This window comes from Helicobacter pylori, from assembly GCA_008032935.1.
In the GTDB taxonomy this organism is placed as follows: Bacteria; Campylobacterota; Campylobacteria; order Campylobacterales; family Helicobacteraceae; genus Helicobacter; species Helicobacter pylori_CX.
In genome coordinates this window covers 461,372-519,042 of record CP032039.1, presented here as the reverse complement: position 1 = coordinate 519,042, position 57,671 = coordinate 461,372, and the positions used below count along the sequence as shown (strand labels likewise).

At 39.0% G+C, this 57,671-nt stretch carries 45 protein-coding genes and 10 pseudogenes (2 of these 55 running past the window's edge); 18 read left to right on the top strand and 37 right to left on the bottom strand.

The window, feature by feature from the left end; genetic code table 11:
* Both D2C78_02580 and D2C78_02575 read left to right on the top strand, forming a co-directional pair.
* Positions 1 to 16, top strand: partial view of an efflux RND transporter periplasmic adaptor subunit gene (locus D2C78_02580; GenBank protein ID QEF34926.1) — the end only. It extends 1,004 nt beyond the left edge of the window; only the last 16 of its 1,020 coding nucleotides appear in the window; the start codon falls outside the window, past its left edge; the stop codon is at positions 14 to 16.
* Positions 17 to 3,138: pseudogene (locus D2C78_02575) on the top strand (efflux RND transporter permease subunit).
* On the opposite strand, the gene D2C78_02570 reads toward D2C78_02575, so the two are convergent.
* From D2C78_02570 to dnaJ, 3 genes are read right to left on the bottom strand one after another with little or no spacing between them, the layout of a single operon-like run.
* Complete coding sequence (locus D2C78_02570; protein QEF34925.1) at positions 3,119 to 3,475, bottom strand: hypothetical protein; 357 nt, start codon at positions 3,473 to 3,475, stop codon at positions 3,119 to 3,121. The pseudogene D2C78_02575 and the gene D2C78_02570 overlap by 20 nt on opposite strands.
* Positions 3,469 to 4,155, bottom strand: coding sequence for an azaleucine resistance protein AzlC (gene azlC, locus D2C78_02565; protein QEF34924.1), 687 nt, complete (start codon positions 4,153 to 4,155; stop codon positions 3,469 to 3,471). Before azlC ends, D2C78_02570 begins: the two co-directional genes overlap by 7 nt.
* Before the next feature lie 10 nt (positions 4,156 to 4,165).
* Positions 4,166 to 5,275 carry a molecular chaperone DnaJ gene (gene dnaJ / locus D2C78_02560; protein QEF34923.1) on the bottom strand — a complete coding sequence of 370 codons (1,110 nt, stop codon included), beginning with the start codon at positions 5,273 to 5,275 and terminating at the stop codon, positions 4,166 to 4,168.
* Positions 5,276 to 5,399: 124 nt separating this feature from the next.
* Here dnaJ and D2C78_02555 point away from each other — a divergent pair, with 124 nt between their 5' ends.
* Positions 5,400 to 6,536, top strand: a complete 1,137-nt coding sequence (locus D2C78_02555; GenBank protein QEF34922.1) for a hypothetical protein — start codon at positions 5,400 to 5,402, stop codon at positions 6,534 to 6,536.
* A gap of 43 nt (positions 6,537 to 6,579) precedes the next feature.
* On the opposite strand, the gene mnmA is transcribed toward D2C78_02555, so the two are convergent.
* Positions 6,580 to 7,608, bottom strand: coding sequence for a tRNA 2-thiouridine(34) synthase MnmA (gene mnmA / locus D2C78_02550; protein QEF34921.1), 1,029 nt, complete (start codon positions 7,606 to 7,608; stop codon positions 6,580 to 6,582).
* Between the two features lie 140 nt (positions 7,609 to 7,748).
* On the opposite strand from mnmA, the gene D2C78_02545 reads away from it, so the two are divergent.
* Entirely contained in the window at positions 7,749 to 8,510 is a 762-nt protein-coding gene (locus tag D2C78_02545) for a J domain-containing protein (GenBank protein QEF34920.1), read from the top strand.
* On the opposite strand, the gene nadD is transcribed toward D2C78_02545, so the two are convergent.
* Entirely contained in the window at positions 8,507 to 9,031 is a 525-nt protein-coding gene (gene nadD / locus D2C78_02540; protein ID QEF34919.1) for a nicotinate (nicotinamide) nucleotide adenylyltransferase, read from the bottom strand. The two genes, D2C78_02545 and nadD, sit on opposite strands and share 4 nt — an antisense overlap.
* Positions 9,015 to 9,461 carry a nickel-responsive transcriptional regulator NikR gene (nikR, locus tag D2C78_02535; GenBank protein ID QEF34918.1) on the bottom strand — a complete coding sequence of 149 codons (447 nt, stop codon included), beginning with the start codon at positions 9,459 to 9,461 and terminating at the stop codon, positions 9,015 to 9,017. The genes nadD and nikR overlap by 17 nt, the downstream gene beginning before the upstream one ends.
* A gap of 121 nt (positions 9,462 to 9,582) precedes the next feature.
* Here nikR and D2C78_02530 point away from each other — a divergent pair, with 121 nt between their 5' ends.
* The 5 genes from D2C78_02530 (at position 9,583) to D2C78_02510 (ending at position 13,690) form a co-directional block, all read left to right on the top strand.
* Positions 9,583 to 9,774 (top strand): hypothetical protein, encoded by a 192-nt coding sequence (locus D2C78_02530; protein QEF34917.1) that lies wholly within the window; start codon positions 9,583 to 9,585, stop codon positions 9,772 to 9,774.
* Entirely contained in the window at positions 9,725 to 10,225 is a 501-nt protein-coding gene (gene exbB, locus D2C78_02525; GenBank protein QEF34916.1) for a TonB-system energizer ExbB, read from the top strand. The genes D2C78_02530 and exbB overlap by 50 nt, the downstream gene beginning before the upstream one ends.
* A complete protein-coding gene (exbD, locus tag D2C78_02520) occupies positions 10,222 to 10,611 on the top strand; it encodes a TonB system transport protein ExbD (protein QEF34915.1) in 390 nt (129 codons plus the stop codon). The genes exbB and exbD overlap by 4 nt, the downstream gene beginning before the upstream one ends.
* Positions 10,577 to 11,413: a TonB family protein gene (locus tag D2C78_02515; GenBank protein ID QEF34914.1), complete on the top strand. Its 837-nt coding sequence runs from the start codon at positions 10,577 to 10,579 to the stop codon at positions 11,411 to 11,413. Before exbD ends, D2C78_02515 begins: the two co-directional genes overlap by 35 nt.
* 195 nt (positions 11,414 to 11,608) lie before the next feature.
* A complete protein-coding gene (locus D2C78_02510) occupies positions 11,609 to 13,690 on the top strand; it encodes an outer membrane protein (protein ID QEF35804.1) in 2,082 nt (693 codons plus the stop codon).
* A 147-nt stretch (positions 13,691 to 13,837) separates the two neighbouring features.
* On the opposite strand, the pseudogene D2C78_02505 reads toward D2C78_02510, so the two are convergent.
* From D2C78_02505 to D2C78_02465, 9 genes and pseudogenes are all read right to left on the bottom strand, one after another.
* A pseudogene (locus D2C78_02505) lies at positions 13,838 to 14,565 on the bottom strand (TerC family protein).
* Between the two features lie 6 nt (positions 14,566 to 14,571).
* Positions 14,572 to 15,527 (bottom strand): annotated as a pseudogene (corA, locus tag D2C78_02500) (magnesium and cobalt transport protein CorA).
* A 15-nt stretch (positions 15,528 to 15,542) separates the two neighbouring features.
* Positions 15,543 to 16,750 (bottom strand): annotated as a pseudogene (locus D2C78_02495) (phosphoglycerate kinase).
* Between the two features lie 15 nt (positions 16,751 to 16,765).
* On the bottom strand, positions 16,766 to 17,758 hold the full coding sequence (gene gap / locus D2C78_02490; protein ID QEF34913.1) for a type I glyceraldehyde-3-phosphate dehydrogenase: 993 nt from the start codon (positions 17,756 to 17,758) through the stop codon (positions 16,766 to 16,768).
* Positions 17,759 to 17,846: 88 nt separating this feature from the next.
* A complete protein-coding gene (locus tag D2C78_02485) occupies positions 17,847 to 18,548 on the bottom strand; it encodes a uracil-DNA glycosylase (GenBank protein ID QEF34912.1) in 702 nt (233 codons plus the stop codon).
* Positions 18,545 to 19,258 carry a 1-acyl-sn-glycerol-3-phosphate acyltransferase gene (locus D2C78_02480; GenBank protein ID QEF34911.1) on the bottom strand — a complete coding sequence of 238 codons (714 nt, stop codon included), beginning with the start codon at positions 19,256 to 19,258 and terminating at the stop codon, positions 18,545 to 18,547. Before D2C78_02480 ends, D2C78_02485 begins: the two co-directional genes overlap by 4 nt.
* The gene (locus tag D2C78_02475; protein QEF34910.1) at positions 19,245 to 20,408 is read right to left on the bottom strand and encodes an SH3 domain-containing protein; all 1,164 of its coding nucleotides are present in this window, start codon (positions 20,406 to 20,408) and stop codon (positions 19,245 to 19,247) included. The genes D2C78_02480 and D2C78_02475 overlap by 14 nt, the downstream gene beginning before the upstream one ends.
* Positions 20,409 to 20,414: 6 nt before the next feature.
* Positions 20,415 to 21,794: a PDZ domain-containing protein gene (locus D2C78_02470; protein ID QEF34909.1), complete on the bottom strand. Its 1,380-nt coding sequence runs from the start codon at positions 21,792 to 21,794 to the stop codon at positions 20,415 to 20,417.
* A gap of 230 nt (positions 21,795 to 22,024) precedes the next feature.
* Positions 22,025 to 22,183 (bottom strand): annotated as a pseudogene (locus D2C78_02465) (DNA methyltransferase).
* On the opposite strand from D2C78_02465, the gene D2C78_02460 reads away from it, so the two are divergent.
* The gene (locus D2C78_02460; GenBank protein ID QEF34908.1) at positions 22,177 to 22,344 is read left to right on the top strand and encodes a DNA methyltransferase; all 168 of its coding nucleotides are present in this window, start codon (positions 22,177 to 22,179) and stop codon (positions 22,342 to 22,344) included. The pseudogene D2C78_02465 and the gene D2C78_02460 overlap by 7 nt on opposite strands.
* A 94-nt stretch (positions 22,345 to 22,438) precedes the next feature.
* Positions 22,439 to 22,738, top strand: a pseudogene (locus tag D2C78_02455) (restriction endonuclease).
* A gap of 248 nt (positions 22,739 to 22,986) precedes the next feature.
* Here the strand turns inward: D2C78_02455 and D2C78_02450 are convergent.
* A complete protein-coding gene (locus D2C78_02450) occupies positions 22,987 to 24,471 on the bottom strand; it encodes a lipopolysaccharide heptosyltransferase family protein (GenBank protein ID QEF34907.1) in 1,485 nt (494 codons plus the stop codon).
* On the opposite strand from D2C78_02450, the gene D2C78_02445 reads away from it, so the two are divergent.
* Together D2C78_02445 and D2C78_02440 are read left to right on the top strand one after the other, a co-directional pair.
* Entirely contained in the window at positions 24,462 to 24,659 is a 198-nt protein-coding gene (locus tag D2C78_02445) for a hypothetical protein (GenBank protein QEF34906.1), read from the top strand. The genes D2C78_02450 and D2C78_02445 overlap by 10 nt on opposite strands.
* A 96-nt stretch (positions 24,660 to 24,755) precedes the next feature.
* Positions 24,756 to 26,213 (top strand): lipopolysaccharide heptosyltransferase family protein, encoded by a 1,458-nt coding sequence (locus D2C78_02440; GenBank protein QEF34905.1) that lies wholly within the window; start codon positions 24,756 to 24,758, stop codon positions 26,211 to 26,213.
* A gap of 572 nt (positions 26,214 to 26,785) precedes the next feature.
* Here D2C78_02440 and D2C78_02435 read toward each other — a convergent pair.
* From D2C78_02435 to D2C78_02365, 15 genes and pseudogenes are all read right to left on the bottom strand, one after another.
* Positions 26,786 to 30,142, bottom strand: a complete 3,357-nt coding sequence (locus D2C78_02435) for a DNA methyltransferase (protein ID QEF34904.1) — start codon at positions 30,140 to 30,142, stop codon at positions 26,786 to 26,788.
* 24 nt (positions 30,143 to 30,166) lie between these two features.
* On the bottom strand, positions 30,167 to 30,988 hold the full coding sequence (locus D2C78_02430; protein ID QEF34903.1) for a carboxylating nicotinate-nucleotide diphosphorylase: 822 nt from the start codon (positions 30,986 to 30,988) through the stop codon (positions 30,167 to 30,169).
* Entirely contained in the window at positions 30,988 to 31,998 is a 1,011-nt protein-coding gene (gene nadA / locus D2C78_02425) for a quinolinate synthase NadA (protein ID QEF34902.1), read from the bottom strand. Before nadA ends, D2C78_02430 begins: the two co-directional genes overlap by 1 nt.
* Positions 31,988 to 32,791 carry a phosphatidylserine decarboxylase gene (locus D2C78_02420; GenBank protein ID QEF34901.1) on the bottom strand — a complete coding sequence of 268 codons (804 nt, stop codon included), beginning with the start codon at positions 32,789 to 32,791 and terminating at the stop codon, positions 31,988 to 31,990. Before D2C78_02420 ends, nadA begins: the two co-directional genes overlap by 11 nt.
* Entirely contained in the window at positions 32,785 to 33,291 is a 507-nt protein-coding gene (locus tag D2C78_02415) for a helix-turn-helix domain-containing protein (GenBank protein ID QEF34900.1), read from the bottom strand. Before D2C78_02415 ends, D2C78_02420 begins: the two co-directional genes overlap by 7 nt.
* A 12-nt stretch (positions 33,292 to 33,303) precedes the next feature.
* Positions 33,304 to 33,855, bottom strand: coding sequence for a hypothetical protein (locus tag D2C78_02410; protein QEF34899.1), 552 nt, complete (start codon positions 33,853 to 33,855; stop codon positions 33,304 to 33,306).
* A pseudogene (locus D2C78_02405) lies at positions 33,791 to 34,674 on the bottom strand (4-hydroxybenzoate polyprenyltransferase). The gene D2C78_02410 and the pseudogene D2C78_02405 overlap by 65 nt, the downstream one beginning before the upstream one ends.
* A 28-nt stretch (positions 34,675 to 34,702) precedes the next feature.
* Positions 34,703 to 35,955 (bottom strand): annotated as a pseudogene (locus D2C78_02400) (ComEC family DNA internalization-related competence protein).
* 56 nt (positions 35,956 to 36,011) lie between these two features.
* Positions 36,012 to 37,472 carry a replicative DNA helicase gene (locus D2C78_02395; GenBank protein QEF34898.1) on the bottom strand — a complete coding sequence of 487 codons (1,461 nt, stop codon included), beginning with the start codon at positions 37,470 to 37,472 and terminating at the stop codon, positions 36,012 to 36,014.
* Positions 37,473 to 37,482: 10 nt separating this feature from the next.
* Positions 37,483 to 38,883 carry an NAD(P)H-hydrate dehydratase gene (locus tag D2C78_02390; protein ID QEF34897.1) on the bottom strand — a complete coding sequence of 467 codons (1,401 nt, stop codon included), beginning with the start codon at positions 38,881 to 38,883 and terminating at the stop codon, positions 37,483 to 37,485.
* Between the two features lie 2 nt (positions 38,884 to 38,885).
* Positions 38,886 to 40,088, bottom strand: coding sequence for a sensor histidine kinase (locus tag D2C78_02385; protein QEF34896.1), 1,203 nt, complete (start codon positions 40,086 to 40,088; stop codon positions 38,886 to 38,888).
* The gene (locus D2C78_02380; GenBank protein QEF34895.1) at positions 40,054 to 40,695 is read right to left on the bottom strand and encodes a DNA-binding response regulator; all 642 of its coding nucleotides are present in this window, start codon (positions 40,693 to 40,695) and stop codon (positions 40,054 to 40,056) included. The genes D2C78_02385 and D2C78_02380 overlap by 35 nt, the downstream gene beginning before the upstream one ends.
* Before the next feature lie 82 nt (positions 40,696 to 40,777).
* Complete coding sequence (locus D2C78_02375) at positions 40,778 to 42,049, bottom strand: restriction endonuclease subunit R (GenBank protein ID QEF34894.1); 1,272 nt, start codon at positions 42,047 to 42,049, stop codon at positions 40,778 to 40,780.
* A gap of 15 nt (positions 42,050 to 42,064) precedes the next feature.
* Positions 42,065 to 42,846 (bottom strand): annotated as a pseudogene (locus tag D2C78_02370) (site-specific DNA-methyltransferase).
* Positions 42,833 to 43,696 carry a site-specific DNA-methyltransferase gene (locus D2C78_02365; GenBank protein QEF34893.1) on the bottom strand — a complete coding sequence of 288 codons (864 nt, stop codon included), beginning with the start codon at positions 43,694 to 43,696 and terminating at the stop codon, positions 42,833 to 42,835. The pseudogene D2C78_02370 and the gene D2C78_02365 overlap by 14 nt, the downstream one beginning before the upstream one ends.
* Positions 43,697 to 43,944: 248 nt before the next feature.
* On the opposite strand from D2C78_02365, the gene D2C78_02360 reads away from it, so the two are divergent.
* Both D2C78_02360 and D2C78_02355 read left to right on the top strand, forming a co-directional pair.
* Positions 43,945 to 46,197, top strand: coding sequence for a site-specific DNA-methyltransferase (locus D2C78_02360; GenBank protein ID QEF34892.1), 2,253 nt, complete (start codon positions 43,945 to 43,947; stop codon positions 46,195 to 46,197).
* A 9-nt stretch (positions 46,198 to 46,206) separates the two neighbouring features.
* Positions 46,207 to 49,104, top strand: a pseudogene (locus tag D2C78_02355) (restriction endonuclease subunit R).
* 54 nt (positions 49,105 to 49,158) lie between these two features.
* Here D2C78_02355 and mreC read toward each other — a convergent pair.
* From mreC to D2C78_02330, 5 genes are read right to left on the bottom strand one after another with little or no spacing between them, the layout of a single operon-like run.
* Positions 49,159 to 49,905 carry a rod shape-determining protein MreC gene (gene mreC, locus D2C78_02350; GenBank protein QEF34891.1) on the bottom strand — a complete coding sequence of 249 codons (747 nt, stop codon included), beginning with the start codon at positions 49,903 to 49,905 and terminating at the stop codon, positions 49,159 to 49,161.
* Between the two features lie 3 nt (positions 49,906 to 49,908).
* On the bottom strand, positions 49,909 to 50,952 hold the full coding sequence (locus tag D2C78_02345) for a rod shape-determining protein (GenBank protein ID QEF34890.1): 1,044 nt from the start codon (positions 50,950 to 50,952) through the stop codon (positions 49,909 to 49,911).
* Positions 50,953 to 50,995: 43 nt separating this feature from the next.
* On the bottom strand, positions 50,996 to 52,354 hold the full coding sequence (gene clpX, locus D2C78_02340) for an ATP-dependent protease ATP-binding subunit ClpX (protein ID QEF34889.1): 1,359 nt from the start codon (positions 52,352 to 52,354) through the stop codon (positions 50,996 to 50,998).
* 1 nt (position 52,355) lies between these two features.
* Positions 52,356 to 53,168 carry an acyl-[acyl-carrier-protein]--UDP-N-acetylglucosamine O-acyltransferase gene (gene lpxA, locus D2C78_02335; protein QEF34888.1) on the bottom strand — a complete coding sequence of 271 codons (813 nt, stop codon included), beginning with the start codon at positions 53,166 to 53,168 and terminating at the stop codon, positions 52,356 to 52,358.
* Between the two features lie 2 nt (positions 53,169 to 53,170).
* On the bottom strand, positions 53,171 to 53,650 hold the full coding sequence (locus D2C78_02330; protein ID QEF34887.1) for a beta-hydroxyacyl-ACP dehydratase: 480 nt from the start codon (positions 53,648 to 53,650) through the stop codon (positions 53,171 to 53,173).
* A gap of 17 nt (positions 53,651 to 53,667) precedes the next feature.
* On the opposite strand from D2C78_02330, the gene D2C78_02325 reads away from it, so the two are divergent.
* On the top strand, positions 53,668 to 53,874 hold the full coding sequence (locus tag D2C78_02325) for a flavoprotein oxidoreductase (protein QEF34886.1): 207 nt from the start codon (positions 53,668 to 53,670) through the stop codon (positions 53,872 to 53,874).
* Here the strand turns inward: D2C78_02325 and D2C78_02320 are convergent.
* Entirely contained in the window at positions 53,832 to 54,221 is a 390-nt protein-coding gene (locus D2C78_02320) for a flagellar assembly factor FliW 2 (protein ID QEF35803.1), read from the bottom strand. The two genes, D2C78_02325 and D2C78_02320, sit on opposite strands and share 43 nt — an antisense overlap.
* 421 nt (positions 54,222 to 54,642) lie before the next feature.
* Between D2C78_02320 and bamD the strand changes: the two genes are divergently transcribed.
* Together bamD and lon are read left to right on the top strand one after the other, a co-directional pair.
* Entirely contained in the window at positions 54,643 to 55,305 is a 663-nt protein-coding gene (gene bamD, locus D2C78_02315) for an outer membrane protein assembly factor BamD (GenBank protein QEF34885.1), read from the top strand.
* A 42-nt stretch (positions 55,306 to 55,347) separates the two neighbouring features.
* On the top strand, positions 55,348 to 57,671 hold the 5' portion of the coding sequence (gene lon / locus D2C78_02310) for an endopeptidase La (protein ID QEF34884.1). The gene runs 169 nt beyond the window's last position; the window shows 2,324 of its 2,493 coding nt (coding positions 1-2,324); it begins with the start codon at positions 55,348 to 55,350; its stop codon lies beyond the right edge, outside the window.

Here is a 57,671-nt window from a genome sequence, read left to right as displayed (position 1 = left end):
CAATGGGGATTATTGAATGATAGAAAAGATCATTGATTTAAGCGTTAAAAACAAACTCCTTACCACTCTAGTCACTCTACTCATTTTCTTAGCCTCTTTGTGGGCGATAAAAAGCGTTCGTTTAGACGCTTTGCCGGATTTAAGCCCCGCTCAAGTGGTCGTGCAGATCACTTACCCCAATCAAAGCCCTAAAATCGTGCAAGAGCAGGTTACTTACCCACTAGTTTCTACTTTCATGAGTATCGCTAACATTGACACGGTTAGGGGGATTTCTAGCTATGAAAGCGGCTTGATTTACATCATTTTTAAAGACGGCGTCAATTTGTATTGGGCCAGAGATAGGGTTTTAGAGCAGCTAAACCGAGTGAATAACCTCCCTAAGGACGCTAAAGTGGAAATAGGGAGCGATTCCACTTCTATTGGTTGGGCGTATCAATACGCCTTATCTAGCGATAGCAAGAATTTGAGCGATTTGAAAGTCTTGCAAGATTTTTATTACCGCTATGCGCTTTTGGGGGTTGATGGGGTGAGTGAGGTCGCAAGCGTGGGGGGCTTTGTGAAGGATTATGAAGTAACGCTTCAAAACGATTCTTTGATCCGTTATAACTTGAGTTTGGAGCAAGTCGCTAATGCGATTAAAAATTCCAATAACGATACCGGTGGGGGGTTATTTTAGAAAACGGGTTTGAAAAAATCATAAGATCGCATGGCTATATCCAATCTTTGAACGATTTAGAAGAAATTGTCCTTAAAAAAGAAGGGGCTATCCCTTTAAAGATTAAAGATATAGCCAGCGTTAGGCTAGTGCCAAAACCGCGCAGAGGGGCAGCCAATCTCAATGGTAATAAGGAAGTGGTGGGGGGGATTGTGATGGTGCGCTATCACGCTGACACTTATAAGGTGCTTAAAGCCATTAAAGAAAAAATCGCCACCCTACAAGCGAGTAACCCTGATGTGAAAATCACCAGCGTGTATGACAGGAGCGAATTGATTGAAAAAGGCATTGACAATTTGATCCACACGCTCATAGAAGAAAGCGTCATTGTGCTAGTCATTATTGCGATTTTCTTACTGCATTTCAGGAGCGCTTTAGTGGTGATTATCACTCTGCCTTTAAGCGTGTGTATTAGTTTCTTACTCATGCGTTATTTCAATATTGAAGCGAGTATCATGAGTTTGGGGGGCATTGCGATCGCTATAGGGGCGATGGTGGATGCGGCGATTGTGATGGTGGAGAACGCTCACAAGCATCTGCAACGCATTGATACGAAAGATGAGATTCAAAGGGTTAATGCCATCATGCAAGGGGTTAAGCATGTGGGGGGCGCGATATTTTTTGCTTTGATGATCATTGTGGTTTCTTTCTTGCCAATTTTTGCACTCACCGGTCAAGAAGAAAAGCTTTTTGCCCCTTTAGCTTACACCAAAACCTTTGCCATGCTAGTGGGAGCGCTGCTTTCTATTACGATAGTCCCTATTTTAATGGTATGGCTCATTAAAGGGCGGATTTTAGAAGAGTCCAAAAACCCCATTAACGCTTTTTTCATGAAAATTTATGGCGTGAGTTTGAAGGTTGTGCTTAAGTTCAGATACGCTTTTTTAATAGCGAGCGTTGTGGGTTTAGGGGGATTAGTTGTAGCGTATAAAAAACTCAACTGGGAATTTATCCCCCAAATCAATGAAGGGGTAATCATGTATATGCCTGTAACCATTAATGGCGTGGGCATTGACACCGCTTTAGAATACTTAAAAAAAAGTAATGCCGCTATCAAGCAACTGGATTTTGTCAAACAGGTTTTTGGTAAAGTGGGGCGCGCTAACACCAGCACCGATGCTGCCGGTTTAGGAATGATAGAAACCTACATTGAATTAAAGCCACAAAACGAATGGAAAGAAAAGCTCAGTTATAAAGAAGTTAGGGACAAATTAGAAAAAACCCTGCAATTAAAAGGCTTGACTAATTCATGGACTTACCCCATTCGTGGGAGGACGGACATGCTCTTAACCGGCATTAGAACGCCCCTAGGCATCAAGCTCTATGGTAACGATACGGACAAATTACAAGAATTAGCGATCCTTATGGAGCAACAGCTCAAAACCCTAAAAGAGAGTTTGTCCGTCTTTGCCGAGCGATCGAATAACGGCTACTACATCACGCTGGATTTGAACGATGAAAATCTGGCTCGTTACGGCATCAATAAAAGCGCCGTGTTAGATGCGATTAAATTCGCTCTGGGCGGAGCCACGCTCACCACCATGATTAAGGGCGTAGAAAGCTACCCCATCTCTTTACGCTTAGAAGACACCGAAAGAAACACCATTGAAAAATTAAAAAACCTCTACATCAAAACCGCTTACAATTACATGCCCTTAAGGGAATTAGCCCATGTGTATTACGACAATTCGCCGGCGGTGCTAAAGAGCGAAAAGGGCTTGAACGTGAATTTTATTTATATTGTGCCGCAAAATGGTATCAGCTCTGATACTTACAGGCAACTGGCTCAAAAAACGCTAGAAAAAATCCAATTGCCTAGCGGGTATTATTATGAATTTAGCGGCGAAAGCCAGTATTTAGAAGAAGCGTTTAAAACCTTACAATACATCGTGCCGGTGAGCGTGTTTATCATTTTTATTTTAATTGTCTTTGCTTTAAAGAATCTCACTAATTCCTTATTATGCTTTTTCACTCTGCCTTTTGCGTTTTTGGGGGGGTTGATTTTTATGAATCTCATGGGATTTAACATGAGCGTGGCGGCGTTAGTGGGCTTTTTGGCCCTTTTAGGGGTAGCGAGCGAAACGGCTATTGTGATGATTATTTATTTAGAAGACGCGTTTCAAAAATTCATCAAAACCCCCTTAAAAGAGCAGACGACTACCGCCTTAAAAGAAGCTATCATGCATGGGGCGGTGCTTAGGGTAAGGCCCAAGCTGATGACCTTTTTTAGCATTTTAGCTTCACTCATTCCTATCATGTATAGCCATGGCACCGGTAGTGAAATCATGAAATCCATTGCCGCGCCCATGCTAGGGGGCATGATAAGCAGCGTTGTTTTAACGCTTTTTATTATCCCTACGGCGTATTTTGTGATTAAAAACGCTAGGGTTAAAAACGCTAGGGTTAGGAAACATGAATATTAAAAAAAGCCTTTTCTAACGCATGGCTTTGGACTAAAACCATATAAAGAATGGTAGGGAGCGTGATGCTTAAAACAAACACCTTAAAAATGCGGTGTAAAAGGATAACGGACAAAAAAGCGGTGATTTCATTGATCCCATAAGGGGGTTTTAAAATGTGAATGTCTTTAAAACAATAAACCACGAGCATGCCTATCACTGAGCATGATAAAGCCCTACCCAAATAACGCACAAAGTCGTTGGGCGGATTTTTAGCGTTAAATACCATAAAAGGCCAGATGCGCGTGAAATAAGTCGTTATTATGATGACTAAAATAATGAGTATAGAATGCATTAACATTCTAACTGCTTTCTAAACAACATAAGAGCAAGCACCATTAAAACTAAAGCGATGAGCAAAAAGTATTCAGTCCCAAAGAACGCTAAACAAACGACCGCAATAATAATCCCAAGCCATGCGTTTTTATGATTCGTGGTGCGTTTGTATTGCTCCATGAACAGCACGATAAAAATCGCTGTCATCACAAATTCCATGCCTTGAGTGTCAAAAGAAAAATGCGAACCCACTAACGAACCCACTAACGAGCCAAAAATCCAATAAGAGTGGTTGAGTAAGGAAATGCTAAAAATAAAGTCTTTTTCACTCACCCCCTCTTTAGGAGCGTATAAATTCAATAACGCAAAGGTTTCATCCGTGAGCGCGTGCGCTAAATAGGGCAAACGCCATTGGGTGTTTTTAAATCGATCTAGCATAGAAAGCGCATAACAAGTCTGTCTCGCATTCACTAACAAGCTCACAATAACGACATTCATCAAGCCCGCTTGCGCGCTTAAAAGCGTGATCGCTACAAATTGCACCGCCCCAGCGTAGATGAATAACGACATGAACAAAGCGACTTTATAATCATAGCCATGCTGGACTAAAAGCATTCCAAAAGTCATTCCCATAAGCAAATACCCTAAAAAGATAGAAATGGTATGAGGGAAAGCGTCTTTAAAAGCTTTTAGAAACTCGCGCACCAATAACCTTTTATTTAAACCAGTCTTTAATTTTAGAAACGCAAGTTTCTAAAACGCCTTTATGCGGTTCGCCCTCATAGCCAAAACTCGCATGCAATTTTTCCAATAACCCTTGCTGCTCTTTATTCAAGCTTTTAGGATAAATCACTTGCAACACCACGATCAAACTCCCCCTATAAGAGCTTTCGGGGTGCTTCACGCCCTCGTTTCTAAACGCAAAAGTTTGCCTGTCTTTGGCGTTTCTAGGGATTTTTAATTCCAATTCGCCTCCTCTTAAAGACGGCACTTTAATCGTATGCCCTAAAGCGATAGTGGTGAAAAATACCGGCGCTTCAATGAACAAATCACAGCCTTCGCGCTTGAAATGCTCATCTTCTTTGACTCGCGCTTCTAAATACAAATCCCCTCTTTTTCCCTTCTCGTATTCGTTGCCTTTATTTTTAAGCACCATGCGGTTTTGATCATCAATGCCCTCAGGGATCATTGCATCAATTTCTTCATCTTTAAGAATGTAGGTTTTACCCTTACACGCTTGGCATGGGGTTTTAATGGTTTTGCCCTTGCCTTTACACGCCCCACAAGTTTGTGCAAAACTCATAAAACCTTGGCGTATAAACACCTGCCCCTGCCCGTTGCATTGCTTGCAATTCTCTAGGGCTTTGTCTTTAGCACCTGTGCCATCGCAACTTTCACAAACGCTCTGGTATTGGACCTTAATGGTTTTTTTACAGCCAAAAACCGCTTCTTTAAAACTCAATTCAATCATTTGCAAATAATCCGGCGCGATAGAGCTTTTTTGCCTTTTACTCTCTCTAGCGCCAAAGCCAAAAGCGTCTTCAAAAAACGATCCTAAATCTTCAAAAAAATCAGAAAAATCGCTCTGGCTTGCACCGGCTTGGTTTAAGCCTTTTTTACCATATCTATCGTATAAGGCCCGTTTCTTTTCATCGCTTAACACCCCATAGGCTTCATTGATGAGCTTGAACTTTTCTTCGGCTTCTTTATCGCCGGCGTTTCTGTCTGGGTGGTATTTTAAAGCCAGCTTTCTGTAAGACTTTTTAATGGTCTCTTGGTTGCTGTGTTTTTCCACTTCTAAAATTTCATAATAACTCAATTCCACGATCGCTCCAAAAATGGCATCAAAACGCTTATTTTATCTTAAAAGCGATAATTTTGCGTGTTTTAGCGCATGCCAAAACTTAGATAAAATAACACGATGAAACTATAGTAATAAAGATAACCCCATGAGATTTTTTTGCTTCTTTTTATTTTTTCTAACCTTTTCAAACGCGCAGATAATGATGACCTTTGATTCCCAAACTAATGCCAAACTTTCGCGCTCCAACGAACAGCTTTCTGACATGCTCTATAAACTCAATGAAAGTTTAAGAATCTATCAAAACGTGCTTTCCAACAATCAGGATCAACTTAAAGAAATCAAAAAGGCTAACAGCACCCTAAATAGCCAGAGGCGTTTTTTTAACGCTAGTCAGATCCGCCTTATGGACACTGATGCGTTATTGAAACAAAGCGCTTTGGAATTAGAAAAATTACAAGCTTTAGAAAAACGCTTAAAAGAGAGCATGGAGCAAGAACGCTTAATCAAAGAATCCCAAACGCTTTTCTTGCAAGAGCATTGCCCTTATTTGAGCGGCGTTAAGAATTTAGAAGAGGCGTCAAACGCTTTAGAAGTCCAAGAAAAAAACAACGCCCTTTTCTTACTCAAAGAGCCTAAACTCGCCCAATTGCTCTCACGATTGGATTTGATGAGCGCTTTAAACGCCTTATGCGATCAGGTTTTAGAAAATGAAATACAGGATCAACAATCCCATAACAAAACCCTAGAATACAACGCCCTTATGAACCATGATTTTCAAGCCTATAAAGCCATGCGTTTGAAAAAAATTAAAAACAAGCTTCAAAGCCAAATCCAAGCTAAAGAAGACGCCCTAAAAACCTTTTTACCCCTAGAAAAACGCCTAGAAACTTTAAAATCGCGCTTTTTATGCGATAAAGAAAATCTAAAATCATGCGCTAACCAATTGCGCCAACGCTACCAAAACGCCCTTATAGAGCGAGATAAGGAATTAAAAAACGCTAAAAACAACAAAGAAAAGCATGCTCTAATCCTAGCCAATTACGAACACACTTTAAAAACCTTGAATATAGAATTTTTAAGCGAATTGAGTGAGCAAATGGCGTTTTTGAATGAGACCATGGCGTTAAACGCCCGAGTTTTAGCCCTTTTAGCCAAACAGCATGCCAAAACGCCAAAGCCTTCCAATTTGAGCGGTGATTTGAGCGATAAAAAGGCTTCCATTAAAAATATTCGCCTAGATCCGCATGGATTCCCTAGCTTTGAAAATTTTAAGTGGGAGTGAGTGTTTAAAAAAGCGATCAACTAGGCTATGAGCGCAAAAAACCCTAAACGATCACGCCCCCGCCAAGCAAGATGTCATTTTGATAAACGACTAAGGCTTGCCCTTTAGCCACGCCATAAAAAGGCTCTTTAAACTCCACTTCAATCACCTCATCTTTCAAGCTCACAAACGCTTTAGCAGGCACGCTCCTGTAACGAGCCTTGATAGAATATTCGCCCTTTTTAAAATCTTTCATCAAAGATTTGTTTTTAGCTTTGAGGAAACGCGTGGCGAGATCTTCTTTTTTGCCCACGACTAGCTCGTTCTTTTTAGCGTCAATCCCCACCACAAAATGCGGTTCTAACGCCCCCTTAATGCTGAAGCCTTTGCGTTTGCCAATCGTGTATTGCATATAGCCCTTATGCGTGCCAATGATTTCGCCTTGTAAATTCTTCACCACGCCCTCTTTTTCCACTTCAACATGCTTTTTTAAAGTGTCAATGTAGCTTTTTTCCACAAAGCAAATTTCTTGAGATTCCTTATAAGTCTCTAAAGTGCCTAAAAAAGGCATCGCACTCAAGGCTAAAGGCTTAATATCCTTTTTTAACAAATCCCCTAAAGGGAACACCAATTTAGCGATCACTTCATGCTCTAAAGCGTATAAAAAATAGCTCTGATCTTTAGTTTTATCCAAAGCCTCTTGAATATAACTCACCTTGTCAATTTCTTTGACTCTCGCATAATGCCCGGTAGCGATCTTTTCACACCCTAATTTTAAAGCGTGATCTAAAGCTAACCCAAACTTCATTAAAGGGTTGCACAACGCGCATGGGTTAGGGGTTTGCCCCTCTTCATAAGCACTGATAAATTCATCATAAACCGCGCTTTTAAAATCCTTTTGAAAATCCAACACCTCTAAAGGAATGCCTAAAAACTCGCACGCTTTTTGAGCGTTTTTGATGTATAAATCATGCTTTTTTTCACTCGCATGGAGTTTTAAATAAATCCCCACTAATTCATGCCCTTGCTCTTTTAAGCTATAAGCGCTATAAGAGCTATCCACCCCCCCACTGAGTAATACCGCTATTTTCATTTTTGTATCTTTCATCATTAGTATGTGGCTTGTAGTCTAGCGCAAAAACCATTCATAACTACCTTTTTTAACCATTGGCATGCTAAAATACGCCTAATATTTTTTAAAACCACCTAAAACGCATGGAGAAAATAAGGGCAATGGCCAAAATTGAATTGTTAGCCAGATTCACGCAAATCGCGCTCCCTAACAGCCACCCTTTGTTGAAAAAAGTTTTAAACTACGCCAAAAAGCATTTCAGCCAGTGCCACATGCTCTCTTCATCGCTGCTCATTTTAAACGACACGGAATGTTTTAAAAAAAACTACTTGCTCAATTGGGTTTATCATGCCCTTGAATGCGCACATGAGAAAGACATTAGCATGCATTCTTTAGAAGAGATTTTACAAAAAAGCCGCTTGCCCATACGCATCAAAATCATCAATCAAAACACGCTTTTAGAAAAGATAGAGGTGAAAGTTTTAACCTTTGGGGCAGAATACGTGCTCTTTATCACCAAGCACCCTATCGCTAAGCGCTTTTTACGCCAAAAATTTAGCGGCTATGTGTTTTTAGAAACCCAAGATGAATTGCATATAAGAGGCGATTCAGAGCGTTTTTGGGAACTCATTGTAACGCTCAATGAAAATAGAATCGTCCATAACGCATGCTTAGATTTCATCTATCCTAATGGCTTTGGCAAGGACAGCTACACCACTATGGCTGAACGCAAATTAAAAGAATGCTATAAAACGCTAGGGTTTATCAAACATGAAAATTTTAGCGAAGTGAAAAAGCGCTATTTGGAGTTGGCTAAAACCTACCACCCTGATTTGTGCGATCTGAAAGAAAAAAAGGCTCTTTATGCCAAACGCTTCGCTATCATTCAAGAAGCCTATAGCCACATTAAAAAACACGCTTAAACCCCCAAACCAGCCCTAATCGCGCTAGAAGAAATCGGCGCGTCAATGCCCTTTAAAGGGTGGTAGTGTCCCTTAAACTGGATCTCTTCATAGCCAATCCTTTCAAAAACCACTAATTCCACCCTTTTTAAAAGCTCTGTAGCATTAGTCCAAGAAGAAAGATGCCTCAAGCAATCCGCTCCTATGACTAAATAAAGCGTTTTAGGGCGGTAGAGTTTTTGGAAATGAAGAACGCTTTCTATCGTAGGCACAGCCCTTTCTTGCTTGATTTCAAAATCGCTCAACAGCACCCTAGGCATTCCCTTTAAAGCTCTTTCTAATTCCTTAAAACGGGTTTGTGCGTCCAAAAAACATGGCTTTTTAAAAGGGTTTTGATAAGCGGGCAAGACAATGAGCTGAGCGAAGGGCAGTAATTCTAAAGTTTGCTCAATAATGGCTAAATGAGCCTTGTGCAAGGGATCAAAACTCCCTCCATAGAGCGCTAATTCTTTGTATTTTAAGACATTATTCATTGTATTCAAAGCTAGACGCCTTAGTCAATTTAGCGAATTTAACCCCCCTAAGCCCCCCAATTTCTAATTGCAAGCGTTGGATTTCAAGCGAATTGCCTTGTAAAATAATCGTCTCCAAACAATTATGCTCATCCATATGAATGTGCGTGGTGCATAAAACATGCGTCCCGCTGGCATGCTGGATGTCTATCATGCGCTGGTTCAATTCCCTTTGATGGTGATCATAAATCACCACAAGCACGGCGATCTTACTCTCATCATTAGGGTTATCTTCTGCCCAATTGTCTTCTACTAATTTTTCCCTGATCATGTCGCGCACTAATTCTGAGCGAGAAGAATAGCCGTTTTTAATGATGCGGTTGTCTAATTCGTCTAATAAATTTTGTTGTAAAGAAACCGAAAAGCGGATGATTGAATCGTCTTTATTGGGTGTATCCATTTGAGAAAAATCCTTTTTTGGCATGAGTTCGTTAAAAGCCGCTCATGCTAGTATGATTGAATTAATTTAAAATGAACAATTATAATACAGATTGGATTTAAATGGTTGGCCATAAGAGCGTTTGAATTTGATTGTAATTATTAGCTTAATCATCATTGACTTGTTATTATTAAAACAATATAATCAACAAACTAACATTCTTTTATCATTTTGGAGCATTTATGCGAACGAATGCTTCTTAAAGAGCGCATGCTCTTTAGAGTGTGGCTGTGTTGCATGTTGCTTTAATCTTAAGGGAATTGTTTTATCATAGACAAGGAGTTTTTATGGGCGGTTTTTCAGTGGGAATGTTGAAAGATTATGTGGACATATTTGTTTTTGCGGTGCTTGGCGTGGCCAGTTTTTTAGCTTTGTGGTTTGTGATTGAAAGGGTTATTTTTTATTCCAAAGTCGATTTGAAAGCTTATGATGATATAGATGCCCTGAATTTGGATTTAACCAAGAATCTAACCATTCTCTATGTGATTTTTTCTAACGCGCCTTATGTGGGCTTGTTAGGGACGGTTTTAGGGATCATGGTGATTTTCTATGACATGGGCGTGAGCGGCGGGATGGACGCTAAAACGATCATGGTAGGTTTGTCTTTGGCTTTAAAAGCGACCGCTCTAGGGCTTGCTGTGGCGATTCCCACTTTGATCGCTTATAATAGCTTATTGAGAAAGTCCGATGTTTTGAGTGAAAAATTCAGGATCATGAAAAAATGAAAAGCATCAGAAGAGGCGATGGGCTGAATATTGTCCCTTTTATTGATATTATGCTCGTTTTGCTAGCGATTGTGTTAAGCATTTCTACTTTTATCGCGCAAGGTAAGATTAAAGTCAATCTCCCTAACGCTAAAAATGCGGAAAAATCCCAGCCAAACGATCAAAAAGTGGTGGTCATCTCTGTAGATGAGCATGACAATATTTTCGTAGATGACAAACCGACGAATTTAGAAGCTTTGAGCGCTGTAGTCAAGCAAACAGACCCTAAAACCCTTATAGACTTAAAAAGCGACAAAAGCTCTCGTTTTGAAACTTTTATCAGCATTATGGATATTTTAAAAGAGCATAATCATGAAAATTTCTCCATCTCCACGCAAGCTCAGTAAAGTTTCAACGAGTGTTAGCTTTTTAATCTCTTTTGCCCTATACGCTATAGGGTTTGGCTATTTTTTACTGCGCGAAGACGCCCCAGAGCCTTTAGCGCAAGCGGGGACCACTAAGGTTACCATGAGTTTAGCCAGCATTAACACTAATTCCAATACAAAGACTAATGCTGAGTCGGCTAAACCCAAAGAAGAGCCTAAAGAAAAACCCAAAAAAGAAGAACCCAAAAAAGAGGTTCCAAAGCCTAAACCCAAACCCAAGCCAAAGCCAAAACCTAAGCCTGAGCCAAAGCCAAAACCCAAACCTGAACCAAAACCCGAGCCTAAGCCTGAACCAAAACCCGAGCCTAAACCTGAACCTAAAGAAGAACCCAAAAAAGAAGAAGCTAAAGAGGAAGCTAAAGAAAAGAGCACTCCCAAACAAGTAACGACTAAAGATATAGTCAAAGAAAAAGACAAGCAAGAAGAGTCTAACAAAACCTCTGAGGGTGCAACTTCTGAAGCTCAAGCTTATAACCCAGGGGTGAGTAACGAATTTTTAATGAAGATCCAAACCGCTATTTCTTCTAAAAACCGCTACCCTAAAATGGCGCAGATTAGGGGCATTGAGGGCGAAGTGTTAGTGAGCTTTACGATCAATGCTGATGGGAGTGTTACAGACATTAAAGTCGTCAAAAGCAACACGACAGATATTTTAAACCATGCGGCTTTAGAGGCCATTAAAAGCGCGGCGCATCTATTCCCTAAACCAGAAGAAACCGTGCATCTAAAAATCCCTATCGCTTATAGCTTGAAAGAAGACTAACTAGTCTTTCTTTTAAGGGCGGTTTTTAAGCCTTAAAAGTTAGGCCAAAACCCCTATTTTTCGCAATTTACAAAAAAAAAAAAACAAAATCTCTAAAATTTAGAGCTAAAATTAGCCATAAAATTCCATTTATTGCTTATAATATGAAGTTTCTTTGTATCAAAGAAAAATCTAATAAAAGGAGAAAACATGAAAATCAAAAAATCTCTCTTACTCTCTCTTTCTCTCATGCTCTCATTATCAAGGGCTGAAGATGACGGATTTTACATGAGTGTGGGCTATCAAATCGGTGAAGCGGTTCAAAAAGTGAAAAACACGGGAGCATTGCAAAATCTTGCGGACAGATACGATAATTTAAGCAACCTTTTAAACCAATACAATTACTTAAATTCCTTAGTCAATCTGGCCAGCACACCGAGCGCGATCACGGGTGCGATTGATAATCTAAGCTCAAGCGCGATCAATCTCACTAGCGCTACCACCACTTCTCCGGCCTATCAAGCTGTGGCTTTAGCGCTCAATGCCGCTGTGGGCATGTGGCAAGTCATAGCCTTTGGGATCAGTTGCGGTCCTGGCCCCAATCTTGGCCCAGAACATTTAGAAAATGGGGGCGTTCGATCGTTTGACAACACGCCAAACTACAGCTACAACACCGGTAGCGGAACGACCACCACCACTTGCAATGGAGCCAGCAATGTAGGACCCAATGGTATCCTATCTAGTAGTGAATACCAAGTTCTCAATACCGCTTATCAAACCATCCAAACCGCTTTAAACCAAAATCAAGGAGGCGGGATGCCTGCCTTGAATAGCTCTAAAAATATGGTAGTCAATATCAATCAAACTTTCACAAAAAACCCTACCACAGAATACACTTACCCTAATGGGAATGGCAATTATTATTCAGGCGGTTCATCAATCCCAATCCAGCTAAAGATTAGTAGCGTCAATGACGCTGAAAACCTTTTGCAACAAGCCGCTACTATCATCAATGTCCTTACCACCCAAAACCCGCATGTGAATGGTGGCGGTGGGGCATGGGGGTTTAGCGGCAAGACTGGGACTGTGATGGATATTTTTGGCGATAGCTTTAACGCTATTAACGAGATGATTAAAAACGCTCAAACAGCCCTAGCAAAAACCCAACAGCTTAACGCTAATGAAAACGCCCAAATCACGCAACCCAACAATTTCAACCCCTACACTTCTGAAGACAAAGGGTTCGCTCAAGAAATGCTCAACAGAGCTAACGCTCAAGCAGAGATTTTAAATTTAGCCCAACAAGTAGCGAACAATTTCCACAGCATTCAAGGGCCTATCCAACAAGATCTAGAAGAATGCACCGCAGGATCGGCTGGTGTGATTAACGACAACACTTATGGTTCAGGTTGCGCGTTTGTGAAGGAAACTTTAAACTCTTTGGTGCAACACACCGCTTATTATGGCAACCAGGTCAATCAAGAAAAAGCTTTGGCTCAAACCATTTTGAATTTTAAAGAAGCCCTTAACACTTTAGGGAACGACTCAAAAGCGATTAATAATGGTATCTCTCACTTGCCTAACGCTAAGCCACTTCAAAACATGACGCATGCCACTCAAAACCCTAATTCCCCAGAAGGTTTGCTCACTTATTCTTTGGATACCAACAAATACAACCAGCTCCAAACCACCGCGCAAGAATTAGGCAAAAACCCTTTTAGGCGCATCGGCGTGATTGACTATCAAAACAATAACGGCGCGATGAACGGCATCGGCGTGCAAGTGGGCTATAAGCAATTCTTTGGTAAAAAAAGGAATTGGGGGTTAAGGTATTATGGTTTCTTTGATTATAACCATGCTTATATCAAATCTAATTTTTTTAACTCCGCTTCTGATGTGTGGACTTATGGGGTGGGAATGGATGCACTTTATAACTTCATCAACGATAAAAACACCAACTTTTTAGGCAAAAACAACAAGCTTTCTGTGGGGCTTTTTGGTGGCTTTGCGTTAGCCGGGACTTCGTGGCTTAATTCTGAATTCGTGAATTTGAACATGGTGGGCAATATCTATAGCGCTAAGATGAATGTGGCTAATTTCCAATTTTTATTCAATTTAGGCTTGAGGATGAATCTCGCTAGGCCTAAGAAAAAAGACAGCGATCATGCCGCTCAGCATGGCATGGAATTGGGCGTGAAAATCCCCACCATTAACACGGATTATTACTCTTTCATGGGGGCTGAACTCAAATACAGAAGGCTCTATAGCGTGTATCTCAATTATGTGTTTGCTTATTAGGTGCGTGCACAAACCCTCTTTTTAAGGGGGTTTCATTGCGAAATGCTCCCTATGCACTTATGAGTTTTGATTAAAATTTGGTTATTCACAAAAGTATGAAAGCCTTTTGCAAACAACTTCTTTAATTTTGTTTTTAAAAAACGCTTTTTAACTTTTTTTCACTTTCTTTTCTATGAAGATATTCAAGCATTCTATGAGTAAGGCAAAACCAATGCCCGCATACAAGTAATTTTTATTGATGTGCAAATGCAAGCCTTCTAAAAACAAAAACACGCCCACAACGAGCAAAAAAACAAAGGCTAAAGTTTTGATGCGGTAGTGTTTTTCAATGAAATCGCCAACGATTTTGGAAAAAAACATCATCACGATTACAGATAAAATAATAGCAAGCGCCATGACTTCTAAGTGTTTAGCGATCCCAATAGCCGTGATCACAGAGTCTAAAGAAAAGACAATGTCTAAAAACATGATTTCTATTAAGGTGATGAAAAAGCCAAACGCTTTTTCTTGGTGTTTTTCTTTAGGATAGATCTGATCTTTTAGTTCCACTAACGCTTTAAAAGCCAAAAACACCCCCCTACAAACAGCACCACATCACGCCATGAAAAGCTCATGCCCGCTATAGTGAATAAAGGCTTTTGCAAATGGCTGATGAAAAACAAGCTCCCTAAAAGCCCTATACGAGCGATCATAGCCAGACCCAAGCCTAAAATCATGGCCTTATTTTGCTGGTGTTTGGGGAGTTTATAAACCATCACCGTGATAAAAATGATGTTATCAATCCCTAGAACGATCTCTAAAAGCGTGAGCGTAGCCAAGGAGACTATGCCATGCGGTGTAGAAAGAGCGTCTAAGAGTGAGGATAAAAATTCCATAAAAGGCTACAACCAGCCTTTCTTTTTAAAATAGAGCACAGGCAAAATCGTAGAAATCGCCATGACAATCAGCGCGAAAAGATACCCGTATTGCCATTCTAGCTCCGGCATGAATTTAAAATTCATGCCATAAATCGTGCCAATCAATGTGGGGGCATCATCGCCATGGTCGCCACCGTGAAGAGCTTGATGATTTTATTTTGCTCCACATTGACTTGAGAAGCGAACAGGTTTTGAATGTTATCAAGCGAGTTGAGATTGACCGTTGTAGACTCCACCAAAGAGCTAAAATCGGTTAAAATGATATTTAAATTATTTTTAGTATCGCTATCCACTTTATTACTCCTTAGTAATGCGGTGATAATGCGCCGTTTGTCAAAAAAAGAATCCCTTAAAGCCACATTAAATTCTTGCAAATTGGACAAGCACACTAAAATATCATCATGCGTAGAAGTTTCTTTGAAAATGATGTTTTTGCGCAACAGGCTCGTTTGTTTGTTGATCCACTCCAAACATTCCACGCCTTTTTCAAAATACACTTCAAAGATTTTGGTTAGAATGTCAAACCCGTCTTCAAATTTTTTAGGGCTAGCCAAAACCTTTTTTTGGATAGAATCAAAGATTTCTAAAGTCCCGTAATAAATCGTGAAAAGAATGTTATTGGACAAAATAAAGGTCGCCATTTCCGTATGAAAAGTCTCATTTTCATCCTGATTAGTGAAAAAGGCGTTGATCGTAACGCTGGAGCTGTCTTCCCAATATTTGGTAACTGATGAGACTCGTTGGGAATGGTCTGTGTTGTAGTGGATAGCGTATTCTTGGCTTAGAGTGGCCAATTCATTGGGCGTGGGGTTGATTAATTCAAACCATAAAACTTCATTTTCTTCTATATCAAAACCATTAAAATCATTAAAGCGTTTTTTAATGACAAATTTTTGCTGTTTGAAAAACACGTTCACCATAAGCGATCCTTAGAGTTAATGGCGTTTGTCCAAAACCTCAAAACAAGGTAAAATTTTGCCCTCTAACAATTCCAAACTCGCTCCCCCACCGGTGGAAATAAAACTCATGTTATCCTTTTCGCCCGCGCGATTGATCGCATCAATGGTATCGCCCCCACCAACGAGCGAGAAAGCGTAAGTGTCAGCGATCTTATGGGCTAAAAAGGTTGTGCCTCTAGCGAATTCTTGTTTTTCATGCACGCCTAAGGGACCATTCCATAAAATGGTGGGCGCGCTCTCTATGACTTCAGAAAATAATTTCAGGCTCGCAGGCCCTATATCAGCGATCTTGTGCTTAGGCTCAATGTCTTGGACGGGTGAAATTTTGATGTGTTTGGGGTTGAGAATGTCATCAGTGGTTACGGCGTCTATGGGTAAATAGACTTTGACTTTTTTTTCTTTCGCGCTTTTTAATAATTCTAGGGCGTCATTGATTAGAGCGTCTTCTACAGAAGAATCTTGCACATCATAGCCTAAGGCTTTTAAAAAGGTGTTGCTCATCGCTCCAGCAATGATGAGCTTGTCAATGAGATCTAAAATATTTTTTAACAAGGTGAGTTTGGAGCTGACCTTAGCCCCCCCACAATCAACAATAAAGGGCGTAAAGGGTGGTTAAACGCTTGATAAAACGAATCAATTTCTTTTTTGAGTAAAAACCCGCTCACTTTAACAGGGGCGAATTGCGCCGTGCCATAAGTGCTGGCATGCTTTCTGTGGCTCGTGCCAAAAGCGTCATTCACAAACACATCGCACAAGCCCGCTAAATCTTTAGCCAGATTTTCATCATTTTCTTCTTCGCCTTTTAAAAAGCGGATGTTTTCTAAAAGAAAAATCCTTGTGGGCGCGTTTTCGTTTAGGGCTTGCTTGAGTTGCGCGATATTTTGAGAAAAAACCACTTCATGATTTAAGAGTCTTTCAAGGCGTTTTAAAAAAGGTTTCAAGCTCAATTTTTCTTCAACCCCTTTAGGGCGGCCCAAGTGGCTCACTAAAATAATATCTTTAGCCTTATTGTCAATACAATATTGGATGGTAGGCAAGCTCTCTCTAATGCGCGTGTCATCGGTAATATTCAAATTTTCATCTAAAGGCACATTAAAATCCACTCTAATAAGCACCCTTTTATGGCTCACTTCCACTTCTTGAATGTTTTTAACGTTTTGCATAAACGACATTTTAGCTAACATGAAAAATCCTTTCTTTTAATTTTGCACTATATATTGCGCCATGTCTATCAAGCGCTCGCTATAACCCATTTCATTATCATACCATGCCAATACTTTAGCATTTTTTTCGCCTATTGTCATGATTTGATCATCAATCACGATCGCGCTAAAAGGCGAAGAAATAAAATCACTTGAAACAAGCCTTTCTTCATCAATGCTCACAACCCCTTTAAAGGCATGCTTGCAAGCGTCTTTAAGCGCATGCTGAACGCTCGCTTTACTCACGGATTTTTTAAAATTTAAAGATAGATCCACCAAGCTCACATTAGGGGTAGGCACTCTAATCGCAAGGCCTGTAATTTTAGGGCCTAAATGCGGTAAGACTAGCGAAATGGCTTTGCTCACGCCGGTGCTTGTGGGGATGAGATTTAAACCAGCCGCTCTAGCGCGGCGGATGTCTTTGTGCTTGGTGTCTAAAAGGTTTTGATCGTTAGTGTAGCTGTGGATGGTGGTTAAAAGCGCATTTTCTACTTTAAAGGCTTCATCTAAGATTTTTAATAAAGGAGCGCTAGCGTTAGTCGTGCAAGAAGCGTTAGAAATCACGCTTTCGTTATGGTAATTCTTATGATTCACCCCATAGACAAAGGTGGGCGTATTTTGCGCGGGAGCGGAGATGATGACTTTTTTCACGCTGTTTTTAAGATGAGCGCTTGAAGCTTCTAAGGAATTGAATTTACCGGTGCATTCTATGATGATTTCTGCGTTAGCGACAGAAAAATCAAGCTTGTTAATATCTCGCTCGCTCAACACTAAAATATTTTTACTATGCCCGATATTTAAGGTTCTATTGGCGTTTAATTGGGCTTCAAAATGCCCATGCACGCTGTCATGGCGGATCAAATGCAAAAGAGTTTCTAATTCAGCGGTAGAATTGATGGCGACAATTTCTATATCCTTTCTTTGGCTAGCGACTCTTATAGCGCACAAACCGATGCGCCCGGTCCCATTGATAGCGATTCTAATTGGCATGTTTTCCCTTTATTTAAAAATTAACATTCTATCACAAATGCTCTTAAATAAAGGTATTCTTAAGGGGTTCTATCTCATTAAACATTAATCACAAACTGAAATCAAAATCCTTGCGATAAACCTCTCTATAAGCTTTTTGAACGCTTGTAAAAACCCCACTCCCTAAAAACCCCCTAGATAATGGGCTAGGGTGAGGGGCTGTGATGATGATGTGCTTATTAGGGGGAATTAGCGCGATCTTTTTTTGGGCGACTTTCCCTAATAACACCACGATTAAAGGAGCGGTCGTTTTAAAAAGGCGCATCAATATTTGATCGCTAAAAGCTTCCCAGCCAATATATTGGTGCGAAGCGGCTTGGTTTTTTTCCACGCTTAAAATGGCGTTCAATAACAGCATGCCCCTTTTAGCCCATGCGCTCAAATCCCCATAACAAGGCACAGGCACGCCTAAATTCGCATGCAATTCTTTAAAAATATTTTTTAAGCTTGGGGGGATGGGGGCGTTTTTTTCCACGCTAAAGCTTAAGCCCATCGCCACCGGCAATTCTCGCTCATTTTCTAGGTAGGTGGAATGGTAGGGGTCTTGCCCTAAAAGGATGATTTTAACCGCACTAGGGGGCGTTAGATTGAGCGCACAAAACAGATTAGAGCTTCTAGGGAAAATGGTTTTAGGGCTTTTTAGGGCTTCTAAGTAGCGTTTTTCTATTTCTAAAAAATAAGGCTTTTTAAATTCGCTTTGCAAAAACTCCCGCCAAGCCAAACTCAAAGGAGCGTAGTCAAAAAGCCTCATGCGTTTAGTTCGTGGTAGTGTTTTAAATACTCTTTTTGCATGCGTTCTTGTAATTCTTCATACCAGGTGGGCGAGTTAAAATCAGGCGTATAACTTTCTAGCATGACTAAACGGGTGCGGGCTTTATAGGCTTCTAGGGGTTTGGAATTAAAGATTTTAATGGAATTGATTAACACCATGGGCTGGATTTTGAGCTGGAATTTTTCAGCGATAATCTTAGCCCCTTGCTTGAAAGGGAGGAATTTTTCTCCCCCTTTGCCTCTAGTGCCTTCAGGGAAAATCACTAAGGGGCGGTTTTGGTCTAGTTTTTCCTTACATGCTTTTAAAAGGCTCACGATCCCCTTTTTATCCTCTCTGTCAATCAAAATCATTCCGGTATCCGTTAAGGCATGCCCATAAAAAGGGATTTCGCCCAGCTCTTTTTTAGCGATCCAGCAAATATTACTAGGGTGGTAGGCTTCTAAATAAATAATGTCTAGTAAGCTTTGGTGGTTTAAGACAATGAGTTTAGCGTCCGTATCAAAAGCGCCTATTTTTTCTAAATTAACCCCAGTAAGGGAAAAAAAGCACGAACAAGCCCTACGGCTGGAGCGGGCGTTATTGTTTTTGCGGTTAAAATAATTGAAAACAATGATAACGGCTAAGCCTATAGCGATCACTAAAGCCCTATAAATCGCTCTTAAATGATTGGACTTTTTATTTGACTTCATCTTTTTTGACCCATCCTATTTGTTCATGCGGGGTTAGGATTTTATAATAATCATCATGCGAGCCTAAGATTTTAATGGGCATTTCATCTTTAGAAAGCCCTAAAATGGTGGAATTTTGCGTGGGCAGAATGCGGATTTTTTTATGAGCGAGCAATAGGGCTGACTTTTGCGTGAATAAAAGGTGATACAAAACAAACCCTAAGCACAAAATCCCAAGCCCTAAAAAAATGAGTTTGCGCCCAAAAATGAAAAACAACACCAAGAAAAACACGCACAAAGCGAGCAACGCCACATTAGAAAAGACTAAAAAATTGTTTTTAGGGATGAGATCGCTTTGAATACCGGTAGTGTCTTGAGTGGGAATGGCTGAAAAAGACAGCGTTTTAAACTGCCTATTAGAAAGCGAAAAATAATCAAAAGAAAGGCTTTGAATGGTTTTAGGCAACACGCAATAATAAAAAACGCTCCCTTCTTTAGCCTTGATTTGGCTTAAAGAGGCGTTATCAAACCCCTGTTTTAGCGCTTCTTTGATGTGAAAATTTTCCCAATTAGCCTCTTTGAACGCTAATTCCATCACCAAAATATTGTTTTTATCGTCATAGTCTTTGGTTTTGTATTGCACAACTTGTAAATCTTTGGCCATGACATTCGCGTAACGAGGGTTTTTTGACAAATCCGTTACCTGCAAAGCAACTTTTGGGGCTATGGAATGATCGATGTATTTGTCTTTATTGGAAAACGCGCTCACTTCTAAGGACGGAATAATCGCTTTTACGCCCTTAATCTTGTAATAATAAGTCGCTCTGAAAAGCTCTTTTTCCACCTTTTTCCATTTAGGCATTTTGCTTAAAAGCTCAATCTGGGTTTTATCCCACCCGTCTTTGATTTTGGCTTCCAAAAACTCAGCGTCAAACAGCAATAAATCATAAGTTACGCCTATGATTTGACCGATATAAACCGGGTTGTTTTCCAAATCTTCTAATTGGGGGATTTTCACATAAGCCACTTTAGCCTTGATCTCTTCTGGCTCGTGAGTGTTTTCAGCAACCAAAAAAGCCACCAAAAAGCTTAAAATCAAACTGATGATTTTAAGGATTTTGATTGAGTGGGCGCAAAAACCCATTAACGATTTTTCAAATAAAAACCCCATGAGTTTTTATTTCTTCTTAGGCGCTTTTTCATCCATTTTCTCATCCACGATAGACCAGGTTTTCAAGCTGTCAATAGCGGTTTTTAGCTGAATATCATCATTGATCATTTTAGGAGTAACCTCTTTTTCCTCTTCGCTTTTCTTGTCTTTATCCGCCTCTTTGGAATTAGGGTTTTTATCGTCAAGTTTTTTAAGCTCTTGCTCTAAATGGTGTTTTAAATCCGCTTCTTTCAAACTGAATTTATTTTCATTTTCTGGCACTTTACCCGGATAAATCACAATATCAGGCGTGATCCCCTTAGCTTGAATGGTGCGCCCGCTCGGTAAATAATAGCGCGCGGTTGTGATTTTAATCGCTTCGTCTTTATTGACAGGGAGCAACACTTGCACGCTTCCCTTACCAAAGGTTTTTTCACCGATAATGATGGCTCGTTTGTGATCCTGCAGTGCCCCTGCGACGATCTCGCTCGCGCTCGCTGAACCGCCATTGACTAACACCACAACAGGTAAATTGGTATAAGGGGCTCTGCCATTAGCCTTGTATTCTAAGTTTTCCTCCTTATTTTTACCTCTTTGAGAGACTAAAACCCCCTCTTTAATGAAAAGGTTAGACAAGCCTACCGCCTGGTTTAATAGCCCTCCAGGATTCCCCCTCAAATCCAACACGATCCCCTTAGTCTTAGGGTTAGCTTTTAAGCCGTCTAAAACCGATTTGGTAACATTTTTATCAAAAGAATTGACTCTCACATACAAATAAGGCGTGTCTTTAATCTTTTTCACAGAGACAGAGGGGATTTTGATGATGTCTCTAACAATGTTAAACACCAAGGGTTTTGGCTCGTTTTTTCTCACAACAGTGATCTGGATAGAGGTCTTTGGCTTGCCACGCATGAGGTTGATCGCATCATCAATGCTCATGCTCAGCGTGCTTTCATTATTGATTTTTAGAATGTTATCGCCTGACTTAACCCCAGCCTTGTAAGCGGGAGTGCCTTCTAAGGGAGCAATAACGGTCAAAACGCCATCGCGCATGCCCACCGTGATCCCAAGCCCCCCAAATTCGCCCTCGGTTTGGGCTTGAAATTCCTTAAACTTCTTTTCGTTCAAATACGCTGAATGCGCGTCCAAATTAGAGAGCAAGCCCTCAATCGCTTTAGTCATGATCTCAGAAATACTGATTTTATCCACATACTTTTTTTCAATTTCTGAAACCACATTAGAGAAACGACTGAACGCCTCCACCCTTTTAGCCGCTAATTCTTGCGGATCTTCTTTAACCGGCTTGACCGGCTTTTTTTCCTTAACTTCACCACCATGCAAACTCACAGCAAGAGAAATCGCTAACAACCCTTTAAAAAGTCGTTTTGTCATTGTTAATAGCACCACCCATTTTTGAGATTAGAAAGAATCACCTTTAAGGTTTTATTCAATTTTTGCGTTTATTCTATCTAAAATTTAGATAACATGCCCATTCATTCACTCATTTTGAGCCTAAACGATACAACAAAAACGCGTAACTCCCCGATCCGTTCACATGCAAATCGCAAAGCATGTTCGTTACAAAAAGATTAGAAATGGGGCTTACTTTAGAGCCTCTATCGCAAACTAAAGCGAGATTAGACAAGGCAGAATGAAGGGAAGGCTGAACCTCCGCCTCTGCGGTAGATATTGTTGTCGCTCGCTTCTTTGCTGATGAATGCGGCATCAAAGCCAAAATCTCCGATGGCTTTGGCTTGGTGCGATAAGATAAGGGCGATATTGGTATTAAATGGGGGAGCATTCTGAGAGCGTGATTTTGTCTCGTCTTAAAAAGGTTATTGGCGGTTTTAAAAGCGGTGCGGCTAAAGAATTTAATGGAGGTGGGGTAATCAAAGTTTATGCATTAGAAAGCTGTGAAGAGATTTTAAAAGCCTTAAAAGAAGCGCTCATTTGGTAAGGGAAAGCAAATTTTTACAACACTAAAAGCGATAATTTTCGTGTTATAATCAGTTAGATATATTTGGTGGCAATTGAGTGTTTGGAAGGTAGTTATGGAATCAGTCAAACAAAGTTTTATTGAAAAACTTAAGGTTTTTGCAACAGAATTGACTGGCCATGTTACAACTCAGTTGGGAGATTGGAAAATTAAAGGATTTATTAATATAGATAAAAATATTTATACAATTTCACCAGATACTAAAATTATTTCAAAAATTCTTGAAATCCAACTTTTCCCTAAGTTTAAAACATTTGCTAAGAAAAATGGTTATGAAATCATTATTGCTGAAAAACAAAATTGGTATCCTGATCTATCTTTTGTGTGCGAGAAAAATCCAAACATCAAGTTTGCTTGATGCACAGATTAGAGATTAGCGCTCTATAACATGCATGCTAAACTTCTAATAAGGTAATCATCGTTATAATCTTTCTCATGTTTTTTAAGGGGCGTTATAATGAAAACGAACGGAGTGCAATTTTATTTGTAACAGACCTAATTGCATAATTACAACCTCTATTTACGCCCCTTATCCAGTCAGACACCCTAAAAGCAAGGATGGAAAACGGCGTTATAATAATAGATGGCGTTGTTTGGACTGCTTCACACTTCTTCTATGAAGTAATCTTTATCAATATCATCAGGAGTGTTCTCTTTTAATAAATGTGGGGCGTGTTCTTTGATGCTTGCTATCACGGCACTAGGTTTTATCGTATTCACATCTCGTTGTTCCCAAATTTTCTTTGATTCTCTAAGATTTGCAAATTCGGTGGGATAAATCACATGATGGGTAGCGCAAAGCGTTCTAGGATAAGGGTGAAAGGTTGCATAAGAACTGCCATTGCTTAAAATAAAGATGTAAGGCACTTTAAGAGCCGCTGCAAAATGAGCGATACTGGATTCATTTCCTAATGCAAATTCAGCGCCCTTAATGATATAGGCGTATTCCAATAAGCTAGTTTTCCCTACTAACGATATGGCATTTTTATGAGCTTTTACCAATTTAGCAGCTTCTTTTGCTTCTGTGGGCGTTGTCCCGCAAATCACTAGCTGAATGTCTTCATTCAAATAACGCACAATCCTATTAAAATACCTATAACACCTAAAAAAATCGCTTGATCCCAAATTCAACACGCCATAGCGAGAACTCAAACCATTGAGTAAATTTTGCGAACTTTCTTTAAGAACTGAAGATGGTGGCAATTCCATGCCAAAAGATACAGGAGCTAAATCCACTCCTTTAAAAGTTTTGAAAAAAGCAGAAAATAAGTCTTGATGGAATTCAAATAAGAATTTGCTCACCTTAGGGATATTGAAAAGATGGGTGTAAAAATGACTGATTTTCCCGTCGCTAACATAGACACTATGATGACCCCTATCCACAAAAGGTTCATGCCTTACGCTAACCTTAAAAGAAGCGTCTAAGTGTTTCATCACTATATCATCTCTTAAAATGTCACCCCAAGGCAAAATGGGGTTAATGGCAATCTCGTAATGCGTTTTTTTAAGCATCAACAATTCATTGTAGCGCTTGATGAAAAATTTGAGCAAATAACGCAGAAATCTAAAGGCATGTTGCCTGCTGTGAATGTATCCATTATATTGATTCCAAATGGAATGATCTAAGAAATAAAATTCATCAACATAAGGGCTATCGGCAACCACACTCAAATCTTTGATGATTGAATTGCCAATAAAAACAATCTTATAATCTTCGTAATGCTCTTTGAAGGGGGCAAAAAAATTGCGCGTTAAAATATAATCCCCCACCACATCCAGTCTCACAATACACAAGGCTTTTTCTGTGGCGTTTTGGCGTTTAATGGGAGCGATAGAAAGCAGCTTGTCAATCAGGCGTTGCGTCATTTCAAAGAGCCTAAGAGACCAATCAGAAGTCTTTCGGTTAAAATAAGCGTAAACAAGCACAATAGGTAATAGTAGGATTGCAATAGGTAATAGTAGTTTCAAAATATTAATCCCAAACAAAAATTTTATCTTGTAGTATAACACAAATTTAAAACTTTGATACACCAGCACCACAGATTTAGGCACAGAGCTAAGGCTAAAAACAATGATTAATGGCTTCATTAAGTGAGTCAAAACCCCTCTATTGGGTTTATCCTAACGAACTCAGCGCCTCCATTGCCAGATGGCGGCCTTTCAATGAGCGTTTTTTAGACATCACCCCGCCTAATGGCTCAAACGATATGGGTTTGATTGACATTGAAAAAGAGGGTGAAAAGATTGTGGGTTTTATCAATTACCGCAAGATGTAGCTTTGATAAGAGACTTTTTGCTATAATCACATCTTTATTTATTCTTAATCTTTGCGTGGATTTTACTGATTGAACGCTAAAAAATAGGAGCTATTTTTGAAATCTTTACTCTCTTTGTTTTTAAAGTCAAAATTATCCTATCTTTATTATTGCCCTTATGTAGCTTTCGTTTTAATGGTTGTAACCATTGCAAAAATTCCTCTTATTCAAAAGATTCCTGTTATTAGAAGGTTCTTTAAAAATCGTTATACCTTTCAAAAAGATAACCTTGTTCACATCCAAAACCAACTAGACAGATTGCTCACCCTCACAAAGCCTACTCCTCCACCCATTCGTAAAAAAACCTTATGTTTTATCCGCTTGGACATTATTGGAGATTATATACTCTATCGCAATTTTTTACCTCTTTTTAAAAAATATTTTGAAGATTATGAAACCACCTTTATTGGAAACGCTACTATCAAGGATATGGCAATCCATTGCGATTCCCAATATATAGATAAGTTTATCTTTTTAGATAACATTTACTGGGAAAAATACTTGCGGATTGGCGCTAATGGCTCACGCCTTTCAAAATTAAAAGAATTGTTATTTTTTCTCCCAAAGTTCATGAGAAAACGCTACGAAGATGTTTCTAATTTAAGAAAAGAAAGCTATGAGATATGCATTAATAGTTCTATGTTTTATTTTTCAACTAAAGAAGACGCTATTATAAAGCACTTGATTGCCGAAAATAAAGTGGGGGTTTTTTGCACCCACCCAATAGAATCTTCCTTTAGGACTGATTATAGAAAGAGAGGGGAAATTAGAAAAAGCTTTTACACGCATTTATTCTACCCTAAAGAAGTGCCGCAATTTCTCTATGATTCAAATCAAGATTTTTTTCAGTCTTTTTTTAAGCATTTTAAAGGCGTGGATATAGGGTTTGTTGAACTTGAATTAAAACTCCCCATCGCTTTTGAATATGAAAAGTTTAAGAATATTCTAAAACCACCTTATGGCGTGTTGAATCTCGGAGCTAGCGATGATTTTAGAGTGTATAAACGCTTTGATGAGATGATCTATTTTTTAAATCCTGACTACCAACTCATTCTTTGCGGGAACTCTAAAGAAGATGAAAAGCTTGCCAATTCCATTCTAAAACGCCACAAAAATGCCATTTCTTTAGTCAATCAAACCGATTTGATAGAATACCTTTATCTTTTAAAGAACGCTAGTTTTGCGATGGGCAATGAGTCTTCCATCACGCATTTGAGCGCTTGTTTGAAAATCCCTCATGCGTTCATAGTCTCTTCAGGTCTCTCAAGCCCAAGATTCCACCCCTACCCAAAGGAAATTGGCCCTAATATCCATATGATCTATCCAAGAGATTTTCAAAAAATAATTTCTAGGTCTAGCAACTGGATGTTCAAAGCCATGACTATGCCGCACCCACCAGTGGATTTTGTGAACCCGCAAGATATTATTAGCGCCATTAAATGTTTTGCACCCCATCTCTTGAAAGAAGATGCGCCATCTAATACCAACGAAACAACCTATTTTGAACGGGTTTGATTGCGTTACAAGTTTTTAGAGAATAACTTCAGCTTTAGATTGTAAAAAACATAAAAATCTGCTTTTTACTGAGCAATGATATAAACTCTTTTCAAATTCAAGCTCTTAAAAAGGCTTTATTTTTCAACGAAGACGCTTGGACTTTTGACTTTAATAGATAAATCAGGCAAATATGGACAATCATAACCCTACCACTTTCTAATATCCATTCCCATAAACCTGATACAAGTTTTCCTTATACCTAACTCACACTCTTTTAAATGGAGTAAATGGTTGATTTATGAGTGGTTTTTGCTATGTTAAACGATACAACAAAAACGCGTAACTCCCCGATCCGTTCACATGCAAATCGCAAAGCATGTTCGTTACAAAAAGATTAGAAATGGGGCTTACTTTAGAGCCTCTATCGCAAACTAAAGCGAGATTAGACAAGGCAGAATGAAGGGAAGGCTGAACCTCCGCCTCTGCGGTAGATATTGTTGTCGCTCGCTTCTTTGCTGATGAATGCGGCATCAAAGTCAAAATCTCCGATGGCTTTGGCTTGGCGCGATAAGATAAGGGCGATATTGGCATTAAATGGGGGGTGGATTTTGCAAGATTTCTTGCATTAACGCTTTGCTGTCATTCCCTTTTAAATGGGGCAAATCGCTCGTTAAAAATCCAAGCGTTTTTTGGATTTCAATCGTGCGCGCGATGACTTTAATGATATTGCTTACATGATCAAAGTCGCAAGGCTCGTTTTTATGGCTTTTTAAATATTTGTCTAAAACGCCATACCCCCCTATTCTATAATCATAAATTTCTTCACTCACCCCCCTAAAATAAGCGCTATGGTTGATATAAAGCCGTTGTTCTGGCTCGTTATAAGCGGGTTTTTTGATGATGGGGTTACGATCATGCGCTTCTGTTAATTTGCTGCTTGGTGAATAGCAGGATTCGCCTATGGTGGCGTCTTTTAATTTTCCAAAGCTGTAATTCAAGTTTTCTTTATTTAAGACATGCAAGCCGATTAATTCAATCCCTAAAAGGCTTAAAGCCCTAAACAAATCCTTATTGTTTGTGAAAAGGATTTTAGGGTAATCGGCTTTGAGAAACTCTTCATAACGCTTGCGGTAGTTTGGGGAATACAATAGTGCATAGATATAGCCTAAAACCTCTAGCGGCTCAAAAGGGTGGCTATAATGCTTGTCTATAAAGCTTCTAAACTCTGGCGTAAAATTTTCGGTGTAGTTGGGGTGTTTGAATTGATAAAGGGGGTAATTATATCCTACCCCCATGCTTCCTGCCGAAGCTATTAGATTTATATCAACTAATTCTTTATGTGCCATCACATAACGCCATTCGCCATGCATTTTGCTTTGTCGTGAGATGTTGAGTGCAACATTTTGGTGCGTTTGATTGGGTGTTTTAGGGTTTGTTGGGTGGGTGGGTAACATGTGCTTGAATACTTCGCCTCGTGGATAAGCGATAAAAGACTTTGATTTACCGGTATAATAAGTGTAGTAAAAATCAAAAGGGCGGTATTGGCACAAAACAATGTATTTTTCTAAATTGTTAGCGTTTGCCTTAACATCTTTAATGGCATATTCTAAACGCCAATCTCTGCCATCTTTTTTAATATCATAAATTCTGCGTAATTCACTGGGTTCTAAGGTTGAAAAATCTTTTAAAAGCTTTAACAAGCTTTCTTTGTCTTTATGGAAAACGACATGATCTCGTTGCGAACAAATGCCAGTGCTTCCAACTTGAAACACCTCCTGAACGCTAAAGCCTTGTTCGTATTCATCTAACAAGGGCGTTTTTTGGGGTATGAGCAAGTAAGAAGGCTCTCTTGGGGCAATCTCAAGCCATTCAATGCTATTCAAATCGTTTTGGGCTAAAAAGGCGTATTTTTCAGCCCTTTGGCCATAAACATCATAATAGTGGATTTTTTGCTTGGTTGTTTGCACCTTTTTGACAAAAAGATTAATGGACACGCCTTGCATGATATTGAAAACGTTTTCATCTTTTGTGCCTTGTGGGGTTTCCTCCTTTTTCCTAGCGTTTCCATGCAAATTTAAGATATAAAGCTCATCGTAGCATTCTAAAAGAGAGCACCTTAACCCCCTAAAAGTAGGGTTGTCTAAAAAGGCGTTGTTAGAGATAAAGCCAAAAAGGCCATGCCCTAATGATTCGATCTTGTTTTGAGCGAAACGCATGAATTTCACGTAATCGTCTAGGAGCCATTTAGGGTTTTTCTCATTTTGTAGTTTGTATTTGGAATGGAGTTGTTTAAGATTCTTTAGGGCATCTTTGTTGGTGTTTTTGACGCTTTTATCGCCTTGCTTTTGGGTTTGAATGTTGTTTAGAAGTTTTTTGATTTTGTCGGTAAGCTTAACATTTTTTTCAATTTCTATGGTTTGAAATTCAGGCTCTATGCCGTAAGTGGCTTTTACTTCCCATTCAAACAAGCCCTCATTACTGCTCGCCCCGCTATAAGGGGGATTACCGGTGATGATAAGGATCTTTTCATCTTTTTTAATTTCTTGAGCACTTTTAAGCTCTTTTTCAAAAATCGGTTGTAGCCCACGACGAGCGATGATTTCACTAGGCTGTATGAGGGTGTTGGTTAAAATGATTTGAAGCGCATCGTTTTCTTTGAGAGGTTTTTTAAATTCCTCCTTAAAGGCTTGGCTGAGATTCAAATGAGCGATGGCATAAGGAGCGATCAAGTATTCAAACCCATAAAATTGCTTCAAGAGGTTTTGGTATTTGTCCTCTTTAGTGGAGGTGCCTCCATCGCTTGTTTTTCTCACTTCTAGCGCTTTCCTGAACGCCTCTAATAAAAAAGTGCCGGTGCCGGTGGCAAAGTCTAAGAGCTTGATGTTTTCGTTATCTAAAGCGCTTTTTAAGCCTAAAGGAGCGTCTTTGAAATGCGTTTTGAGCAGGCTATCCAAAGCGTTAATGATGAATTCCACCACAGAATCTGGGGTGTAATACACGCCCTTTTTCTCTCGCAATTTAGGGTCATAAGCGCTTAAAAAGGTTTCATAAAAGTGCAAATAAGGGTCTTTATCGTCATTCAAATCTTTAATAATAGAATCCATATCAACATGATTGATTAAGCTTAGAATTTCATTTAAAAGCCATTGGATTTCTTTGATTGCATCAAGCTTCTTTAAAAAATCCGCCATTTCTCTGATCACAGCGAAATTTTTAGGGATGGAACTCCTCACATTATCCAAATTAATTTTTTCAAAAGGGTGGTTGAGCTTGGCTAGAAAAAGGCTGTAGGTGAGCGTTTGAGCGAACGCATCGCTAAAGTCTTCAAAACTCAATTCTTCATAAAGATATTCTTTAAAATTCTTAAAAATGCTAGAAACTTGCGTGTCTTTTTGGTATTGGATTAAAGCGTCTTTTAAATACTTGGTGGGCGCGCTTAATGCGTTTGCGAAATCTTTAGCGTTAGTGATAGGGGCTGCTTCGTGATTGAAAAACCCTCTAAAGAAATCAATCAGATCGCGCTCGGTAGTTTGCGGGTTGGGTTTTGGGGGTTTAGGGGGCTCATCAAGGCTAGCGATAGAGATTTTTCTTTTAATTGAAGGCTCATTATTTTCATCTTTCCCTACCCACACGAAATTAAGGTAATCGGTGAGCATGAGGTTAGGGTTTAATTCTAAGTATTTAAGGATTTGTTTTTCTTCTAAGAGTTGGTTAAGATCGAACCCCACTTTTTTATTTTCTATATAGCCGATGTTAAGCCCTTGATAAGAGATGCGAAAATCAGGCTGACCCCATTGTTTGTCTTTTTTAGGCTCATGTTCAATCTTAAACTCTTTATTGAAATGGTTTTTTAACTTATCAAGCAAGTTGTGTAAAAAAGGGCGGTGCGTGAGTTCATTCTTTTCAGGCGTCAGATCTCTAATGCTTTCTAAATATTCTTTTAGCATGTTAATAACCCCTTTTTAAAGTTTTTAAGCCATTTTCATGTGCATGTCAATAAAAGTGGCTTGATGGATTAAAGCCCCTACGCTAATGGCATCCACGCCGCTTTTAGCGTAAGCGTTGATGCTCTCTAGTGAAATGTTCCCGCTCGCTTCCAATAAGACAAAGGGGTAATGTGCATCTCTATAAGCGGCAATTTCTTTAGTCTCTAAAACGCCCATGTTATCGCACATCACAATATCCGCTCCCGCATTCATGGCGTTTTTGGCCTCTTCAAAGCTCTCGCATTCAATTTCAATTTTAGCCGTGAAAGGCAAGTTTTTTCTGGCATGCGTTAAAAAGCTTTTGAGATCTTTGACATGCTTTAAATGCGTGTCTTTAAGCATTAAAGCGTCATCTAGCCCTAAGCGGTGGTTGCTCGCTCCTCCATTAAGCACGGAGTATTTTTCAAAGATCCTTAAAAGGGGTCTCGTTTTTCTCGTGTCCAACAAACGCACCTTGTGAGAATTTAAAGCTTCTACAAAACGACTCGTTAAAGTAGCGATCCCGCTGCTGTGTTGCAAAAGGTTTAAAAGGGTGCGCTCAATCTTTAAAAGCATGCTAAAATCCCCCCTAATCTCCATTAAAGTGTCTTTAGGCTTGAAGCGTTCTTTATCTTTAATATTTTGAACGCATTCAATACCGGTCATTTGAAGCAACTCTAAAGCGTATTTTTCGCCTGAAAACACGCCCTCTTGTTTAGCCCTAACAAAAGCCGTGGCTTTAAAATCCTTTTCTAACACCCTTTCAAACAAATCCCCATGCCCTAAATCTTCTTTTAAAGCGCGTTCTAAAAAGGTTTTTATCTCCATTAGGACAACTCCATCATTTTAGTTAAGGCGAGTTTGGCCAAACGCGCCACCTCATCTTTTAATTCAACCGCATTATAAGCCCTGTGGTTTTTATAGGCTTTTAAGACTTCAAACAAATCTTTTAAAGTCGTTTCGTTCATGGTAGGACAAAGTGCAAGCGTGCTAGAGAGAATGAAAGTGTTTTGATGGTTACGCTTGGCTTTCAAGCGGTTGACTAAATGGCTTTCAGTGCCTATGGCGACTTTTTGATGGGGGCTTAGCTTTTCTACAAATTCTATGATTTGACTCGTTGATCCGCTAAAATCAGCGTTAGAAACTACGCTAGGATCGCATTCTGGATGGACAGCGATTAAAATATCCGGGTATTTTTGGCGGTAAAATTCAATGTCTTCTAATTTGAAAAGCTGATGCACCGAGCAAAAGCCGTTATAACAAACCACATCAGCGTTTTTGATTTCTTCTTTGCTGTTTACGCCTAAAATCGCGCTTTTTAAGCCGTTTTCTAGGGCCAGATTTTCCCCCAAGCATTTATCCGGTAAAAAAAAGATTTTTTTATTTTGTTTTAGGGCGTGATTAAAGATTTTAGAAGCGTTCCTGCTCGTGCAGACCACGCCGTCATCTTTAGCGACTTTGGCTTTCACTTCAGCGTTAGAATTGATATAAGTGATAGGGTAAAATTCTTTAACGCCGCATTCTTTCAATAAATGGACGCTTCTATCGTAGTAATGGCTGTCTATCATTCTTGCCATAGAGCAGCATGAGAGTTTGGGCATGATCACTTGTTTGTTAAAGGCTAGGGCTTTCACGCTCTCACCCATGAAATGCACCCCGCAAAACACGATGAGGTTTTTATCGCTCTGGCTTGCGATTTTGGCTAATTCCAAGCTGTCGCCTGTATAATGGGCTAACTCTACAATTTCATCTTTTTGATAAAAATGAGCCACTAAAAGCGCGTCTAAATCGTGCAACAATTCTAAAATAGAAGTTTTTAAATCGTTATCAGTTGGCATGAAATTCCCCTATACTTTCCCCAAACTTCACGCTTTTTTCTCTCAAATCTTTAAAAGCGGTGTTTTGAATGAATAAAACGATAGTAGAGCCCATTTCAAAATTCCCTAAATTATCCCCCTTTTTCACCTTAATCGGCGGGTTGTAAGAGTAGGTTTGCGTGAAACGGGCTTTAGCGTTAGTTTGGATATTCTTATCAAAATTAAAACGCATTTTACCCACATTTAACGCCCCCACCGCTACAAAATACAATTGATTGCCTTGAATGTCTTTTGCAACAAGCACCACTCTCTCATTGCCCACAAACAGATTTTTGTTTTTGTGTAGTGAGGGCTTATTGACTGGCAGTAATTTCCCCGCAAAATAACGAGCCTCTAAAATTTCTAAATCGCAAGGGGCGTGGTAGTGGTGGTAATCTTTGGGCGAAAGGTAGAAATTCACATAGAAAAAAGAAAGCCTTAAGGGGTTGATTTCGCCCACTAATTCATGCACTTTATAGGGCATGCTTTTAATCTGTAAGGCGGTATCGTTGTCTAAAAAAGCGCATTCGGTGATCAAAGCGTCGCAAGGCGCAATGCAAATATTAGGGGCTTTGTCAAAGGGGCGTTCTTTTTTTAAGGAGCGCGTGAAAAGGGCGTTCAAACTCTTGTAATTTTCCAAAGGCTCAAACTCGCTCAAATCAATTTTGAAGATCTTAACGTAAAGGGCGTTGATGCCTTTTTGGATAAAAGAAGGGAATTTATAACCAGCCACAGAGCCAAAAACCCTTGAAAGAGCGTTGCTTAAAGCTACCATTTTAACCCTGCCATGTTCAGTATAAATTCCACCTCACCCTTACTCACTTTAAATTCTTTAGAAATAGAATCCACGCTATAACCCTCTTGATACATTTTTAAAACCTGTTTTTCGTTGATTTCATCGCTAGCGGCATAATGCCCCATGTCTTTGAATTTGTTTTCTAAAGTAATGATTTTTTCTTCTAAATAATCGCGCTCTTTGTCCATGGATTTTTGGATTTCTTGCAACTGGCTATAAAGGTGTGAAAGAGTCGTTTTTAATGAGCTGTCCTCTTTAACGCTCTTTTCTAAAGAAAGGCCTTCCAAACGCCCCTCTAATTCTTTCAAACGCTTAGAATAGATATAATTTTCTTGATAGGATTCGTCTAAGGTTTTTTCTAAACGCCTCATTTTATGGTAAAACTCTTTTTCTTTAAGATACAAATACCCCACCAAGCACACCAACACCAATAAAATCGCCCCTAAAACGACCATAAACAAATCATTAGAAGATAACATGATTGCTCCCGTTCATAATTTTAAGCCTTTTCTTTCGCTATCAACAATGAAAGAATCATAACGCTTGATGTCTAAGGCGTGCATGCGAGTGATTTCTAAAAAATCTTTATCCCTTGCCACGCCAAAAAAGGCTAGGATTTTCCCCTCTAACACGCAACGCCCGTAGTAAGTTTGAGGCGCTATCAGGCTTTGTTTTTTTAAGCAAATAAGCCCATGCCCTAAAGCGATGATGCGGTTATTTTGCTCCAATTCAAGCAGATTTTCTTTTAAAAGCAGGCTCTCTAATTTTTCTAATTTAAAATACAGCGCTTTGAGCAATTCCAGAGTGTCATTTTCAACGTTCAAGCGTGAAAAATCAAAGCCAGAATTTAACCAATCAAATTCTTCTAACACCGCTAAAGAGCGTTTACTTTTAGAGATAAACCTTTCATAAGAGAACGATAAATCGCACTGGACTAAGCGCGTTTCAAACCCTAAAGCTTGGGATCTTAAAACCAACTCATGCATGCTTGAACCCCACATCAAGGACGATAAAAATAAAAAACACCACCCCCAAATAGCCATTACTCACAAAAAAGGCTTTAGGGATGTTTTTATAATCTCTGGCCACTAAGATCTGCTCATAGAGTAAAATCAAGGCTGAAACCCCTAATCCCAAATACGCAAAAAGCCCCCATGATAGCATTTCACAAAACAAAGCCAGCAGATCAGCGCTGCAAGGTGTGAGAGCCTTGAAAGATTCAAGCACCACTTTTCCCCTAATTGGCTAGGAATGGAAAACAAGCCTCTCTCTTTATCAAACTCCATATCCTGTAAAGAATAGAGCAAATCAAACCCAGCCACCCATAACATCACCCCTAAAGCCAAAAAGACATTCCATAAAGGGATCGCTCCTAAAACCGCCACGCTTCCCGCAATGGGGGCTAAACCCAAAGCCAAACCCACAACAAAATGCGCCAAAGAAGAAAAGCGCTTGAAATACGAATACCCCCCTAAAATGATTAAAAAAGGTAGTGAGAGCTTGAAAGCTAAAGGGTTGATGAAATAGCTCACCACCACGAATAAAAGAGCGTTTGAAGCGCTAAAAATGACCATGCCTTTAACGCTGATCCTGCCATCCACGCTCGGGCGGTTTTTGGTCCTTGGGTTATCCTTGTCAATATCTCTATCCACCAAGCGGTTAAACCCCATAGCGAAGTTTCTTGCCCCTAGTAAGGCTAAAAAACAAAGGATTAAGGTTTCTAAGCCAAAAAAGAGCGTTTGATTTTTTTGATAGGAGCTTATGACCATAGCCATGAGTAAAAACATGCTAGAAAATATCGTATGCTCCAAAGCGACCAATTCGCTTAAAGCTTTGATTTTGTGCGTGATTTTTTTAAGCAATTATTTGATCCCTAATAAAATGACTTTTCTAACCTACAATTAAGCTAGGCATTATAATATATTGATAGCAACAATACAAGAAAAAGCCCGCGCTTAAAACATTCATGCTTAAATAAACTTTAAAAAATCGCGCGCTTAGAATCGTTAAAAATAAATGCGCCCCCAAAAGCCATAAAGGCGAAGGGATTGAAATCGTGGGGATTGTTAAAGGCATGCTTAAAATATGATCCAACAAAGACCCTAAACCCACCGCATGCAAGAACAAACTCAAAGGGAAAAACACGATAAAAATCAAGCCTAAAGGAATGCTAAAGAGCTGGTAGGGCGAAAACATAGGGAAAAAGGCATGCGCGACAATGAGCATGTTCAAAAACACCAACACGCTTAAAGCGATCGCTTGAAACGATCGCTTTAAAAAAGAAGAATCTTTAAAAAAAATTTGAGTGTGTTTTAAAAACAAAAAGATGTACCACACCCCACAAACAGAAAGCAAAAACCCCACGCTAAAAAGCAATTTAGGGAGTAACGCTATGGCGATACAGCACGCTAAAACCAAAAGCTTAAAACTCAAAAGCCTTACCCCAAAAAAGCATGCCAAAAACCCTAATAAGCCCATTAAAAACGCCCTGAAAAAAGAGGGTAAAAAATCTAATAGCAACAAATACCCTAGCAAAAAACCCACACCAAAACCCCTATATCATAAAAAGCGTTCCTGTAAGGGAAATAGCGTTTTTGTAAGGGGGTATAAAAAAGCGAAAAAAGAAAATACACGCTCGCGCTCAAAATCCCTAAATGGAACCCGCTAATGGCTAGTAAGTGGTTGATCCCTAGCGCGTTAGCCCTGTCTCTTAAATCTTTATTCAAGCTATCCCCTATGAATAATGCGCGATACAAATTACCCACCAAAGCGTTGGAATGGGCGCTGTCAATGAAATGGCGCCAATGCGATTTGAAATCTTGTTTTCGTGTTAAAGAAAAAGAATAAGTTTGAAAAAAGCATGATTTTAGAGACTCTAAGAACGAGCAGGGTTTGATTTTGCCAAAAAATTGCGCATGGCGGTATTGGAGGTTTTTTAAAGGCTCTTTAATGGTGGTGTAAAAGATCATGCCCTTTGATTGGAGCTTTAAGACAAAATAGGTTTTTTGATCTTTCGTTTTAGGGTATTGTAATAAGATTTGAGCGTTCAAGCTTGTAGGTTTTGAAAAATCAAGCTTTTGGTAATTCAAGTATTCTAAATAAAGGTTGATTGCCAACAAAAGGCTTAAAACAACCCCACACACCAGGTATTCTTTGGGGGTTGCAAGAAGTTCAAACGCCCCCTGAAAAGTTTTATCTTTCAAGTTGTGGGTATTTCAAATTTAGTTTCTTGTCCCTCTTCTAAATGAGAATCTATGGGCATGTCTTCATAGCGCGTGAAAGGAGCGTTAAAGCGCGTATAAACCGTTCCTGTAGCCCCATTCCTGTTTTTAGCCACGATGATTTCAGCCTCTTCAATACTGCCATTTTGCTTGTGGATACGCCTTTCTTCATTGACTTTTAGGCGCAACTCTTGCGCCTCTTCAATTTTGCCTTCTTTTTTGAGCTTGTCTATTTTGTTGTCTTCAGCCCTCATTTGATAGATATAGCCTCTATATAAAAATAAAACAATATCAGCATCCTGTTCAATCCCTCCGCTGTCTTTAATATCCGAAAGAATGGGCCGTTTATCGTCTCGGTTTTCTAGGCTGCGGTTGAGTTGCACTAGCGCTATGATAGGGATTTCTAATTCTCTGGCTAAAGTTTTAAGCTCCCTTGAAATTTCAGCGATCTGTTCATGGCGCTCTTTGGTGGCTTTACTCCCTGACATGAGCTGCAAATAGTCAATAAAAGCGATACCCAATTCCTTGTGTTGGGATTTAAGTTTTCGCAGTTGCAAGCGGATTTGCTCTATCCTCACATAGCTTTTATCGTAGAAAAAGAGTTTTTTGCAAGAAAGGTGATCGTAGCATTTGGCTAAATTTTCCCATTGATCATCATCAAGCCTCCCGCTTTCTAAATCATGCATGTTAATAGAAGTGAGATCCGATAACGCCCTTAAAGCGAGTTGCTCTGCGGACATTTCTAAACTAAAAACCGCTACCCCTCTATCATCATTGAGCGCAGCTAAGACCATGTTCATCATCAAACTGGTTTTACCCATAGACGGCCTTGCCCCTATAATGACTAAACTCCCCTTATTAAAACCGCTCGTATAGTTATCCAACTGGACAAAGCCAGTCGGTATGCCAGTAACTTCCAAACTCCCCTTTCTTTGGTTTTCTGTAATAAGATCCATCGCGCTTTCAAGCACTTCTTTAATGCTCCTAAAGCCCTCTATGGTGCTGCCATTCAATAACGCATAGACTTCTCGCTCCACAGCGTTTAAAATATCGCTGGATTTTTGTGCGCTTTCTAGGGCTTGCTCTCTAATGGTGTTAGCCAAAGTGAAAAGTTTTCGTTTAATGGAAGCGTTTTTAATCTCTTCCACATAGGCTTCAATATTATCTATAGGGCTTGCCGCAAAAATAGCGACCAGATCTTCTTCTTTGATTTGCTTGTCTTTAGGCATTTTTTGGCGGATAAAATTCTCATCAATGGGGCAATCTTCTTCATGCAGTTTTAAAGCGATTTCAAAAAACAAGCCGTTAGGCGGGTAGTAAAAATCGCTAGGCTCTAAAACGCTATGGACCTCTTCAATCTTATGATTGGCCAACACAATGCCTGAAAGCACGATCCTTTCAATGTTTTGCAATTGCTGCAAATGCTTTAAATGATCCATTTTTATCCTTTTATAATCGTTTGATCTTTTCTATCAAATCTAGGGGCGTTAAAGCGTAATTGTTCTTAAATTCTAAACTCGCTAGCGCGTGCGCTAGGCTTGCGTTAATAGCGGCGTCTAAAGGCGTGTAGTTTTGAGAAAGCAAGCTTACAATCAGCCCCGCTAACACATCGCCACTGCCTGCTTTGGCTAAAGCCACGCTCCCTAAAATGTTGATAAAAGTTCGCCCTTGATGAGCGATTAGGGTATTAGCCCCCTTTAAAAGCAAAACCACCTTGGGGTATTTTTGAGAAAAATCCCTTGCGATTTCTAGTTTATTGTCTAATAATTCTAGCATGCTTATATTGATCCCCACTAATTTTAATAACGATAAAAACTCTTTAGGGTGAGGGGTTAAGATCACTTCTTTTTCTAAAGCTTGTAAGATCTCTTTATGGTAAAAAACGCCCGCATCTAAAACGCATGGGGCTAATTCAAGCCACTTATTAAAATCCTTTGGAATATTTTCTAACCCCATGCCAAGAGCGAACGCGCTCAAGAAGTTAGGGAAATTTTCACAAAAAACCAATTCTAAAGGCTTGTTATTAGAAGTTATTTCGCATTCTAACGCTTGAACGCTCACCACTCCAGATCCAAAACTTAACGCGCTTAATGCGCTCAATAACCCCGCCCCACTATGCTTGCCTAAAAGAACATGCGCATGCCCGTAATCGCCTTTATGAGCGTTTTTTTTATCCCTTAAGGGCAGTTTGAGATCGCTTTTTTCTAGTAAAAAAGTGTCTGTTGGGATCTCATAAATTGGATTAAAAACCCCTAAATTCCCCACTTTCAATTCCCCTACATAGTCTTTAGCCCTATCGCTCAATAAGCATGATTTGATAGCGCCCATGCTGATAGTCAAATCCGCTTTAAACGCCCTCTTATCCACCCTGCCTTTAGAATCTATCCCGCTAGGAATGTCGCAAGCGATTTTAAAGCGCGCTTTTTGAGAAAGGCTTTCAAAGTTTAAAAACGGCTCTAATTCGCCCTTAAAAGCGCTCCCTACCACGCAATCTATTAACACATCGCATTCTAAATTTTGATTAAGGGCGTTTTCTTCGTATGTTTTGATGGTTACCCCTGCTTTTTTAGCCCTTTCTTTTTGCAATTGGCACATGGGGCTTTTGGCTAGTTTCATTTCAAAGACCAGCACTCTAAAACGCCCCGCTAAACGCCTGGCTAGAGCATAGCCATCGCCCCCATTATCCCCACTCCCACAAAGGATAATGACTTTAGCGCCTAAAGAAGCGTTTTGTAAAACCGCCCTTTCTAAAGCCATAGCGGCGTTTTCCATTAAAATGTCTTCGCTTAAAAGCCATTCTTCAAGCGCCCTTTTGTCTAGGGCATTCCCTTTTTCATACACTGAAAGCATCTTTATCCTTGAAATTGAACGCAAAACGAATTTTCGTAAAACGTTCCTTTTAAAGAGGGTTCGCTATGAATTTCTAGACGCATTTTATACTTTTCGCACACTTTTTTCACTAAATCTAACCCTATACCATAACCCAACACGCTAGAATTGAAACGCGCATAACGGACGCTTAATTCGGTGATCTTGTCTTTAGGGATTTCATACCCTAAATTTTTCACTTTCAAAAACTCGTGCGTTAGCTCTATGTGGATATACCCATGCATGACGCTGTATTTGATCGCGTTCATGAGCAAATTGCTATAAAGCGAAAGGAAATCCTGCTCTTTAGCCTTCAATTCCACTCCCACTAAATCGCTTTTAAATTCCAGCTTGTGGTAGTCTATCATCTCGCTAAAAAGCGTGTTTTCTTTAATAATTAGGGCTTTTAAATCCAAAAGCACAAAAGATTCGCGCTCAATATCTTGCATCACTAAATACGAGAGCGAGCGGTATAAAAAACTCATGCGCTGGATAGCGATTTTAATGCGGCGGTGTTGTTGGCTGTCTTCTAGGGTTTTTAAAGATAAGACTAAAGCGCTCATGGGGGTGTTTAATTCATGCGTGGTGTTTTTTAAAAAATGATCAATGCGCGTGATTTCATTCCTAATGGGCTTTAAAAACAAACGCCCTAAAAACACAGAAACCCCTATCACGCATAAAAACGCTACGACAAACACTAAAACAATGTTACGATACAAAGAAGAAAAATGAAGGGGTTTAGAATTTTTAAAAAGCATTTTAGCCACGCCTAAATGGGCGAAAGTTTCATCGCTGAATAAGTAATATTCCCCCTTAAAATTAAAAAAGCCCGCTTCTTTATGGGTTTTGATCAAATCCGCGCTTTCAGGGATATTAGAATACAAAACACGCTTTTTGCTATCAAAAAGGGCTATGGAAGCGTCTTTATAGCGTGAAATGAGAGCGTTTAAAGCGTTGTGGTAATCCCCATGCGTTTGCATGTGTAAGGCAACCACTTCACTAGCGATCTTAGAAGCCATTTTGTCCATGTCCATGCGTATCATTTTGATTTTTTCGTTTTTTTCATAGTTAAACGCTAAAACGCTAATCACTAGCATTAACACAAACGAAGAGCCTAAATAAGTCCCCAAAAAGAGTTTGAGGGATTTTTTTTCATAGTGGGTTAAAGCGATAGCCCACCCCCTTATGCGTTTCTATGCAATTTTTACCCAAAAGCTTGCGCAACACTTTAATGTAAGTGCGCAAGGTGGAATCATCAATAGCCTGCTCCCATAAATTATTTTCTAACGCTTGAGAGCTGATGATTTGCCCTTTATGTTCTAAAAAATATTCTAAAAGTTGGGCGGTTTTGGGCGGTAAGATCTCTTTTTTGCCCCTAACACTCAAGCAATTTTGGTGGTAAAAAATGTTAGGCATGATTTCTATGGGATCGTCATTGAAAAACCTTTTAATGCGCGCTTCCAATTCGTCCAAATCAAAAGGCTTTTTCAAATAATCGCTCGCTCCTAAATTAAAGGCGTTTTTTAAGGTAGCGTTATCCTGTAAGGCGGTGATAAAAATCACAGGCGTAGAGATTAAAAAATCGTTTTTGATGCGCTTGAACAATTCCAAGCTATTCATTTCAGGCACTTGCACGTCTAAAAGCAAGAGGTTAAAGCGCTCAACCGAGAGCCTTTCATAAGCTTCTTTCCCGTTAAAAGCGCAAAACACTTCATAGCCCAAATGCTCCAAAAACTCCTTGATACTCTCGCTTAAAAGGTAATCGTCTTCTAGTAAAAAAATCTTTTTTTGCATGGGGGTATTGTAGCGCTAATTGCCTTTATACCAAAAGCGGTTATGAAAAACGCTCCCTTAAAAAAGACACCGCTTTATTTTATCAGCCGTTTTTAGAATATAATAAATCTTTATTGTATTTCAACATGGCATTTTGTAAATCAAGTTTATATAACACATTTTCAATATAAGTCAAATAAAGGCTTTCTTGTTCTTCTTTTAAGCCTTTAGATAAAATCACATCGCCATTTTCAAAATACAAACAAATATGTTTATTTTGCGTTTGAGATATTTTCGCATGGTTAAAAGCGTCAAAATAGATTAAGTTTTCCCATTTATCCAAAAGATCAAATTCTTCTACAGAGCGAGCCAAGCATAAAGGCACAATGTGATGCAATTCAAAGCCCTTTTCTTTTTTAACGCCATGTTTTTCAAAATAAAGAGCTTTCTCTTTAATAGAGCGTTTGAGTTTTTTATCGTTTTGTTTGTTTTCTTCATTGAGCGTTTTTAAAATAAGCCTCTCTTTATTGGTTTCAAAAAACACGCTTTGTTCTAGCAAGCTAAAAATTTGTTGGGCTTGATTTTTCCAATTATGATAGTCTCTCTTGTCTAACTTATTCCCGTTAAAATGGTTAGGGTTGCAATAATTTTGCACTAGCTCTTTTAATTTTTCTTTTTGGATACGGCTTAAACTCCTATACTCTCTAACGTATTCTATAATTTCACTTCTAGTAAAATTTTCAATATTTAAAAATGTAACAAAAAACATCATTTCTTCAATGTCTAAATAATGATTGTCAAGCTCTATCATCACCTCTCTGCATTCTGCTCCAAAACCTTGCAAAAGGTTTTCTAAAGCTTGCGTGTAACAAAATTTTTTTCTTAACAAATCTTGCACGTTTAAAAATTCTATAGCTAAGGGAGTTAAACGGATATATTTAATATTGCTTTGAATGTAGGGGTTTGTAGGTTCCTTATTTTTATTGTAGCGTTCAATCAACCCCATTCTATGCATATCTACAAAAAGATTTTTTCTCAAGCTATCTTGAGTTACTTGATTCTTTTTTCTTAAATTGTCTTGAGGCATTTCAGACTTGCAGATATTATCCACCACTTTTGCATAAATCTCTTCGCCTATGATATTGCTAGGGCGTTGGCTCATATCGGTGGTGCGGATTTGTAAAAAATCTTCTCTCGCTTCATTAAAAATAGCTTGAATAATGATTTTAATCTTATTTTGATCGTAACGATTGTGTTGGGATAAGTGTAAGCCCCTATAATCAGAACTTTTTATACGATTAGCCAAGAATTTCAAACACTCTTTACTAGGGTCAAGCTGTGTGATTTCTAGCAAAATTTTTTCTAATTTTGGCATGTTAAATATCCTTTTTTATTCGCATTCATTATACCTAAACATTTCCAAGCTCTCATGCACGTATTCAGCATGGCTCTCACACCCTATAAAATTACGCTCCAAACTTTTAGCCACTAAGCTAGTCATGCCACTGCCACTAAACAAATCTAAAATCAAATCGTTTTTGTGAGAGCTAGCCTTTATCATGCGTTCAATGAGCGCTTTAGGTTTGATGCTGGGGTGTTTGGGCTTAAGGATTTTGCCCTTCTCTTTTTCAACATGCCTTTGTGAAGTGATTTCCCACACATCAAGGCATAATTTGCCCTTAGGGTTAGGGAACCAGCGTTTGTTATTTTTTAAAATCCCCTTACTTTGAGCATGTTTGATGCGTTCAGCAGATTCATAAGCAATGCGAACTTCATCGGCATTAAAGGTGTAGTTTTTCTTGTGCATGCTATAAAATAAAATGCTTTCTTGCGCGTGGTTATAACGCTTTTTGGCGTTGGCAAACCCATCTTTTTTAACCCAAGTGATAAAATTTAAAAAATGCACTTTTTTATGGTGCAAATACGCTAAAAATAAAGCGCAATTAAAAGGGGTGTTAAAGATATAAAAACTCCCTGTGTCTTTGAGTTTGGGCAGCATTTTATCAATCCAAGCGTAAGAAAATGTTAAAAACTCTTCATCGTTTTTAAAACTATCCCATGAAGCAATTTTAAGATTGTAGGGGGATCAATAATGGCTAAATCAACGCTTTTATCTTCTAATTTGTCTAAAAAGGTGAAAACATCTTCTATATAAATCTTATTCAAAATCAAACAAGTTTCCTAATTTTTGCTCAATCAAGGGCTTATAATTTTCATAGAGTTCATAACCTATAAAATTTCTTTTTAAAAGTTTTGCTTCCCTTAAGGTTGTCCCGCTCCCGCTAAATGGATCTAGCACCACATCGCCCACGCAACTATACAACCTAATCAAACGCCTTGCTAATTCAGCCGGCATTAAAGCCGCATGCTTGCCAAAAGCAATATCGTTTTTATTAGGGATTGGGATTTCCCAAATTTGTTTGGTAAATTCCACCCATTCCTCTTGAGTCAATTGGCTTTGTTCTTTTTGCTCTTCTGTGGGTTGTTTAGGCTTGCCATCTTTGACAAACACGCCGATAAATTCTATAATATTTTGCGCATAAAAATTTCTAGGATAAGGGTAACTCCCAAACATCAATCTTTTAGTGGGATTGGCGCGTTTCCAAATATAGACATCTAGCAAGAACATTTTAGGCTTGTTTTCTAGCGTGTTGTTTAAATCATGCAAAATGGAGTGCTGAATATCAGCATGCAAATCAAAAATATGGCGGTTGTAGTGCGTGTTTAAAACCTTTTTAAGCATGGGCATTAAAGGCACATTGATACATAACTTACCATTGGGTTTTAGCGCTCTGTAGCACTCAAGCCAAACTTTTAAAAGACCTAAAAGATAATCTTCATATTTTTCTAACGCCCCTAAATCTTCAACATGTTGGGTTGAATGCTGTAAATCTTGTGTGCCGTTTTTTGTGTAATCTTTGATGTTGAAATAAGGCGGGCTTGTAATGATCAAATCCACGCTATTATCTGGCACTTCATTCATGTTGGTGCTGCTATGATAAAACACTTTATTGATATTCAATCTTATTTTTACCTTTTATTAAACTTCAATGAGTTTCACAGAGATAATTTTACAATGAAATAGGGGTGTTTTAAAAAAATGAGTCAGTCAAGGTAATCTAAAATTTCAATAAGCCAAACGCCTTAACGCTCTCGCTTAAAAGGTAATCGTCTTCTAGTAAAAAAATCTTTTTTTGCATGGGGGTATTGTAGCACTTAATGAGCGGGCTTTGTTATAATAATTCTTTATGTTTTTTAAGGAGCGTGATAATGAAAACGAACGAAGCGCAATTTTATGAAGTTTTAGAAAACCTTTTCATAGGCGTTAAGATTGAAGACCAGCAAGAAAGCCTTTTAGATCCTAACGCTAAAGCGCTAAAAAGTGGCATGATCAATCTATTGAAGGCTAAAAGCCAGTATTATCAAAGCAAAAAACAAGAATTAGAAAAACTCATTGATTTAAAATGCCAAGATAACAACGATCTCAAAGAAGAATTGTTTGACAAACTCTATAGCTTTTTCAAGCGTTATTTCAGCGCTAATGGAGGGATTTATTTCAACGACACGCCCCTTTACGATAATCTTTATACCAAAAGCGGTTATGAAAAATGCTCCCTTAAAAAAGACACCGCCTTATTTTATAAAACTAAAGATCTTTATTACGTGAAAAGCGAAACGATTTATAAGGATTTTTGCTTTGAATTAGAGGGCATTATTTTTAATTTTGACGCTTCTTTACTAGAGAGCAAAAAGTATAATGAAAAAGTGGATTTAGTCTTTGATTTAAAAGATATAGACACAAAAACTAACACCCTGAATTTTAGCGTTACTCTTAAGAGCAATAATAGCCAAACAAAAACGAATGAAATCCTAAAAGAATGCTCCAATCAAGGCGTCAAACTTGATGAAGAAATTTTAAAAAAAGCGTTTGGAAAATTCAAAAAGCAAGGCAGCATGGATTATTTCATCCATAAAAACGCGCAAGGGTTTTTAAAAGAGCAATTGGATTTGTATTTGTTTGAATACCTTTTTAAAGAAATGACTGCATTTGATGCTAAACGCCTTAATGAGATCAACACCATTAAGGAAGTGGCGTTGCAAGTGATTGTATTAGTGAGCGAATTTGAAAACGAACTCTGTAAGATTTGGAACAAACCCCGCTTTGTATTAAACTCGCATTTTATCGTGAGCCTAGACAAACTCAAAGCTAAAAACTACGATTTGAGTAAAATCACAAGCCACAAAAACTACCCCAAACAAGTCAAAGAATGGCAAGACTTGAATTTAAAAACCACAGACAATCTTTTAGAAAACGAGTTCTTGCCCCTAGACACCCTCTATTTTAAAGATTTAGAAGAAGAGATTAAAAGCTTATTCAATGAAAATGAAATCAACGGCACGCTCATTAAAAGCGAAAACTACCAAGCCCTAAACTCCCTTAAAAACCGCTATAAAGAAGCCATTGATTGCATTTACATTGATCCACCTTTCAATACCGGCAGTGATTTTGCTTACATAGACAAATTTCAAGACAGCACATGGCTAAGCCTTATGCACAATCGCTTGGAGCTCGCTTATGATTTTTTAAGCCCTCAAGGAAGCTTTTATCTGCATTTGGATAACAATGCTAATTATTTGGGGCGTATGCTAGTCAATGATATTTTTGGTAAAGAAAATTTTAGGAATGAGATAATTTGGTATTACTCTAATAAAATGGCAAATAGTGGCAATAGTTTTGCTAAAAATACCGAAACAATTTTAAATTATTCTAAAAATGAAGAATATATATTTTATAGACAAAAAGAACCACGAAGTGAGCCAGTTCTTTTAAGCAAGCGAGAAGGACGAGATGGTAAAAATATGAGAGCAAGAGATGAAAATGGTAAGGTTATTTATGAATTATCTCATGAACGCTATGTGGATACTTTATGGAATATACCTATCATTGGCTCTACTTCAACAGAAAGGGTAAAAAACAATGAAAATCTAACCCAAAAACCGGAAAAATTGCTAGAAAGGGTAATCCAAGCGAGCAGTAACGAAAACTCTATCGTGTGCGATTTTTTCGCTGGGAGCGGGACGAATTGCGCGGTGGCGCACAAAATGAAGAGGAAGTATATCGGTATTGAAATGGGGGAGCATTTTGAGAGCGTGATTTTGCCACGCCTTAAAAAGGTCATAGGCGGTTTTAAAAGCGGTGCACTTAAAGAATTTGATGGAGGTGGGGTGGTGAAAGTTTATGAATTAGAAAGCTATGAAGAGATTTTAAGAAAAATCAAGTATGAAGACAACGACAAACCCCTAGCGTATGATGAACAATACAGCGATTTAGTGGAGCGTAAAAACGAGTCTTACACGCTCAATATAGAAGCGCTAGAAAAAATGGGCGTGGATATTAAAGAGACTTTGGAAAATTTACACGGCGTTGGAGTGGAGTTTTTCAATGAAAAAGTGGTGAAATTTAAAGGGAATGATAAAGAAGTAGAGATTTTAAAAGCCTTAAAAGAAGCGCTCATTTGGTAAGGAAAAATCATGGCAAAGAAAAAACAAGAAATAAGAAATAATGAAATTTTTGTCGCTCAAAAACTCGCTGAAGAGGAATTGAACGCTAACGAGATTAACGAGCCGTTAGAAATGTTAGACTTTAAAAGCTTTGATAATGATAAGGAGCTTTTAGATTACCAACAGCAAGCTTTGATTAACGCTTTTAGAGTGCTTGTCGCTTATTTTAGAGATTTCAAAGAGAATAAAAAAGAATTTTACGCTTTTTATCAAAAACATTATTCATTCGCCAATTGCGATTTCGCTAAAAAGAAACTCAATCCTTTGTTAAAAAGTCATTTTAAGGTAGAAAATGATTGCGTGAGTTTTGAAAATTTTATCAACCGCCTAGCCTTTTACATGGCCACAGGGAGCGGTAAAACGATTGTCATCATCAAACTAGTAGAGCTTTTAAGCGTGGCTATAAGAATGGGTTTAATCCCTAAGAAAAATATCATGTTTTTTAGCGCGAACGAGCATTTGATCAAGCAATTTGAAAAAGAAATTGAAAAATACAACCGGGGTAAAGACTATTTTAAACAAATTGATTTCAAAAACCTTAAAAGCGTTAAGAATAAGGATTTTTACCACTCTCCAAAAGATTCTTTAATGAAAGAAATCGTTCTTTTTTATTACCGCGCGGATTTAATGAATGATGAAGAAAGCAAGGAAAACCTTTTAAATTATAAGGATTATTGGGATAATGGGGAAAACTATGTGATTTTAGATGAAGCGCATAAGGGGAACAAGACTGAAAGCAAAAGACAGGCGATTTTTAGCCTGCTGTCTTTAAAAGGGTTTTTATTCAATTTCAGCGCCACTTTCACCGAAGAGAGCGATCTCATCACTGCGGTGTATAATTTGAGCGTGGGCGAGTGGGTGAAGCTTGGCTATGGCAAAGAATCTGTCTTATTGAAGAAAAACAATTTAAACGCTTTTAAGGAATTAAAGGATTTAAACGATAGGGAAAAAGAAATCGCTCTTTTAAAGGCGTTATTGCTTTTAGGCATGCAAAAACGCTATAAAACAGAAGGCTATTTTTACGACCCTTTAATGCTCGTGTTCACGCATTCTGTGAACGTGGAAAACAGCGATGCAGAAATCTTTTTTAAAACTTTAGCGCGCGTGATTGAAAATGACGATGGAAGCGATTTTTTAAAGGCTAAAGACGATTTATTAGAGGAATTAAAGAATCCGGAATTTCTTTTTAGCGATGATAAAGATAAAGACTATAAGGTTAAGGTTTTTAAAGAAAGTTTAAACGATATGGATTTTAAAGGCTTAAAAGAAGAAGTTTTTTATGCCAGTAACGGGCATATTGAAGTGATCATTAACCCTAAAAACAACCAAGAAATCGCTTTCAAGCTCAACACAAGCGATAAAGTCTTTTGCTTGATTAGAATAGGCGATATTACCGAATGGATCCGTGAAAAATTAAAGAGCGTGAAGGTGGTGAGTAAGAATTTGAGCTTTAAAGAAGAGAGCTATTTCAGCCAGATTGATAAGAGCAGTATCAATATCTTAGTGGGGTCTCGCACTTTTGACACTGGGTGGGACAGCACAAGGCCTAGCGTGATTTTATTTTTAAATATAGGGCTTGATGATGACGCTAAAAAGCTGGTGAAACAATCTTTTGGCAGGGGCGTAAGGATTGAAAGCGTCAAAAACCAACGCCAAAGGTTAGCGTATTTAGACATAGATGAAGCCATTAAAGAAAAATTGAAACCAAACGCTGCAATGTTAGAAACGCTTTTTGTGATACCCACTAACCATGCAAGCCTTGAAGCGATTTTAAAGTTCCAAAAAGAGAGCGAGAATGGGGGCGAAAATAGAGGCTCATGGCATGAAATCAAATTAGAAAAAACGCCCATAAAACACGCCTTATTCGTGCCTTGCTACCGAAAAGAACAAACCAACGCTCTTAAAATTTCTCCAAGCGCTTCGTTTAAAATGAGCGAAAAAAATTTTAAGGATTTAAAAGAGTATTTTCATTTAATGAGTGAAAAACATTTTATTTTAAAGCATGAAATTTATAACCCTAAAGATTACGCACTGTTAAAAGACTTGATACAAACAGTGCATTTTAAAAAGGTATCAACTTGGCATTATAAAGATTTAGATTACATGATTTCTGAAATTAAAGGCAAGCTATACCCCAATCAAAAAGTGCCTAAAGATGAGTTTAACGCCCTAGATAATGAGAAAATCGTGCATTTTAAAAGGGTTAAAGTTAAGGCGGATAAAAAAGAAGAATTGGTTAAAAAAATCCAAGAAGTGAAAGAGTATGCACCTTTGGATAAAGAAAGAATAAAAATCGCGCAAGGCGAGATCGATCCTTATGATACAGAAAAGCACAAACAAGACAGAACATTCAAAGTTGATGAAGCAGAGCTGTTAAAACTCAAAGAGCATTACTACACCCCACTCATTAAAGCCAAAAACTGCGATTGGCTTAAGCATGTGGTTAAAGTAAAGAGCGAGAGCGATTTTTTAGAAGAGTTGTTAAAGATTACAGAAACGCTGCAAGACAACTATGATTTTTGGGCGTTCAGCAAGATTGATGAGCATTTAGACAATTTATTTATCCCCTATATAGACAACGCTGCAGAAAGGCGCTTTTTCCCTGATTTTATCTTTTGGCTAGAAAAAGGCGGCACACAGATCATTTGCTTCATTGATCCTAAAGGGAGCAAACACACTGATTACGAACATAAGGCAGACGCATATAAACTTTTTAAAGATAAAATTTTTAACCCTAAAGACGATCCCAATCTCAAAATCAAAGTGGTTTTAAAATTTTATGGGGATAAGGATGGTGTGGGGGAGCGTTATAGAGATGATTGGATTAAAGAAGGGGAATTAAAAGATTTTTTTTCTAAAACAATTAGCCTAGTTTTATTGAAAGGGGTTAAAAATGCGCTTGAATTAGCCTTGAATAGAGCGCTAGTTTTTCACATCGCTTAAAAACACATGCCTTAAAAGTTTGGCGTCGCTTAAAAAAGCGTTTTTCAACACCGCGATTTTATAAGTGTAATGATCTTCAATGCTTGAAACTTCGCCCACAAACACCCCCGCTCCAAAAATCCCATCTAGCCCGCTCGTTAGCACCTGATCGCCTATGTTGATTTCAGCGCTTGGGACAATAAAATCCACGACTAATTCTTGCTTGAAATTAGATCCTATAAAGCCTAACACTTGATTTTTGCCTACCATCACGCTATAAGCGCACCGCTTGTGAGCGTTCAAAAACCCATTCAAGCGCCCTTTTTCTAGCACGGCAATGCCTATGGCTTGATTGTGGGAGACAAGGCCATAAATCTTATTTTCTTCTAAATTCATGATAGGGTTGAGAGAGACGCTGTGCGTGTCTTCTAAACTGGTGAATGAAGTCATAAAAGTGGGAGAATAGACCATTTTTGGCTTTTCTAAAGGATAAACGCTATTCAAACGCTCTTTCAAATCGGCGTTTTCTAGTTTTAAAGCTTCTAAAATCAAGCGTTCTTTTTGGAATTCCTTAATGTTTTTGGCTTGAAAAAAATACGCTTGGATGTTGTCCAATAGGCTGTTTTTAGCGCTCATCAAGGCATTTTTAATCCTGTCGCTGATATAAGAAGAACTGCCCTTAAAATCTAAAAAATAAAAAATAAGAAAAATCCCTAAAAGCCAAAGGAATTTAAAATAAAAACGCATGCATTATTCACTAAAACCCACACGGCTGAGTAAATCCAAATCTTGTATGGCTTCTCCTGTGCCTTTGGCTACGGCCAATAAAGGCTCATCGCCCACATACACAGGGAGTTTAACCATATCGCTTAGATACTTGTCCAAGCCCTTAATCAAAGCCCCACCGCCGGTAAGCACCACGCCATTTTGCACAATGTCTTTAGCCAAATCCGGCTTCACTTCTTCAAGCACGCTCCTTAAAGCGCTAGAGATTTCTCTCACCTGATCTTTAATGGCTTCAAACACATCATCAGAGCTCAATTCAATCGTGTGCAACAACCCGCTCACTTGATCCCTCCCTGACACTTCCATAGTAAGAGGCGGATCCAATTTGATCGCACAACCGATTTCAATCTTAATCTCTTCGCCGGTGCGCTCCCCTATCAACAGATTGAATTTCTTGCGGATATATTCCACGATGCTTTGATCCAATTTGTCCCCAGCCACTCTAATGCTTTTAGAAATGACTAGCCCCCCAAGACTGATCACGCCAATTTCAGTCGTGCCGCCGCCAATATCCACGATCAAACTCCCTTGAGGCTCTTTCACCGGTAAGCCTGCTCCAATCGCGGCTGCCATAGGCTCTTCAATCAAAAAGACTTCTCTAGCCCCCGCGCTTAAAGCGCTCTCTTTAACCGCATTCCTTTCCACACTTGTCAATCCATAAGGCACGCACACCATGATGCGCGGGCGAATCCATGTCTTTCGTTTGTGCGCTTTTTCAATAAAGTAGCGAATCATTTTAGCGGTAATGTCATAATCGGCAATCACGCCATCTTTCATGGGGCGAATCGCTCTGATGCTGTTAGGGGTTTTGCCTAGCATTTCTTTAGCCTCACTCCCCACTGCCAAAATATCATAAGCTTTAGAATCAAACAACCCCATGCGCACCGCCACAATAGAAGGCTCATTGATAATAATGCCCTGCCCTTTGACTAACACGATCGTGTTAGCCGTGCCTAAATCTATGGCAATATCATGCGAAAACAAACCGATCAATTTGCTAAAAATCATGCCCTTTCTAATCCTTTATCGTTAAATTTAATAAGCGTGTTCCTTAAGGAAGAATTTTAGAATGCGTTTTAGCAATGATCAAAGGTTCAGCCTGTTTCAAAACACAATCTTTAGTGATACGCACTTCCGATCCCTTAAGCTTGGGCAAATCAAACATAATATCCAAACAAAAATCTTCAATGATCGCCCTTAAGCCCCTAGCCCCGGTTTTTCTTTCTAATGCGAGTTTGGCGATTTCTTTAATGGCTTCTTCTTCAAAAATCAAATCCACTTCATCCATTTTGAAAAGCTGCTGGTATTGCTTGATGAGAGCGTTTTTAGGTTTTTGTAAAATATCCACCATCGCTTCTAAACTGATGCTATCTAGCGTGCTTAAAACCGGCAAACGGCCAATAAGCTCAGGGATAAGCCCATAAGTAACCAAATCATGGGTTTGGACTAAATGCAAGATCGCTTCTTGCTCTTTTTTGCTCATCTTTTCTTGAGTGAAACCCAACACATTCTGCGTGGTGCGTTTTTTAATGATTTCAGCTAACCCGTCAAACGCTCCGGCGCAAATGAATAAAATATCGCTCGTGTCAATTTGAATGAAATTGCCCTCAGGGTGCTTTCTGCCGCCTTTAGGGGGGATATTCACCAAAGAGCCTTCAACGATTTTTAACAACGCTTGCTGAACGCCCTCGCCAGAAACATCTCTAGTGATGGAGCGGTTTTCTGACAAACGGCTGATTTTATCAATTTCATCAATAAACACAATGCCTTTTTGGGCTTTTTGGACATTCCAATCGCTCGCTTGCAACAATCTTGTGAGGATATTTTCCACATCTTCGCCCACATAACCCGCTTCAGTCAAGCTAGTCGCATCGCTAATAGCGATAGGAATATCCAAATGCTTGGCGAGAGTTTGCGCCATTAAAGTCTTGCCTGAACCTGTAGGGCCGATCAATAAAATATTAGACTTGCTCAACTCCACTTCTTCTAAATGCTCTAACTCTAAATCGCTGTCTTGGTTGTCTTGTTTTTTGAGTTTTTCTTTAAAAGACAAGCGTTTGTAATGGTTATACACGGCTACGGAAAAAACCTTTTTAGCCTGCTCTTGCCCTATCACATAATTGTCTAAAACCGCCTTAAGCTCTTTAGGGGCTGGAATGCGAGAGAGCAAAAACTCTTCTTCATAAGCATTAGATTCCATTCGCCTCAATCGGTCTCTTTTGAGAGCGAATAAAGAATCCATTCTGTCGTATTTGCTGTCGTATTTGTGCAATTCCCCATGCATCACATCTATACAATATTCGCACACGCACACATCTTTATTGAGATTGCTCGCAAAAATAATGCGGCGTTTTTTGGGATCTCTGGATTCTGGTTTTTTGCAAAAACTGCAATAAAGCGTTTCGTTCATGTTATTCCTCTTGTTTTTCTTCGCTAGAATATTCGCTTGACTTATACGCCACGCCCCTAGAACTCTCTAAAATAAAAGAGCAAATCTCTTTTACAAAAGGGTTATTGGCATGCTCTTCTAACTCTAATTTAGCGCTCTCTCTTAAGGAGAGGACAGGGCGGAACAACCTTTTATAGAGCGCATAGATGAAATCAATATCCTTACTCTCTAATAATTGGCGCATCCTGTGGCGGTTTAACCCCCTAATAAAAGCGCGATTGCCCTCTACGGTGCAATAAGGCGGCACGTCTTTGCCTAAAGCGCTCTTACCGGCTATCATGCACCCTTTAGCGATACGCACAAATTGATGGATTGCGGTAAGACCGCCGATATTGACATAATCGCCTATTTCAATATGCCCTGCTAAAGTTACGCCATTAGCCAAAATGCAATGGCTGCCAATCACGCAATCATGAGCGACATGCACATAAGCCATGAGCAGGTTTTTATCCCCAATAAGGGTTTTTTTAATCCCCCCTTCAGTGCCGGGATTTATCATGCAAAATTCACGAATAAGGTTGTCTTCTCCAACAATCAGTTCGCTGTATTCGCCCTTATATTTTAAATCTTGAGGCTGTGTGCCTAGCACGGCAAAAGGAAAAATTTCGGTGTCTTTCCCGATGAAAGTATGCCCTTGTAAGGTTACATTGTTATGGAGTTTCACGCCTTCATCTAGTTTGACGCCATCCCCAATCACGCAAAATTCCCCAATCTCTACGCCTTTATTAATCTCTGCTTTAGGAGAGATAATGGCTGTTTTTGCAATCTTACTCATTTTTATTCTCTCTCTGCGATCATGGCTTTTAATTCGGCTTCAGCGACCACTTTGCCATCCACTTGAGCCGTGCCACCCACTTGCCAGATCATGCCCTTATGCTTTAAGACTTCTAAATGGTATTCTAATCTGTCGCCTGGGGTTACAGGAATGCGGAATTTAACCTTATCAATCGTCATGAAATACACGATTTTTGTTTTGGCTATTTCAGGGTCAAACCCCCACAAGCTAGTGAAAGCCAAAAACCCTCCGCTTTGCGCCATGCCCTCTACGATCAAAACGCCCGGGAAAATGGGCTTATCAGGGAAATGCCCGTTAAACACGTCTTCATTAAAAGTGATATTCTTATAAGCGACAATTTTTTGATTGGCTTGTAAATCTATAATTCTATCCACTAAGAGCATGGGATAACGATGAGGTAAAATCTGTAAGATATGCTCTATAAAAAATTGAGATTGCAAGTTTTGATGGCTTTGTTCCATAAAATAAACTCCTTGTTTTGGATTCAATTAAAGCGCTATTTTTAGCGTTGGTTATTCTAAAAAATAACCGCTATTATACCATAAGAAAACCGCTCGCTTGTATTTGCAAAAACACCAATGCATTGCGCCATAAGTTTAAAGAAACGCTTTACACAGACACCACTCATGCACCGCTCATGCATCATTCATGCGTGTGGCTTAGAATATTCTCTCTTAAATGGTAGTGTGGGTATTTGTTAGAATCCAAAACCACTTGCCCCATGAGCTGCTTGTCCAAATTGAAAATTAAAGGGGCTAAATAATTCACGGTGGAAAGCTCAATAGGGGTTTGAACGACCATGATATTAGCGACCAGAACGCTCTTGGCTCCCTCTAATTCTAAAAGGATTTTTAAGGGGGTAGGCACTTCAAATTCGTATTTTCTTAAAGCAAAGGGATTAACCAGCGTGAAAGACACCACGGAATTCTCTTCTGCACTATTCAAACGCAAAAAGATTTCATCAACCTTTTGCAAGTGCATTTTATGAATGGTTTCAAACCCTAATATAGGCGCTTTCACATCAAAAATCATAGGCGATTGCATTCCCTTTAAAAAAGCACAAAATCTTCTCCTTAAAGAATAAAAGACCGCCTTAAAACCAGCGCTCAATGATTTCTAAACTAAACTCTGTATTATATCAAACAATTTTGGTAAAATCAATTTTTGCTAGTTTTGGGTATAATCCCAATAACTTAACCATAGATGGAAGTTTAAAGATGGAAGTTTAACTGAAGAATTATAAAATATAACAAGGAGTGAGGAATGAGCAAAATAAAACCACAAATCAAGAAAAATAATCCCAGCAAATCTCATTTTAGCGATGGGTGGCGTCTTTTTAGTGCGGTTGGGCTTGATTTGGAGAAATGGTGCTGACATTATTCGGTGGGAATAAGAAAGATAAGAAAAAATAACCATGAGTTATTCAAAAATTTAATTTTATAAGACAGGTGGCATGCGTTTAAAACATTTTAAAACTTTCCTTTTTATCGCAATGGCGATTATTGTGATAGGCACCGGTTGCGCGAACAAAAAGAAAAAAAAAGACGAATACAACAAACCGGCGATCTTTTGGTATCAAGGGATTTTGAGAGAAATCCTTTTTGCTAATTTAGAAACAGCGGACAATTACTATTCTTCTTTACAGAGCGAACACATCAATTCCCCCCTTGTCCCAGAGGCGATGCTAGCTTTAGGGCAAGCGCACATGAAAAAGAAAGAGTATGTTTTGGCGTCTTTTTACTTTGATGAATACATCAAGCGCTTTGGGACAAAAGACAATGTGGATTATTTGACTTTTTTAAAATTGCAATCGCATTATTACGCTTTCAAAAACCATTCTAAAGACCAGGAATTTATCTCTAATTCTATTGTGAGTTTAGGCGAATTTATAGAAAAATACCCTAACAGCCGTTACCGCCCCTATGTAGAATACATGCAAATCAAATTCATTTTAGGGCAAAATGAGCTCAATCGCGCGATCGCGAATGTCTATAAAAAACGCCACAAGCCTGAGGGCGTGAAACGCTATTTAGAAAGGATAGATGAGACTTTAGAAAAAGAGACTAAACCCAAACCATCGCACATGCCTTGGTATGTGTTAATTTTTGATTGGTAGGATATTTCAAAACCATACAAATTTATAACAGAGAGATGAAAAATGACTGAATATTTTCCTAAAATTCTGCCTTTATTGGTAGAAGAAGACACTTTTTTATACCCCTTTATGATAGCCCCTATTTTTTTGCAAAATAACGCGAGCATCAAGGCGGTGGCTTACGCTAAAAACAACAAATCATTAGTCTTTATTGCATGCCAAAAAGACAAATTGAACGATAATGAAGCCCCTTATTATGATGTGGGGGTGATAGGCTCTGTCATGCGTGAAGCCAACATGCCTAATGGGCGCGTGAAATTGCTCTTTAATGGCATCGCTAAGGGGCGCATTTTAGAACCCGCTAAAGAAAACGAGCAAGGCTTTTTGGAAGCTCAAATAAGCCCTATTGAATATTTAGAATACGATAAAGAAAACATTCAAGCTATCGTGGAGGTGTTAAAAGAAAAAGTGATCACTCTAGCCAATGTCAGCTCGCTCTTCCCCCCGGATTTGATCAAGGCTTTAGAAGACAATGACGATCCTAACCGCATCGCTGATTTAATCGCAGCGGCCTTGCATTTAAAAAAAGATCAAGCGTATTCTCTTTTTGCCAACAACAACACCGAACAGCGTTTGTTGGATTTGATTGATATTGTGATAGAAGAAACTAAAACCCAAAAGCTCCAAAAAGAAATCAAATCCAAAGTCCATCAAAAAATGGAGCAAACCAATAAGGAATATTTCCTAAAAGAGCAGCTCAAACAAATCCAAAAAGAGCTTGGCACAGACAAACAGCGAGATGAAGATTTAAACCAATACTACCAAAAACTAGAAAGCATCAAGCCTTTTTTAAAAGAAGAAGCGTTTAAGGAGATTAAAAAGCAAATTGACCGGCTGAGCCGAACCCATGCAGACAGCTCTGATAGTGCGACTTTACAAAATTACATTGAAACCATGTTAGATGTGCCTTTTGGGCAATATGAAAAAAAAGCACTAGACATTAAGCATGTCAAAGAGCAACTAGATAACGATCATTATTCCTTAAAAAGGCCTAAAGAGCGCATTGTGGAATACTTTGCCACCATGCAGCTTTTAGAAATGCGCCACAAGAAAAAGCCAGAAAAAAAAGACAAAACTAAAGGCACGATTTTATGCTTTTATGGGCCTCCTGGCGTGGGTAAAACGAGTTTGGCTAATTCCATCGCTAAAGCGATAGAGCGTCCTTTAGTGAGAATCGCTTTAGGGGGCTTAGAAGATGTGAATGAACTAAGAGGGCACAGACGCACTTATATAGGCTCCATGCCCGGGCGTATTGTCCAAGGGCTTATTGAAGCCAAAAAGATGAATCCGGTCATGGTTTTAGATGAAATTGATAAGGTGGATCGGAGCGTTAGGGGCGATCCAGCGAGCGCTTTATTAGAGATCTTAGACCCTGAGCAAAATATCGCCTTTAGGGATCATTACGCGAATTTCAGCATTGATTTGTCGCAAGTGATTTTTATCGCTACTGCTAATAATATTGACAGAATCCCGGCCCCTTTAAGAGACAGAATGGAATTTATCAGCGTGTCCAGCTACACGCCTAGCGAAAAAGAAGAGATCGCTAAAAACTACCTCATCCCCCAAGAATTAGAAAAGCACGCCTTAAAGCCTAGCGAAGTGGATATTAGCCATGAGTGTTTGAAACTCATTATTGAAAAATACACCAGAGAAGCGGGCGTTAGGGATTTACGAAGACAAATCGCAACGATTATGCGTAAAGCGGCTTTAAAATACCTAGAAGATAACCCGCACAAAAAAGGGCGAACCAAGAAAAACGAAGATAAAAAAGGCGAAGATCAAAAAAGCGAAAATCAAAAAGGCGAGAACAAAGATTTCTGCGTCTCTATCACGCCTAACAACCTTAAAGAGTATTTAGAACGCATGGTGTTTGAAATTGACCCCATAGATGGAGAAAATAAAATCGGTATCGTCAATGGTTTGGCATGGACTCCAGTGGGCGGTGATGTGCTTAAAATTGAAGCGGTTAAGATTAGGGGCAAGGGGGAATTGAAACTCACCGGGAGCTTAGGCGATGTGATGAAAGAATCCGCCATTATTGCCTTTTCTGTTGTCAAAGTCTTGTTGGATAACGAAACCTTAAAAGCGCCCAAAATCCCTAGCGAGGCCGATGCAGAGGGCAAGAAAAAGAAAAAAGCGCTGAAAGTTTATAACGCTTACGATTTGCACTTGCATGTCCCTGAAGGGGCTACGCCTAAAGACGGCCCGAGTGCTGGGATCGCTATGGCGAGCGTGATGGCGAGCATTTTGTGCGACCGAGCTACAAGAAGCGAAGTGGCGATGACGGGCGAATTGACTTTGAGCGGGGAAGTTTTACCCATAGGAGG

What these genes read in the sequence shown, in the direction of transcription:
- D2C78_02485 (QEF34912.1), bottom strand. Translation starts at nt 18,548, where the DNA reads ATGAGGCTTTTTGACTACGCTCCTTTGAGTTTGGCTTGGCGGGAGTTT.
- nikR (QEF34918.1), bottom strand. Translation starts at nt 9,461, where the DNA reads ATGGATACACCCAATAAAGACGATTCAATCATCCGCTTTTCGGTTTCT.
- D2C78_02555 (QEF34922.1), top strand. Translation starts at nt 5,400, where the DNA reads ATGAGATTTTTTTGCTTCTTTTTATTTTTTCTAACCTTTTCAAACGCG.
- gap (QEF34913.1), bottom strand. Translation starts at nt 17,758, where the DNA reads ATGCCAATTAGAATCGCTATCAATGGGACCGGGCGCATCGGTTTGTGC.
- D2C78_02395 (QEF34898.1), bottom strand. Translation starts at nt 37,472, where the DNA reads ATGGATCATTTAAAGCATTTGCAGCAATTGCAAAACATTGAAAGGATC.
- D2C78_02570 (QEF34925.1), bottom strand. Translation starts at nt 3,475, where the DNA reads ATGTTAATGCATTCTATACTCATTATTTTAGTCATCATAATAACGACT.
- D2C78_02415 (QEF34900.1), bottom strand. Translation starts at nt 33,291, where the DNA reads ATGTTATCTTCTAATGATTTGTTTATGGTCGTTTTAGGGGCGATTTTA.
- D2C78_02320 (QEF35803.1), bottom strand. Translation starts at nt 54,221, where the DNA reads ATGATTTTTGATGTGAAAGCGCCTATATTAGGGTTTGAAACCATTCAT.
- exbD (QEF34915.1), top strand. Translation starts at nt 10,222, where the DNA reads ATGAAAAGCATCAGAAGAGGCGATGGGCTGAATATTGTCCCTTTTATT.
- D2C78_02360 (QEF34892.1), top strand. Translation starts at nt 43,945, where the DNA reads ATGAAAACGAACGAAGCGCAATTTTATGAAGTTTTAGAAAACCTTTTC.
- D2C78_02380 (QEF34895.1), bottom strand. Translation starts at nt 40,695, where the DNA reads ATGCAAAAAAAGATTTTTTTACTAGAAGACGATTACCTTTTAAGCGAG.
- D2C78_02545 (QEF34920.1), top strand. Translation starts at nt 7,749, where the DNA reads ATGGCCAAAATTGAATTGTTAGCCAGATTCACGCAAATCGCGCTCCCT.
- D2C78_02410 (QEF34899.1), bottom strand. Translation starts at nt 33,855, where the DNA reads ATGGCTATTTGGGGGTGGTGTTTTTTATTTTTATCGTCCTTGATGTGG.
- mreC (QEF34891.1), bottom strand. Translation starts at nt 49,905, where the DNA reads ATGCGTTTTTATTTTAAATTCCTTTGGCTTTTAGGGATTTTTCTTATT.
- clpX (QEF34889.1), bottom strand. Translation starts at nt 52,354, where the DNA reads ATGAACGAAACGCTTTATTGCAGTTTTTGCAAAAAACCAGAATCCAGA.
- D2C78_02375 (QEF34894.1), bottom strand. Translation starts at nt 42,049, where the DNA reads ATGCCAAAATTAGAAAAAATTTTGCTAGAAATCACACAGCTTGACCCT.
- D2C78_02420 (QEF34901.1), bottom strand. Translation starts at nt 32,791, where the DNA reads ATGGTAGCTTTAAGCAACGCTCTTTCAAGGGTTTTTGGCTCTGTGGCT.
- D2C78_02390 (QEF34897.1), bottom strand. Translation starts at nt 38,883, where the DNA reads ATGCTTTCAGTGTATGAAAAAGGGAATGCCCTAGACAAAAGGGCGCTT.
- mnmA (QEF34921.1), bottom strand. Translation starts at nt 7,608, where the DNA reads ATGAAAATAGCGGTATTACTCAGTGGGGGGGTGGATAGCTCTTATAGC.
- D2C78_02345 (QEF34890.1), bottom strand. Translation starts at nt 50,952, where the DNA reads ATGATTTTTAGCAAATTGATCGGTTTGTTTTCGCATGATATTGCCATA.
- D2C78_02515 (QEF34914.1), top strand. Translation starts at nt 10,577, where the DNA reads ATGAAAATTTCTCCATCTCCACGCAAGCTCAGTAAAGTTTCAACGAGT.
- D2C78_02445 (QEF34906.1), top strand. Translation starts at nt 24,462, where the DNA reads ATGGCTTCATTAAGTGAGTCAAAACCCCTCTATTGGGTTTATCCTAAC.
- D2C78_02430 (QEF34903.1), bottom strand. Translation starts at nt 30,988, where the DNA reads ATGGAGATAAAAACCTTTTTAGAACGCGCTTTAAAAGAAGATTTAGGG.
- nadA (QEF34902.1), bottom strand. Translation starts at nt 31,998, where the DNA reads ATGCCAACTGATAACGATTTAAAAACTTCTATTTTAGAATTGTTGCAC.
- D2C78_02480 (QEF34911.1), bottom strand. Translation starts at nt 19,258, where the DNA reads ATGAAGTCAAATAAAAAGTCCAATCATTTAAGAGCGATTTATAGGGCT.
- D2C78_02330 (QEF34887.1), bottom strand. Translation starts at nt 53,650, where the DNA reads ATGGAACAAAGCCATCAAAACTTGCAATCTCAATTTTTTATAGAGCAT.
- D2C78_02475 (QEF34910.1), bottom strand. Translation starts at nt 20,408, where the DNA reads ATGGGGTTTTTATTTGAAAAATCGTTAATGGGTTTTTGCGCCCACTCA.
- D2C78_02460 (QEF34908.1), top strand. Translation starts at nt 22,177, where the DNA reads ATGGGGGAGCATTCTGAGAGCGTGATTTTGTCTCGTCTTAAAAAGGTT.
- D2C78_02450 (QEF34907.1), bottom strand. Translation starts at nt 24,471, where the DNA reads ATGAAGCCATTAATCATTGTTTTTAGCCTTAGCTCTGTGCCTAAATCT.
- lpxA (QEF34888.1), bottom strand. Translation starts at nt 53,168, where the DNA reads ATGAGTAAGATTGCAAAAACAGCCATTATCTCTCCTAAAGCAGAGATT.
- bamD (QEF34885.1), top strand. Translation starts at nt 54,643, where the DNA reads ATGCGTTTAAAACATTTTAAAACTTTCCTTTTTATCGCAATGGCGATT.
- D2C78_02435 (QEF34904.1), bottom strand. Translation starts at nt 30,142, where the DNA reads ATGCTAAAAGAATATTTAGAAAGCATTAGAGATCTGACGCCTGAAAAG.